Source organism: Silvanigrella paludirubra (genome assembly GCF_009208775.1).
GTDB classification, from domain to species: domain Bacteria; phylum Bdellovibrionota_B; class Oligoflexia; order Silvanigrellales; family Silvanigrellaceae; genus Silvanigrella; species Silvanigrella paludirubra.
This window is the reverse complement of sequence record NZ_WFLM01000007.1, coordinates 1-57,671: the sequence shown is the minus strand read 5'-3', so window position 1 is coordinate 57,671 and position 57,671 is coordinate 1. Positions and strand designations below refer to the sequence as shown.

Annotated in this window: 57 protein-coding genes and 3 tRNA genes (1 of these 60 running past the window's edge); 24 read left to right on the top strand and 36 right to left on the bottom strand. The window is 29.5% G+C overall.

Annotated elements, in window-relative coordinates:
- The 5 genes in view from GCL60_RS16270 to lptB are tightly spaced (each overlapping or abutting the next) and all read left to right on the top strand, a layout consistent with a single transcriptional unit that may run on beyond the window.
- Positions 1-867, top strand: partial view of a chorismate-binding protein gene (locus GCL60_RS16270; protein ID WP_153421736.1) — the 3' portion only. Its footprint begins 522 nt before the window's first position; 867 of the gene's 1,389 nt are visible here — the last part of the coding sequence; its start codon lies beyond the left edge, outside the window; it ends in the stop codon at positions 865-867.
- The gene (locus tag GCL60_RS16265) at positions 851-1,426 is read left to right on the top strand and encodes an aminodeoxychorismate/anthranilate synthase component II (RefSeq protein ID WP_153421735.1); all 576 of its coding nucleotides are present in this window, start codon (positions 851-853) and stop codon (positions 1,424-1,426) included. The genes GCL60_RS16270 and GCL60_RS16265 overlap by 17 nt, the downstream gene beginning before the upstream one ends.
- Positions 1,423-2,070, top strand: a complete 648-nt coding sequence (gene lptC / locus GCL60_RS16260) for an LPS export ABC transporter periplasmic protein LptC (protein WP_153421734.1) — start codon at positions 1,423-1,425, stop codon at positions 2,068-2,070. The genes GCL60_RS16265 and lptC overlap by 4 nt, the downstream gene beginning before the upstream one ends.
- Positions 2,067-2,801, top strand: coding sequence for an LptA/OstA family protein (locus GCL60_RS16255; RefSeq protein WP_153421733.1), 735 nt, complete (start codon positions 2,067-2,069; stop codon positions 2,799-2,801). The genes lptC and GCL60_RS16255 overlap by 4 nt, the downstream gene beginning before the upstream one ends.
- The gene (gene lptB, locus GCL60_RS16250) at positions 2,798-3,529 is read left to right on the top strand and encodes an LPS export ABC transporter ATP-binding protein (protein WP_153421732.1); all 732 of its coding nucleotides are present in this window, start codon (positions 2,798-2,800) and stop codon (positions 3,527-3,529) included. Before GCL60_RS16255 ends, lptB begins: the two co-directional genes overlap by 4 nt.
- A 19-nt stretch (positions 3,530-3,548) precedes the next feature.
- Here lptB and GCL60_RS16245 read toward each other — a convergent pair whose 3' ends face one another.
- The 7 genes from GCL60_RS16245 to rplU form a co-directional block, all read right to left on the bottom strand.
- The gene (locus GCL60_RS16245; RefSeq protein WP_153421731.1) at positions 3,549-3,956 is read right to left on the bottom strand and encodes a septal ring lytic transglycosylase RlpA family protein; all 408 of its coding nucleotides are present in this window, start codon (positions 3,954-3,956) and stop codon (positions 3,549-3,551) included.
- A gap of 386 nt (positions 3,957-4,342) precedes the next feature.
- The gene (locus GCL60_RS16240; RefSeq protein ID WP_153421730.1) at positions 4,343-5,071 is read right to left on the bottom strand and encodes a hypothetical protein; all 729 of its coding nucleotides are present in this window, start codon (positions 5,069-5,071) and stop codon (positions 4,343-4,345) included.
- An 18-nt stretch (positions 5,072-5,089) separates the two neighbouring features.
- Positions 5,090-5,599, bottom strand: coding sequence for a 23S rRNA (pseudouridine(1915)-N(3))-methyltransferase RlmH (locus tag GCL60_RS16235; RefSeq protein ID WP_153421729.1), 510 nt, complete (start codon positions 5,597-5,599; stop codon positions 5,090-5,092).
- A gap of 10 nt (positions 5,600-5,609) precedes the next feature.
- Positions 5,610-6,092, bottom strand: coding sequence for a ribosome silencing factor (gene rsfS / locus GCL60_RS16230; protein ID WP_153421728.1), 483 nt, complete (start codon positions 6,090-6,092; stop codon positions 5,610-5,612).
- A 4-nt stretch (positions 6,093-6,096) separates the two neighbouring features.
- Positions 6,097-7,137 carry a GTPase ObgE gene (gene obgE, locus GCL60_RS16225; RefSeq protein WP_153421727.1) on the bottom strand — a complete coding sequence of 347 codons (1,041 nt, stop codon included), beginning with the start codon at positions 7,135-7,137 and terminating at the stop codon, positions 6,097-6,099.
- Between the two features lie 221 nt (positions 7,138-7,358).
- Positions 7,359-7,625: a 50S ribosomal protein L27 gene (rpmA, locus tag GCL60_RS16220; RefSeq protein WP_153421726.1), complete on the bottom strand. Its 267-nt coding sequence runs from the start codon at positions 7,623-7,625 to the stop codon at positions 7,359-7,361.
- A 99-nt stretch (positions 7,626-7,724) separates the two neighbouring features.
- Complete coding sequence (gene rplU, locus GCL60_RS16215; protein ID WP_153421725.1) at positions 7,725-8,048, bottom strand: 50S ribosomal protein L21; 324 nt, start codon at positions 8,046-8,048, stop codon at positions 7,725-7,727.
- Between the two features lie 203 nt (positions 8,049-8,251).
- Here rplU and GCL60_RS16210 point away from each other — a divergent pair.
- The 3 genes from GCL60_RS16210 (at position 8,252) to GCL60_RS17380 (ending at position 11,077) form a co-directional block, all read left to right on the top strand.
- A tRNA-Ser gene (locus GCL60_RS16210) sits at positions 8,252-8,342 on the top strand.
- Positions 8,343-8,678: 336 nt separating this feature from the next.
- Positions 8,679-10,568: a DNA polymerase III subunit gamma/tau gene (gene dnaX, locus GCL60_RS16205; RefSeq protein WP_153421724.1), complete on the top strand. Its 1,890-nt coding sequence runs from the start codon at positions 8,679-8,681 to the stop codon at positions 10,566-10,568.
- Positions 10,569-10,750: 182 nt separating this feature from the next.
- Positions 10,751-11,077 (top strand): hypothetical protein, encoded by a 327-nt coding sequence (locus GCL60_RS17380; RefSeq protein ID WP_202614056.1) that lies wholly within the window; start codon positions 10,751-10,753, stop codon positions 11,075-11,077.
- A 209-nt stretch (positions 11,078-11,286) separates the two neighbouring features.
- Here the strand turns inward: GCL60_RS17380 and GCL60_RS16195 are convergent, their stop codons facing one another.
- The 3 genes from GCL60_RS16195 to GCL60_RS16185 all read right to left on the bottom strand — a co-directional run bounded on the left by GCL60_RS16195 (position 11,287) and on the right by GCL60_RS16185 (position 15,651).
- Entirely contained in the window at positions 11,287-11,550 is a 264-nt protein-coding gene (locus GCL60_RS16195) for a GIY-YIG nuclease family protein (protein ID WP_153421723.1), read from the bottom strand.
- 35 nt (positions 11,551-11,585) lie between these two features.
- Positions 11,586-13,748, bottom strand: a complete 2,163-nt coding sequence (locus GCL60_RS16190; protein WP_153421722.1) for a S8 family serine peptidase — start codon at positions 13,746-13,748, stop codon at positions 11,586-11,588.
- Positions 13,749-13,917: 169 nt separating this feature from the next.
- Positions 13,918-15,651, bottom strand: a complete 1,734-nt coding sequence (locus GCL60_RS16185) for a M3 family metallopeptidase (protein ID WP_153421721.1) — start codon at positions 15,649-15,651, stop codon at positions 13,918-13,920.
- A gap of 113 nt (positions 15,652-15,764) precedes the next feature.
- On the opposite strand from GCL60_RS16185, the gene GCL60_RS16180 reads away from it, so the two are divergent.
- From GCL60_RS16180 to GCL60_RS16170, 3 genes are all read left to right on the top strand, one after another.
- Positions 15,765-16,136, top strand: coding sequence for a hypothetical protein (locus tag GCL60_RS16180; protein WP_153421720.1), 372 nt, complete (start codon positions 15,765-15,767; stop codon positions 16,134-16,136).
- A gap of 66 nt (positions 16,137-16,202) precedes the next feature.
- Positions 16,203-17,129 (top strand): chemotaxis protein CheX, encoded by a 927-nt coding sequence (locus GCL60_RS16175; protein ID WP_153421719.1) that lies wholly within the window; start codon positions 16,203-16,205, stop codon positions 17,127-17,129.
- Between the two features lie 32 nt (positions 17,130-17,161).
- The gene (locus GCL60_RS16170; protein ID WP_161998260.1) at positions 17,162-18,112 is read left to right on the top strand and encodes a class I SAM-dependent methyltransferase; all 951 of its coding nucleotides are present in this window, start codon (positions 17,162-17,164) and stop codon (positions 18,110-18,112) included.
- Position 18,113: 1 nt separating this feature from the next.
- Here the strand turns inward: GCL60_RS16170 and GCL60_RS16165 are convergent, their stop codons facing one another.
- The 3 genes from GCL60_RS16165 to GCL60_RS16155 all read right to left on the bottom strand — a co-directional run bounded on the left by GCL60_RS16165 (position 18,114) and on the right by GCL60_RS16155 (position 20,835).
- Positions 18,114-18,881, bottom strand: coding sequence for a matrixin family metalloprotease (locus GCL60_RS16165; RefSeq protein WP_153421717.1), 768 nt, complete (start codon positions 18,879-18,881; stop codon positions 18,114-18,116).
- Between the two features lie 126 nt (positions 18,882-19,007).
- Positions 19,008-19,529, bottom strand: a complete 522-nt coding sequence (locus GCL60_RS16160; RefSeq protein WP_153421716.1) for a hypothetical protein — start codon at positions 19,527-19,529, stop codon at positions 19,008-19,010.
- Between the two features lie 247 nt (positions 19,530-19,776).
- On the bottom strand, positions 19,777-20,835 hold the full coding sequence (locus GCL60_RS16155; protein WP_153421715.1) for a L,D-transpeptidase family protein: 1,059 nt from the start codon (positions 20,833-20,835) through the stop codon (positions 19,777-19,779).
- 162 nt (positions 20,836-20,997) lie between these two features.
- On the opposite strand from GCL60_RS16155, the gene GCL60_RS16150 reads away from it, so the two are divergent.
- The 6 genes from GCL60_RS16150 (at position 20,998) to murA (ending at position 25,418) form a co-directional block, all read left to right on the top strand.
- Positions 20,998-22,002 carry a hypothetical protein gene (locus GCL60_RS16150; RefSeq protein WP_153421714.1) on the top strand — a complete coding sequence of 335 codons (1,005 nt, stop codon included), beginning with the start codon at positions 20,998-21,000 and terminating at the stop codon, positions 22,000-22,002.
- Positions 21,978-22,655, top strand: coding sequence for a hypothetical protein (locus GCL60_RS16145; RefSeq protein ID WP_153421713.1), 678 nt, complete (start codon positions 21,978-21,980; stop codon positions 22,653-22,655). The genes GCL60_RS16150 and GCL60_RS16145 overlap by 25 nt, the downstream gene beginning before the upstream one ends.
- Positions 22,656-22,666: 11 nt before the next feature.
- On the top strand, positions 22,667-23,665 hold the full coding sequence (locus tag GCL60_RS16140) for an amidohydrolase family protein (RefSeq protein WP_153421712.1): 999 nt from the start codon (positions 22,667-22,669) through the stop codon (positions 23,663-23,665).
- Between the two features lie 10 nt (positions 23,666-23,675).
- Positions 23,676-23,752 (top strand) — tRNA-Val (locus GCL60_RS16135).
- 49 nt (positions 23,753-23,801) lie between these two features.
- Positions 23,802-23,878, top strand: a tRNA-Val gene (locus tag GCL60_RS16130).
- A 199-nt stretch (positions 23,879-24,077) separates the two neighbouring features.
- Entirely contained in the window at positions 24,078-25,418 is a 1,341-nt protein-coding gene (murA, locus tag GCL60_RS16125; RefSeq protein ID WP_153421711.1) for a UDP-N-acetylglucosamine 1-carboxyvinyltransferase, read from the top strand.
- A gap of 9 nt (positions 25,419-25,427) precedes the next feature.
- Here murA and csrA read toward each other — a convergent pair whose 3' ends face one another.
- The gene (gene csrA / locus GCL60_RS17485) at positions 25,428-25,736 is read right to left on the bottom strand and encodes a carbon storage regulator CsrA (RefSeq protein WP_153421710.1); all 309 of its coding nucleotides are present in this window, start codon (positions 25,734-25,736) and stop codon (positions 25,428-25,430) included.
- 272 nt (positions 25,737-26,008) lie between these two features.
- Between csrA and GCL60_RS16115 the strand changes: the two genes are divergently transcribed.
- From GCL60_RS16115 to GCL60_RS16100, 4 genes are read left to right on the top strand one after another with little or no spacing between them, the layout of a single operon-like run.
- Positions 26,009-26,806, top strand: a complete 798-nt coding sequence (locus GCL60_RS16115; RefSeq protein WP_153421709.1) for a tetratricopeptide repeat protein — start codon at positions 26,009-26,011, stop codon at positions 26,804-26,806.
- 25 nt (positions 26,807-26,831) lie between these two features.
- Complete coding sequence (locus tag GCL60_RS16110) at positions 26,832-28,295, top strand: PQQ-binding-like beta-propeller repeat protein (RefSeq protein ID WP_153421708.1); 1,464 nt, start codon at positions 26,832-26,834, stop codon at positions 28,293-28,295.
- A 37-nt stretch (positions 28,296-28,332) separates the two neighbouring features.
- The gene (gene ybeY, locus GCL60_RS16105) at positions 28,333-28,899 is read left to right on the top strand and encodes an rRNA maturation RNase YbeY (RefSeq protein ID WP_153421707.1); all 567 of its coding nucleotides are present in this window, start codon (positions 28,333-28,335) and stop codon (positions 28,897-28,899) included.
- Positions 28,900-28,911: 12 nt separating this feature from the next.
- On the top strand, positions 28,912-30,219 hold the full coding sequence (locus GCL60_RS16100; RefSeq protein ID WP_153421706.1) for a hemolysin family protein: 1,308 nt from the start codon (positions 28,912-28,914) through the stop codon (positions 30,217-30,219).
- Between the two features lie 26 nt (positions 30,220-30,245).
- Here GCL60_RS16100 and GCL60_RS16095 read toward each other — a convergent pair whose 3' ends face one another.
- The 3 genes from GCL60_RS16095 to GCL60_RS16085 form a co-directional block, all read right to left on the bottom strand.
- On the bottom strand, positions 30,246-31,688 hold the full coding sequence (locus GCL60_RS16095) for a catalase (protein WP_153421705.1): 1,443 nt from the start codon (positions 31,686-31,688) through the stop codon (positions 30,246-30,248).
- 355 nt (positions 31,689-32,043) lie between these two features.
- Entirely contained in the window at positions 32,044-32,283 is a 240-nt protein-coding gene (locus tag GCL60_RS16090; protein ID WP_153421704.1) for a hypothetical protein, read from the bottom strand.
- 122 nt (positions 32,284-32,405) lie between these two features.
- A complete protein-coding gene (locus tag GCL60_RS16085; protein WP_153421703.1) occupies positions 32,406-34,064 on the bottom strand; it encodes a peptide ABC transporter substrate-binding protein in 1,659 nt (552 codons plus the stop codon).
- A gap of 205 nt (positions 34,065-34,269) precedes the next feature.
- Here GCL60_RS16085 and GCL60_RS16080 point away from each other — a divergent pair, with 205 nt between their 5' ends.
- Entirely contained in the window at positions 34,270-35,085 is an 816-nt protein-coding gene (locus tag GCL60_RS16080) for a transporter substrate-binding domain-containing protein (RefSeq protein WP_161998259.1), read from the top strand.
- A gap of 18 nt (positions 35,086-35,103) precedes the next feature.
- On the opposite strand, the gene GCL60_RS16075 is transcribed toward GCL60_RS16080, so the two are convergent.
- From GCL60_RS16075 to GCL60_RS15990, 18 genes are all read right to left on the bottom strand, one after another.
- Entirely contained in the window at positions 35,104-36,342 is a 1,239-nt protein-coding gene (locus tag GCL60_RS16075) for a restriction endonuclease subunit S (RefSeq protein ID WP_153421701.1), read from the bottom strand.
- Positions 36,332-38,077: a type I restriction-modification system subunit M gene (locus GCL60_RS16070; protein ID WP_153421700.1), complete on the bottom strand. Its 1,746-nt coding sequence runs from the start codon at positions 38,075-38,077 to the stop codon at positions 36,332-36,334. Before GCL60_RS16070 ends, GCL60_RS16075 begins: the two co-directional genes overlap by 11 nt.
- 139 nt (positions 38,078-38,216) lie before the next feature.
- Positions 38,217-39,014 carry a substrate-binding periplasmic protein gene (locus tag GCL60_RS16065; RefSeq protein ID WP_153421699.1) on the bottom strand — a complete coding sequence of 266 codons (798 nt, stop codon included), beginning with the start codon at positions 39,012-39,014 and terminating at the stop codon, positions 38,217-38,219.
- Positions 39,015-39,054: 40 nt separating this feature from the next.
- On the bottom strand, positions 39,055-39,663 hold the full coding sequence (locus tag GCL60_RS16060) for a hypothetical protein (RefSeq protein WP_153421698.1): 609 nt from the start codon (positions 39,661-39,663) through the stop codon (positions 39,055-39,057).
- Entirely contained in the window at positions 39,664-40,125 is a 462-nt protein-coding gene (locus GCL60_RS16055; protein WP_153421697.1) for a hypothetical protein, read from the bottom strand. It lies immediately after the preceding gene.
- A gap of 52 nt (positions 40,126-40,177) precedes the next feature.
- Positions 40,178-40,582 (bottom strand): response regulator, encoded by a 405-nt coding sequence (locus GCL60_RS16050; protein WP_153421696.1) that lies wholly within the window; start codon positions 40,580-40,582, stop codon positions 40,178-40,180.
- Positions 40,583-40,607: 25 nt separating this feature from the next.
- Positions 40,608-41,426 carry a sigma-70 family RNA polymerase sigma factor gene (locus tag GCL60_RS16045; protein WP_202614055.1) on the bottom strand — a complete coding sequence of 273 codons (819 nt, stop codon included), beginning with the start codon at positions 41,424-41,426 and terminating at the stop codon, positions 40,608-40,610.
- A 28-nt stretch (positions 41,427-41,454) separates the two neighbouring features.
- The gene (locus GCL60_RS16040; RefSeq protein ID WP_153421695.1) at positions 41,455-42,372 is read right to left on the bottom strand and encodes a MinD/ParA family protein; all 918 of its coding nucleotides are present in this window, start codon (positions 42,370-42,372) and stop codon (positions 41,455-41,457) included.
- 28 nt (positions 42,373-42,400) lie between these two features.
- Positions 42,401-43,810 (bottom strand): flagellar biosynthesis GTPase FlhF, encoded by a 1,410-nt coding sequence (gene flhF / locus GCL60_RS16035; protein ID WP_153421694.1) that lies wholly within the window; start codon positions 43,808-43,810, stop codon positions 42,401-42,403.
- Between the two features lie 34 nt (positions 43,811-43,844).
- Positions 43,845-45,953 (bottom strand): flagellar biosynthesis protein FlhA, encoded by a 2,109-nt coding sequence (flhA, locus tag GCL60_RS16030; protein ID WP_202614054.1) that lies wholly within the window; start codon positions 45,951-45,953, stop codon positions 43,845-43,847.
- 10 nt (positions 45,954-45,963) lie between these two features.
- A complete protein-coding gene (locus tag GCL60_RS16025; RefSeq protein ID WP_153421693.1) occupies positions 45,964-47,049 on the bottom strand; it encodes an EscU/YscU/HrcU family type III secretion system export apparatus switch protein in 1,086 nt (361 codons plus the stop codon).
- Positions 47,050-47,067: 18 nt separating this feature from the next.
- Positions 47,068-47,886 (bottom strand): flagellar biosynthetic protein FliR, encoded by an 819-nt coding sequence (gene fliR, locus GCL60_RS16020; RefSeq protein WP_153421692.1) that lies wholly within the window; start codon positions 47,884-47,886, stop codon positions 47,068-47,070.
- A gap of 11 nt (positions 47,887-47,897) precedes the next feature.
- Positions 47,898-48,173 carry a flagellar biosynthesis protein FliQ gene (gene fliQ, locus GCL60_RS16015; RefSeq protein ID WP_153421691.1) on the bottom strand — a complete coding sequence of 92 codons (276 nt, stop codon included), beginning with the start codon at positions 48,171-48,173 and terminating at the stop codon, positions 47,898-47,900.
- Positions 48,174-48,182: 9 nt separating this feature from the next.
- On the bottom strand, positions 48,183-49,028 hold the full coding sequence (gene fliP, locus GCL60_RS16010) for a flagellar type III secretion system pore protein FliP (RefSeq protein WP_153421690.1): 846 nt from the start codon (positions 49,026-49,028) through the stop codon (positions 48,183-48,185).
- Between the two features lie 30 nt (positions 49,029-49,058).
- The gene (locus tag GCL60_RS16005) at positions 49,059-50,069 is read right to left on the bottom strand and encodes a flagellar biosynthetic protein FliO (RefSeq protein ID WP_153421689.1); all 1,011 of its coding nucleotides are present in this window, start codon (positions 50,067-50,069) and stop codon (positions 49,059-49,061) included.
- Positions 50,070-50,096: 27 nt separating this feature from the next.
- A complete protein-coding gene (gene fliN, locus GCL60_RS16000; protein ID WP_153421688.1) occupies positions 50,097-50,540 on the bottom strand; it encodes a flagellar motor switch protein FliN in 444 nt (147 codons plus the stop codon).
- 1 nt (position 50,541) lies between these two features.
- Positions 50,542-51,522 carry a flagellar motor switch protein FliM gene (gene fliM, locus GCL60_RS15995; RefSeq protein ID WP_153421687.1) on the bottom strand — a complete coding sequence of 327 codons (981 nt, stop codon included), beginning with the start codon at positions 51,520-51,522 and terminating at the stop codon, positions 50,542-50,544.
- Positions 51,523-51,526: 4 nt separating this feature from the next.
- A complete protein-coding gene (locus GCL60_RS15990) occupies positions 51,527-52,273 on the bottom strand; it encodes a flagellar basal body-associated FliL family protein (protein ID WP_153421686.1) in 747 nt (248 codons plus the stop codon).
- Positions 52,274-52,437: 164 nt separating this feature from the next.
- On the opposite strand from GCL60_RS15990, the gene GCL60_RS15985 reads away from it, so the two are divergent.
- Positions 52,438-54,609: a DUF455 family protein gene (locus tag GCL60_RS15985; protein ID WP_153421685.1), complete on the top strand. Its 2,172-nt coding sequence runs from the start codon at positions 52,438-52,440 to the stop codon at positions 54,607-54,609.
- 37 nt (positions 54,610-54,646) lie between these two features.
- The gene (locus GCL60_RS15980) at positions 54,647-55,936 is read left to right on the top strand and encodes a YihY/virulence factor BrkB family protein (protein ID WP_153421684.1); all 1,290 of its coding nucleotides are present in this window, start codon (positions 54,647-54,649) and stop codon (positions 55,934-55,936) included.
- Here the strand turns inward: GCL60_RS15980 and GCL60_RS15975 are convergent, their stop codons facing one another.
- On the bottom strand, positions 55,937-57,340 hold the full coding sequence (locus GCL60_RS15975) for a DEAD/DEAH box helicase (RefSeq protein WP_153421683.1): 1,404 nt from the start codon (positions 57,338-57,340) through the stop codon (positions 55,937-55,939).
- Positions 57,341-57,671 lie beyond the last annotated feature (331 nt).

Below are 57,671 nucleotides of genomic sequence, written 5' to 3'. Positions count from 1 at the left end.
AAATTAAAAAATAAAAAAATTAAAAAATCAGATAAAAAATTAGTTCTAAATGAAAATTTAAAAAACATAATTTCACTAGCTCAAAATCACATGAATCAAGGTGATTGCTACTTAGCAAATATAACTTCAACAAATACTTTTGCAAAAAATTATAATTTTATATCAGCAAATGATTTTTATGAAGCTTGGCTTTCTATTTATTCTCGCTTTGGTATATTTTATAAAGATAGCAAAAAAGCATTAGCTTCTTTTTCCCCAGAAAGATTTATTTTATTAAAAAATAATCTTATTTTGACTGAACCTATTAAAGGAACTTTAAAATCAGATCAGGCTCGGCCTACCCAGCAAGACGCTTCTCAAATTTGGTCTATTAAAAAAGAAATCTATGAACATACCTTGGTTATTGATCTCATGCGCAATGATTTATACCAAGTGTGTACACCAGAAAGCGTGACCGTTTATAAGCCATTTTTTGCAAGAATATCAGGATCTTTTATTCAAATGCAAAGTTTTATCATTGGAAATATTCAAAATGGAACGAACCTTAGTACTTGTTTAAAATTAATGCTTCCAGCGGGCTCAATAACTGGAACTCCCAAAAAAAGAGTATGTGAAATTATTTCAAATCTAGAGATAAATAAAAGAGGTTATTACACAGGAATATCCGGAATAATGGAAATAAATGGAGACTTTGATACAACAATTCTCATTAGAAGCATTTATATGAGTGAAAGAGGTGTTTATTATGGCGTCGGAGCTGGAATTACCTCATTATCAGATATAGACTCCGAATTTGAAGAGTGCGAATTAAAATTAAATTCCATTTTACCCGTGTTTGAAAGCAGATTCCATGATTCTTTTTATTGACCACTATGACTCATTTAGCAATAATTTAATAAGTTGGTTTTTATCAAAAGGATTAAATTTAAGTATTATATCCTATAATGAGCTAGAGAAAATAAATTCATTCGATAATATTAAAGGGGTTATTTATTCACCTGGACCAGGGCACCCTTCAGAATATACAGAATCCCTCAAATTTTATAAAAAAATCCCTGAAAAAATGCCCTTTTTGGGGGTTTGTTTAGGACATCAGCTACTTTTGTACTCTGAGGGTGGAAAGATAACCCAAATAAGCAAAAAGCCAATACATGGCCGTCAAATAACGCTTTCAAATTCATGCCCCTCTAAATTTTTTTTAGAAAACGATCTAAATGGTACTTTTGTGCTTTATAATTCTTTAGGATGTAAAATAGATGATCCCATTTTCAAAGAAAATATGTTAGCACTAGCCTTTGAAGAAGGCTTTGTATTAGCAACAGAGCATAAAGTTTTTCCTAGGATAGGTGTCCAATTTCATCCTGAAAGTTTTGCTAGTCCAGGAGGAAATACCATTTTAAATTCTTTTTTAAGGCTCATTTCATGATCGGCCGTTTATATGCAATTATTTTTATATTATTAATCGCTTTTTCATTATGGTACCAAAAAAAATATCTTGAGGTATCATCAAATGAATTAAATTCACAACTCGATTTTGAAGATAGCATTTTACCAACAAGTATAGCAAAAAATTTTAGCACTAAATTTTATGATAATGGAAAATTAAAATATACATTTTCCGGAGATAAAATTATTTATTATACAGATAATCACTTTGAAGCTGAAGGAAATCTGATTTACGAATCCTATAATGAAAAACAAAAGAATAATATAGTGATAAAAACTCAAAAAGCTTTTGGAATTATGGAATCAGACTCAAATCAATCTTTTCAACAGTCCATGGCCTTAGGCGCAAATAGCAGAATTAAAAATGCGACTTTACCGAATGATGTTTTAATTGATTTTGATGGAAATAAAGGAAAAGCAAATTATGTGTTTATTGATATGGAAAAAGAAACCATTCAATCTCCTAATTATTTTATTTCCAATGGTACTCAAGGAAACATAAAAGGAAATGGATTTAAATATTCAATAAAAAATGAAGAATTTAAAATTTTTTCAAAAGTAGATGGAGATATTAATTTAAATAAAATTCCAGAAACAAAAAAAGATAGTAAGGTACTAAAATGAAATTGTATTCTTCTTGTAAAATTATAATATCACTCTCTGTTTGCTTAAGCTTTCTTCAAAACTCATATGCTGACTTTGAAGAATCTTTACCAAATAATTTTAACTCTCAATCATCTAAACCCACCGAACAAACAGATTCAAGTAACACAGTAAGAAATAAAAATGATATAGATAAAAAAACAAAAGAAAATTCAACAAAAAAAAGCTCTGGAACTCAAGAAAATTCCTCTAGCAATGAATTTGCTAAACATAACAGCAATGCCCCTGTTTACTTTGACGGAAACACAGCAGATGGTTCTCTAAAAACAGGAATATTAAACCTTGTAGGAAATGTGGTTCTTATACAGGATGATACTAAGTTAACATCCGACAAAGCAAAATTGATTGGTAACCCTGGAAAAAATTTCACTTCTGGCTCCCGATCTATTCAAAAAGCAATTGCTACTGGTAATGTTCATATTTTAAAAAAGAGTTCTCCTAATGCTCCTGAAATAAAAGCAAATGCAGATGAAATTGAATTTTTAGTGCCTAAAAGAATTATGATACTAAAAGGAAAAGCAAAGGTCTGGAAAGAGCAAGAATTTATTAATGCCGAATATATAGAAATAAATCTTGAAACAGGTGATATCAGTTTAAAAGAACCTCATGGAACAATTGATCCTCGCTCTACTTCAAATATGGGTAAAAGCAATTCGGTATCAAAAACATCAAAAGATAAGGTCCAAAAATGAATGAAAACCAACTCACTTCCTCAAATTTAATTCGTAAATTTGGCACACGTACGGTTGTGGATAATGTTTCTTTTTTTGTTAATAGTGGTGAAGTTGTAGGATTGCTTGGGCCAAATGGGGCTGGAAAAACAACAAGCTTTTATATGACTGTGGGCTTATTAAAACCAAGCTCAGGGGAAGTAACTATAGATGGAAATAATATTACAGAACTCCCTATTCATAAAAGAGCCCGAATGGGCATTGGTTATCTACCTCAAAATTCAAGTGTATTTAGAAAACTTTCTGTTGAAGACAATTTAAGAGCTATTATGGAAGTTTGGGGAATTCCGAGAAACAAGCGTTCTCAATTACTTGAAAAATTAATTGATCAATTTGGTATAGGACATATCAGAAAAAGTTTAGGAATAAGTCTTTCAGGTGGCGAACGAAGACGTCTTGAAATTGCAAGAACTCTTGTTATTTCTCCTCGATTTTTATTATTAGATGAGCCTTTTGCTGGTATTGACCCAGTTACTGTTGCTGAAATTCAAGAGCTTATTAAAAAACTTGTTGCTGAAGAAAATTTAGGGGTTTTAATCACAGACCACAATGTAAGAGAAACTTTATCTTTATGCAGCCGAGCGTATATATTAGCTGGAGGTAAAATACTTGCAGAAGGTTTACCAGATGACGTCGCAACAAATGAAAAAGTAAAACAAGTTTACTTAGGCGAAAACTTTACTTTTTAAAATAATAAATAATTATATTTCAGTTACTTACAATATAAATATCTACTTTCGCAATTCCTTTTTTCGTAATTCCTAATTTTTTAGCTGCAGCAGCGCTGAGATCTATAACTCTATCTTCAACATAGGGTCCTCGATCATTTATTTCTACAAATACAGATTTTCCAGTTCTTACATCTTTAACCATAACAATAGATTTAAAAGGAAGTGTTTTACTTGCTGCTGTTAACTTATTTGGATCAAATTTATCACCACTTGCTGTTTTTCTTCCTGCCCATTTGTAATCGTAAAATGACGCTAATCCTCTTTGGTAAAATGAGTAATTACTAAAAATTTTAGAATTCGTACTCTTATCCTTTTTTGTAGTGGTACAACCAACAAAAACAAAGAAAAGTAATACAATCTTTACCGAAATTTTTAAAATTCTCATCAAATATACCTGTATTTATAATAAAAAAAAGAGCTAAAATAAATATGAACTAATTAATTAGAGACTTAAGCTCCATTCATTCTAACCTATCAAATCAAATTTCAGCATGAAAGAAAAAAAAGAGTCCTGCCAAAAAAATGTTGTGTTAACAATATAAAAAATAATCCATATTTTCCATTGATACACCTAATAAAGTAATTTATTAATTAATGATTACAGAGCATAATTGCTCTTTTTTTAAGCTAATATACTTCTACCTTGTAGGCAAAATATGCCTAAAATTTAGACAGTAAAGGATTAAAAACCATGAATTTAAATGTTTAAATAACATTTAAATGATTTCTGGAGTCCAAGCCCCCTAATTTTTGCTATTTAAAAGTTCAATTTTAAGCCTTTGATTTTTGAATAGACCTAAATATGGTCAATAGATCCCATTTATCACTGTGAAAATATTCTGCTATCATTTTTTTATTATTAGATGATGTTTTACCAGTTGTTAATACATCATCTAATAACAAAATTTTTGAATTATTAATTTTATCCAAATTTTCTATTTTATTTTTGTCAAAAAAAATTTTTTGATTTTTTAAATCATTTAAAAATGCAGATCTTTTTTTGGAAGGGATAAGAGCTTGCTTTAAAGACTTATTTAATAATATTGGTCTTATTATTTTATATTTTAGAGCTCCATTTTCAGATTGAATCGATTTAAAAATGCTTTCAAAAAATTCTGTAGGATGCCAATTTGATTCCAGAATACGCTCTTTTCTTAATGTAGGAAATACAATATAATCATATTCATTCTCTAACAAAATTTTTAAAATATTATTTTTTATTATTTTAAAAAACAAATCATAAAAAAGTAACTTTGCGTTATAATCATTTTTATCTTTTGCTAAAACTAAAATTTCTGGCAGACCTGAAGAATAAGAAAAAATACAATTTATATTATTAAATTCATTTAATTGATCACATCCAAAACAATTTTCGTTTCCACAGCGGGAACAATAGATCCATTTTAATTTTTCTAAATTTTTAAAACAAGAATTACACAAAATATTAGAATATAAATTTTTATCATTTAAACAGAAATAACATCTTAATTTTTTTTTCATTTTATTTAAAAAATTAGTTTATGATTTATTTTTTATAATGTGTGATTTTGCTAATGATGAAATTTCACCATGATGATAAGGATGTTTACTTAATATACAACGTGCTCTATACACTTGCTCAAGCAAAACAGCAAAGGCCAATTCATGAGGAAAAGTCATTTGCGATAAAGAAATTAATTCTATACGTCCCAAAGATTTTAATTCTGACGGTAAACCATAAGCACCGCCTAAACAAAAAATAATCATTTTTTCTCCCCTTGATTCATATTGATCTAGATTTTTAGCAAAATCTGCGCTTGAGTTATTTTTGCCATTTTCATCTAATGCAATACAAAGAGGATTTTCTACAGATAATTTTTTGAATTCTTTTGCATAAAAGGCATATAATTCATTTTGATTTATTTGAGAAGATGGATAGATATGAGTAATAGAAGTAAATTTAGAGATACGACTTTGAAACTCATTTACAAAGTCGTATAAATAAGACTGCTGTGGAATTTTCCAAGGAGTTATAAAAACATAACGCATTCAAAAATCACTAAATTTGATTTGCAAGAGACTCAGCTTCACTTGACTTCAAAGAAGTATTAATTTCTACAACTTCATTATATAAAGCTTGGCATTTATCTTCTGCTAAAGGAATTATATGAGCTTTGCTCCATAACTGTTCGAGCTGATAAAGTTCGCGAGTAGGTTCTTGAAAAATATGAATAAATAAAAATCCATAATCTATTAAAACCCAAGTACAAGACTCAAGGCCATCAACAGATACCGGTGAAATACCTAAGCTATGCTTAAAAAATTGGCGAATACTTTCCGCAACGGCGTATACTTGTCTTGGATTCGAAGCACTGACAATTGCAAAAAGTTCAGTAAAGGCACCAATATTTTTTAAATCCATCACTATGGGACGAACTGCCTTTTTTTCTGTGGCTACTGCAATGGCAATCATAGCTAAATCTTCATGAGAAAGCTCTTTGTCACCAATTCTAGTAGTTGTTTTTATATCATTTCCGTTCACTGATTTATATCTCCGTTTTTTTTACGCTACTTAAAATTTCAATTATTTTATCAAGAAGATCAGTAATCCCTATGCGAAATGCAGAACTTATTTCGAAATAAGGAGTTTTCTTAAGTTTCAAATAATTACGAAATCCATCTAGTGCATCTTGGTTAGTAACTGTCTCAATTTCTTCTCCAGCAAGAGAGTCGACCTTAGAGATAACTGTTACCCTCGGACGCTCCAATATAGCCTTATCATAAAGGGAAAGCTCTTCTAGTATCCCGTCATAGTCAGAAATCATAGACTCTGCTGTCTCTTGGCTACCATCAATTAGATGAATAAGTACACAAGTTCTTTCAATATGACGTAAAAAATCGTGTCCTAATCCTTTTCCTTGACTTGCCCCAGGTATTAATCCAGGAACATCGGCAACAACAAACGGATTTGCTTCTTTATGACTTACAACTCCCAAAGTGGGTACTAAGGTCGTAAATGGGTAGTCTGCTACTTTGGGTCTTGCTGCTGAGATAACAGTAATTAAAGTACTTTTTCCAGCATTTGGGCTTCCAATTATGCCAACATCTGCAATCATTTTTAGTTCAAGCCGAATTCCTCTGCTCTCACCAATTACTGGAGGTATTGTTTTTGTGGGAGCTTGATTTCTTGAATTTACAAATAAAGTATTTCCAATTCCACCTTTACCACCTTTAGCAACTAATAAACGATGTCCTTCATATAAAACTTCACCAATTATTTCACCGCTTTCAATATCAAATGCGACAGTACCGCACGGAACTTTTAAAGTAAGATGATCGCCTGATTTCCCTTGTTTATTATTTGTTCCGCCCTTACCGCCAGCTTCTGCTTCGTAGAAGCGTTGGTAACGAAAATCGAGTAATGTGGATAATCCATTTGTTGCCTCAAGATACACATCACCACCATTCCCGCCATTGCCTCCATCAGGCCCTCCTGCAGGAACATATTTTTCGCGCCTGAAATGAGACATGCCTAAGCCCCCATCTCCCGCTTTTACTTTAATTTCAGCAGTATCAATAAATTTCATAAGTTAGCCACCATGGGAATTAGAATAACGAGTAGAAAATTGAGAATATAGAAAAGCCATTCGCTTATTACCCTCATTTATAAAAAAAAGCTAAGGATTATAATAACTTGTTTTTATCAATAAAGGACATAAAACAAAAACCAAGATGCGCATAGAAACTATAAACGCACCTTGGCTTTTAGCAAAAAGGATTAGAAAATAATTTTAGGTATCAGCTACCTTTATGCCTTTGCGTCTACAGGATAAACGCTTACGCATTGACGTTCGCGAGAAATATGCTCGAATTTAACTTCGCCATCAATCTTTGCAAACAAAGTAAAGTCTTTTCCCATACCTACGTTGGAACCAGGATGAATTTTAGTTCCCACTTGGCGAACTATAATATTACCAGCTCTTACAGATTCCCCACCGTAAGCCTTAACACCACGGTATTTAGGATTGCTATCGCGTCCGTTTTTGGTTGAACCACCGGCTTTTTTACTTGCCATTGTACGAATCCCTTAATTTAACTTCCATGAACTTGGAAGATATTTGTTAGAAGAAAAAGTATCCAATAATTTCATTTAGTTATTTAAACTAAAGAAAAATTAACCTTCAATACTTGTAATAGACAAAGTTGTAAAATCTTGGCGATGGCCATGCATTTTCTTTGACTTATTTTTACGAAGGTATTTGAAGACAAGGATTTTATCTTCACGGCCATGAGAAACAACTGTTGCTGTTACTTTTGCGCCATTGATTTGTGGTTCACCAATTTTAAGTTGACCACCTTTATTAATCATTAAGACTTCAGAAAAAGGCATTGTTGTGCCTACTTCAGCATTAATGAAATTTGCTTTGATTTTTTCGCCTTCGGATACTTTGTATTGACGGCCAAAAATCTTAACTACTGCATAGTTTTTATTACTCACAACAGATTTCCTTATACGCTTTTAGTGTTTCAATTATTGAAACACATCGTTCTTAGGTAAGCGCTACCACGCCATAAACACGGCTCAACAAGAGTCGGAAGCTAGCTCATAGTGCAATTTCGTAATAAGGTCAAGAACTTTATTTTTTTGAGCAAAGACACTTGCATTTTCCTTGAGTGTCAGGTACGGAATTACTTCCAAGTGGAGAGATGTCCGAGTGGCTGAAGGAGCACGATTGGAAATCGTGTTTACGCTAAAACCGTAACGAGGGTTCGAATCCCTCTCTCTCCGCCACTATCTTATAGTATGTGTTAAAAGCAACTATCAGAGGTGGTTGTTTGCCCTTAGTGCCCTTTTAATGAATCCGCCAGAGTTGGAAGACAGCAACGGTGTTTAGCAGGGTAGGTAAGACAAGCTAGCAGCCACCCCTAATAGTTGTTTTTTTTTTTATCTTTTTTTATGAAATCGCTTTTACTGTTGTCTCACTTTCTTGATTTTTACATTTCAAGCTCACATACTGATCCACAATTAGGGCTTATCCTTTTCTCATAAATCTGAGAATGATAGTTTGGTATTTCTAAACACTCTAAGAGCGTATCTTATTCCCAATTTTTATTTGGTACCCAAAGTATGTCTACAGACAACAATTTAAAATCTAATCAACAAAAACAAGAGACGGAATATGTTGTATTAGCAAGACGAACACGACCACAAAGTTTTTCCAGCTTAATTGGTCAAGAAGTAGTTTCCAATTCAATAGAAAAAATGTTGACTCATCATAAAATCCCTCATGCTTTTTTATTTACAGGAACAAGAGGAACAGGAAAAACGTCAAGTGCTCGTATTTTAGCTAAATCACTTTGTTGTGAAAAAGGGCCGACCATTTCGCCATGCCAGACCTGTGTACACTGTACTCAAATTACAGCATGCGCCCATGACGATATTTTAGAGATTGATGGCGCATCTAACACAGGAGTGGATAGCATTCGAGAATTACGAGAAGCTACCCGTTTTTTCCCCAACTCAGCTCGCTATAAAATATTTATCATTGACGAAGTTCATATGCTTAGTACAGGAGCATTTAATGCTCTTTTAAAGACATTAGAAGAGCCACCTCCTCAAGTTGTTTTTATTTTAGCAACCACTGAGCTTCATAAAGTACCAATCACAGTCCGTTCTCGCTGCATGATTTTTGCATTTAAAAAAATTGAGCCACATACAATAGAACAACATTTAAAAGATATTTTACAAAAAGAAAAAATAGAGTTTGAAAACGAAGCCATTACTTTAATTGCCAGAGAAGCAAAAGGCTCTATCCGTGATGCACTTAGCCTTTTAGAACAAATTATAGCAAGCTGTAATCATAGTTTTATTTCTGCAGAACAAACAAAAAAAGGCCTTTGTGTACAGGGCGAAGAAATAGCTGAAAATATCTTTTTATCTATCTGCAAAAAAGAGACAGGCGAAGCTCTAGAGCTTTTAAAACAAGCCGATTCAGCCAGTTTAGACATAGCAACCTTAATTGATAATGTGGCGCAGTTTTTCAGAAATGGCATGATTATCAAAAGTTTGAATAATAAAGAACGTGCAATTAAGTTAACACAACTTCTTCCTAAAGAATATGATTCCTTAAGTAATGCAATCACATCGCTTTCTCATGCAGCAATAAGTGAGATTTTTAGATTACTTGCCATTTCTGTTAAAGAGATTTCAAGAACAAATGCAAGTTTAGCATGGGCTGAAATTACTATTATTGATTGTATTTCGAGAGCAGAATGGCTTTCCGCCTCTGAAATTATTTCTATTATCTCTAATAAAACAAATACAACAGCTCAAATAAATACACAAAGTATAAAAAAAATTCCTGAACCTGAGCAAATCATAAGTACTACGAAACATAATAATCAAACAAACTTAACTACACCAAAAATTCCTACAGTGCATAATGAACAATTAGATATTGAAATTTTTAAAAAATTTGTTTCAATTGCAGAACAAAAAAGTAAAACACTTGGCGCTCGCCTTGGATTTGCAAAAATAGAATCTTTCAATAAAAACTGTGTTCATTTTTCAGATGTTCCTGAAAATGAAACTTATTTATCTTTTAATGATATTGATCTGCAATATTTTTGGGAAAGCATTACAGAAATACAATGTCAAAATGCAGAATTTAAAGGTCATTACACACCAAAGCCGCCTCTTCACAACATGCATAAAGAAAAAATTAAAAAGGTTTCTACACATTTAAATACATTAAAAAAACCAATACCAGAAGCTATAACTCCCAATACACAAAAAAGTATTATACAAAGCTTTCAAAAATATAATACTGGCCAAGATATTCATTCAAAATCAGATAATATCTCTCGGCCTTTAAACAAATCAATTTCTTTGTCAGAAATCAATACAAAAGAAAAAAATCAAGGATTTCTTCAAAAAGAAAAAGATCTACTTGAAAAAGATCACATTCAAAAACTAAAAAAGCTCGCTACAGAAATTCAAATTGTTTCTGTAGACTAGAAATTACGAAAGCGAAAGGAGATTTTTTAAAATCAGCATAAAAATGAATCTAGATCTTGCACTGTGAATAAAGATTTGATTACATTTTTTTGTAGTATGTAATCTTAGGTTACATCTCAGTTGCTTTTTAAAATAAAGTATATATAAGTGACACAATTTTTGATCTATTTCTGGAGGTTCTGATGGTTCTTTTCGCTAAAAACAGTAATGAGCAATTTTTTAAACAATCTATGCCCCCCCTTGATATGGGTAAAGCAGCTGAAGCTGAAGAAGAAGATGAAGACTTTGATGATGATGACGAAGACTTCGATGATGAAGATGAATACGATGATGACGAAGATGATTTTGATGATGATGAAGACGACTATGATGATTATGATGAAGATGAAGAATATGATGATGAGTTAGACGAAGACGATGAATACGATGACGATGATTATGACGACGATGATGATGATTATGATGACGATGATGATGACGACTTTGACGATGAAGACGAGGATGAATAATTTTCATATTAGCAGTCTTAATTATCTCGTTTTATTATAATGGAACACTTTAACTCCAGTAAATGTTTTTCATTAGAATGTGTTCGCTTTTTTCCTCAATGAAATGAACACTTATAACAATAAGAAGATACGCTTAAATTTATGGAAGCACTTCTTATTGTCTTGATTTTGCTGCCTAGTATTTCATATTATAATAGTTAAAGAAATTTTTAACTTCTTTTCATTTGGCTTTGTATTATCAAATTTAATTTCTGTTGTTTGGTCATTTTTTTGATGTGATACTCTCTCTTTGAAGCTTCTGATCGATTTATATGACTCTCTTGATACAAAATCACATCGGGTTCTGAAAAATTAAAAAAAGAAGCTCCCTTCTTACTTGAACAATGCTCTTTAAAGCGCCTCTCTAAATTTGTCGTAATTCCAGTATAAAGCTTTCCTGATTTTGTTTGAATGATATAAAGTATCCAAGACAAGAAAGTTCCCTTTTAAAAAAAACTGTTGATAATTGCTAATAACTCCAATGGAAAAAAACTTCTTCATTCCATTTGTGAATAACGAATCTATCACAAGCACCTACCCAAAGATAATTTTGATGGCTTCCCGTACAAAGCGTATTCGCAGGATTTGTCAAATCATTTTCATAAGAACTTTTAAATAGATTTGAAAAAGATTCGGGGGTGCTTTTTTCTAAAAGAGAAAATATTTTAAACTCATTCTGATTTTGTGGTGATTTCGTAACTAAATAAAATTGTTCATTTGGAAGAACATTTTCATTGCATTCTTTTAATTCTAAATAGGAATAAGAATTTTTTAAATCTTCAATATGATCTATTTTAAAGTATTCTCCATTTTTTTTGTATAAACAGATTGCCTTATTGTGGTTTACTTCATTTGCATTATAACCGATTAACCTCATTGTTACTGCGTCATATCTAAATTTAAATTCAGAGAAGTTAAAAAGCCCTGCATAATTATTATCATCACTAGCAACAAATTGGCTACCTACTTTCAGCTTATGATAATTTAAATCAACTTCTTGAATTTTTGCCCTCCCATTTTCTGAAGGAGTAAATTTAAGTTTTAATAAATAATTTTCTTGATCATACTCATTGCAATGCGATAAAAATAAGCTTCCCCAATTAAAATTATTATTTTTCATACGTAAACAAGTATTAGATACTTTCAATTTTATATTAAAGTTAACAAATGAATCATAGGAATTAACTTGATCAGGAATAAAATCAAGATCCCATTTTTGATAATTTTGATAAGAATTATCACAAGGTCTAAATCCAATATTTTGCCAAGAAGCTGAATTTGGGTCAGAAGCAGTTAAACAAAGAGGTAACGAATTTCTATTTCCAGCTGTAGTTACAATTTGACCAGAATCTGTAAAATAATAGGAAATTTCATCATTCGCTTTAGCTACTCCAAATTTTGCTTGATAATTTTTCAATCCTGAAAAATCAGTCAAAGAATAATTATGATAGCCAGCATTTGAAATCGTTATTTTCCAACTTACCAAAATATTGGAAAATTCATTAGAATGTAAATCATTTTTATACAAAATCACATTTTGTTGAACTTGATCAGTGGCTTCATAAGAATATGTCATTGATGCTTCTGTTTGATAATCTTCTTTTAGGCAGACACGGTCTATTGCACTTTGTGCATTAATTACTCTTCCATTTGTTATTCCTGTAGATAAATGATCATAACGGTCGGCCGTCTCTAATAAAATATCTTTAATTTCTTTTGCTGTTGCATTTGGTTTACAATTTCTCATTATAGCAATAATCGAAGAAACAATCGCTGCAGCTTCAGATGTTCCATTACCTACTTTAATTTCACGATCTCCAGTTAAAAAAGAAATATTATGGCCAGGAGCTCCAATATCAACACGTCCTGCACCATACCTCGAGCCTCCTGTTCGTGTTCTGTAAATAGCTGGTACGTTATTTTCATAAGACAACCCTGCAACACGAATAACAGGATCATAAAGCTTATCTTTATTTCTTTTTGGTTTATAGGCTGCAGGCCAATATTGATCTTCTGGTAAAGTGAGATTTATATCTCGACCATCATTTCCCACAGATGCAATAATTAATACTTTATCGTTTTTTCCTGTCTTAATTAATAATTCATTCCATTCCGTTGCATTTTTAACACCTTTATCTACAGCAGAAATATTAATAATTGGCTCTTTCTCAGTAAAAATAGCTTCACTAGCAGCTTCATAAATAGATGCTCCACTATTATAATTAGGGAATGCAATTCGATTTATAAGATTCACATTTGGATATAAGCCTGAAAAAGAAACATTCCCATTATTAAAATATTTTGAACCAATAATAGAAGCCATAGCGGTTCCATGCAAACTAAATAAATAATTTAAATCCTCCGCATTATAGTTAGTATGATAATAAGTTTGGATCACATTTAATTCAGACAGCGGAGCAAATTTTGAATCAATTACCGTAACAGGAATATAATTATTTACAAATTGAAAATGAGGAGGATAATTCATATGCCTGTAAAATTCAGGGTAGTAATAATTCCCTGCACTATTTACAGATAGTGCAGCACCTTCTTGAATAAAAATAATTATCAAACCTATTTTTTTTACAAAATCAAGACTTATTCTAATCTTATTAATTAAAATATTATTCATTTTTTCCCTCAATTTAAATAATTAATACAAATTAAATTAATATTTGTATTAAAATTAATTATATTTTTTTATTTATTATAGCAAATTAAATATAAATTATTTGATTTTATATGATATTATTACATACAATTTTTAATTGTTAATTAACAGAAATATAAAAATTTTAATTTTACTCACCACAAATTTTTATAATTTCCGTTTGTATTTCATGACAAAGATCTTTCAAACTTTTTCTACTAAAATCGAATTTCAATCCTGTTGCTTCAAACAAACCTTGTAATGATTTTTGTGATCCAAGACTCAATCCTGAAATATAATTTAAGACAGCTTGATTATAATTACTTTTGCTTTTTTTCCATAGTTGTAAAGCTCCTGATTGAGCAATTCCATAATCAATATAATAAAAAGGAGAAGTAAAAATATGAGGACGACTTAACCAACCAAGCTCCTCAATATCTTCATAGCCATCCCAATTTACCTGTGGCCTATATTTTTTAGAAACATCGCGCCAAATTTTATTTCTTTGTTCGGAAGTTGGAATTTCTTTAGACGAATATATTTTATGTTGCCATTCATCCATCATTGCCATAAATGGCCAAAAATTTAGCATATGAAAAAGTTGAAAAGATAAAGCTTTATTAGAGTCCTTCTTATTAACCCACAGATCAGAGTAAAAAGGGCTTGCTAAAAGTTCTAAACCAATGCTTGCTACCTCACAAAATTCAAAACCTGGATGCCGCAATAATACATTATCAATATTTGAAACAGCATAACCATGAATGGCATGACCAAACTCATGAATAAAAGTCATTGCATCTCTAAAATTACCACCAAAGTTTGCAAAGACAAAAGGATAACCACTTTCCTGAAAAGTAACACAAAAAGCTCCAGGGGCTTTTCCTTTTCTTGGAGAAATATCTATTAAATTATTTTTCCTCATCTCATTAAATAATTTACCAAAAGAAGGATGAATTTTAGATGTAATATTTTGCATTGAAGAAATTAAATGATTTAAGTTTCCATTTGCAGGAAGTTTTTCAGGCATAAGATCTGGCCAAATTGATATATCCCATGGCGCTATGCAATCTGATTTTAAAGATTCTTTTTGACGAATAGATAAGTCTTTTACAACAGGAATAACCTCGTGATAAATTGAATTTCTAAATTCAGCACAATCTTCTTTCCCATAGTCCATTCGACCAAGTTCTGCAAAAGCAATATCGGTATAATCATCTGCCTGAACAGTTGCAGCTTGTTCTTTTCGATTGATTAAAAGCTTTTCAAATATTTCTTGATACTTTTCTTCATTATCTTTAACAAAGTTCCAATATGTTAAAAAAGCGGACTTTCTTGTATAAGGATCATTATCATTTAATTTTCCTATCACAACAGAAACCGGAGTTGTTCTTCCCTCAAATAAAGTTTTTGCAGAGTGTGAAAATTTTTTATAATCTCTGATTAATTGATTTTCTTCAATTTGAAGCTTTGATATTGCTGTTGAAGTATATTTTCTTCTAATATTTAAATCTTTAATAATTCTATCATTATCATATAAGTGCATTGAATTGCGCCAAGGTGAAGTCATGTAGGTATCCATTAATTCACTTCTTATATTCAATAGCTGGGATAAAATATTTTCTTCAAATTCAACTAATTTTTTTTCAGCTACAATATCACTAATATTAAAACTTAAATTTAATTCTAAAATAGTATGCGCTTCTGATATGGCACAGGAGGCTTCATGAAAAAGTCCATACCAATTTGCAGCACTTTTAAAATCGAAAGGGATTTCAGTAGAAAGCCTTGCTAATAAATGACGAACATCGTTTTTATCTAAAGGGTTAAATTTTTCATCGATAAAAATTCTTTTTTTTCTTTCTGGAAGCGTATAAAGCTGAGACATTGTCACCTTTCATAAAAAGTCAGCAAATTGTCATTAACAAAACTAGAAATTTTCTTGTAATTAAGCAATTTGTAAACCTTTCCGATTATTAAAGCAGGCGGAAAGGGGTTTAAATGCAACTGCGTTTAATAACATACACAAAAAAGATGAGAGTAGAAAGATTTGTCTTTTTAGCTCTTTTAAGTCTTTTACTAAATGGATGCAGCACCCCGCCAGTCGTTCGCGGACCACCTCCAACTCCTGTTAATTTACCTTTTTTGAGGCTCGAACAGGCAGGGGAATGTTACTTTATAGATGATTTTTTACCCACTCCAGACTCATTAGTAAGTGGAAAAACCTCAAATTTATTTTTACGGTATTACACTTACTGGAATGCAAGATACAAATATTGGTCCGACGTAGGAGTTATGCTTGCATTTTATAGTAGAGATATGAGGTGTTGGGCTTTATTTGAAGAATATGCATTACCTAAAATTGATAATTAATTGATAATTTTTCAATTAAAAGAGGAGACTTATTTTTAATATTGGATAAAACTCTTGGAAAATAATATGGCTAAGCTGTTTGTTGCAGACTCTTCACAAAAATCAATTGAAAATTTAAACCATTTTCTAGTTGCAGATGGGCATGAAGCCTATTTTTTTGATAACTCAAAAACTCTGAGCGATATTTTAAAAGAATATAAATTTGATATTATTATTGTAGATCAAAATTACAAGGGAATGCCTTGTATAGAAATTGTAAACTCATTTTTAAAAAATCCTACACACTCAAATACACACGTAATCATGACAACATCTTCTCCAAACAAAGAAGACTTAAATAAATTTAGTTCACTTGGAATTAATCATATTTTTGTTAAACCCTATCGCTATAAATTATTATCAGAAAAAATTAAATATGCTATTAATCCAAATAAAGGTGACCACGGTGCGTTTGAACCTGAAATATTAAAAATATTTCTTGAATCGACAATTCATATCTTTGATTCCATTGGAAATATAGCAATTGCTGCAGGAAGACCATTTCTTAAAACAGGGAATGATAGTCTTAGCGAAATAAGTGCTGTAATTGGTCTATCTAGTCCACAGATCAAAGGCTCAATGTCTATTAACTTAACAAAAAAACTATTGGCTTCTTTTCTATTTAAAATGCTTGGCCCAAATGCAATTGCAGATGATCTCGGAATTTCAGATATGTGCGGTGAACTTTGTAACCAAATCATGGGTAGGGCAAAACAACAGTTTTTAAAGAAAAAAGGAATGAGCTTCGAAATTACAGTTCCTTCTGTATTATCTGACCCTTATCACATATTAGACTATAAAAGTTCTTCTCCTGTTTTGGTTATTCCATTTTTGTATGAAAAAGTAGCTTGTGTTTTTGTTGAATTTTGCCTTGAAATCAACGACAATTACGAACCTGTTGAGCCAGAAAAACTTCAAGTAATGATTGAAGAAGGCGAGCTTATACTATTTTAAGTCTTAATAAAGTTGGTAAAAAAATGGAATCCATGTTTATAAACCGTGTAAAAAAAAATTACTTATTTCTAAAAAAATGGAGCAAAAGAGAGAATATAACTGCTTTTAGAATTTATGATAAGGATATTCCACAGTATCCTTTTGCAGTTGATTTTTACTCAGGTGCTATTGTTTTATATCAATATGAAAGATCTAAAAACAATTCTGAACTCTCAAATGAGTATGAAATTGCGGATCAATTACAACTAGAAGAAGTCATTTCAGACTTAAAAAAATATTTTGTATTAAATGAAAATGATTTCTTTTTAAAAGTAAGAAAAAAACAAAAAGGATTATCACAATATGAGAGAGAAAATGAAAAAGGTGTTACCAGAGTTGTAAATGAAGGAGATATGAAATTTTTAGTTAACTTATCTGATTATTTAGACTGCGGATTGTTTTTAGACCACAGAAAAACAAGACAAATTGTAAAAAAACTATCTTTTGATAAAAATGTTTTAAACTTATTTGCCTATACTGGTTCTGTTAGCGTTGCTGCCGCACTTGGAAATGCCAAAAGCGTAACCACGGTTGACATGAGTAATACATATTTAAAATGGGCTGAATCAAATTTTAAATTAAACAATATATCAAATAGCAACAACGAATTTATAAGAGCAAATATTGTTGAATGGCTTGATAATTTAACTATGAATTCGAAAAAATTTGATCTTATTTTTGTTGATCCTCCTTCTTTTTCAAACTCAAAAAAAATGAGTGAAAGCTTTGATATTCAACGTGATTATATTTCTCTTCTAAAAAATTGTGAAAAAATACTTTCTGAAAAAGGAACAATTATTTTTTCTAATAATCTTAGATCCTTTAAATTTGATAATGATGAGTTTTCAAAAAATTTTAATATTGAAAATATTACTAAAAAGACATTACCTCAAGATTTTCGCAATGAGAAAATACATCAAGCATGGTTATTAACTAAAAAATAATTTAATTTAAGCATTTATACGATGCCGCAGAACCACCTGTATATATTGAGCGTATTCTTTCTAAATCATTGCTAGATAAACATATTACCTGAGTTTTTGAAGTAACGGAATCATGACCCACATTTATTGTTGGATACATAACGCTATTTGTTTCACTTACAGCATGGCCTAAACCCAAAAAATGACCTAATTCATGCAAAGCAATGCTTTGCATATCGGCAACATACTGTGTTGAGGAGTTGTAATCTGCAGTTGTATCTCCAAAATAATAAGTATCTCGATTAAATCGAATATTTGCTTTTAAAATAACATTCTTTTTATAATTATAAATTGTAGTTGCAATTGTCGATGAAGATTTTCCCGTATTCTTTACCCAACCACCGCTACCTCCTGAAATTTGATCATAGTACAAAGCATTAAATGATTCATTATTAGGTAAAAACAAACTTGAAAAAGAATTTCCTGTTTTTGTGACTGTGCCTTGTCTTAATTGCAATATTGTTCTTCCTATTGCATTATTCCAAGTATCAACAGCCAATTGTATATAATTATATAAGTTTGAGTTTTCTGAGGTAATTGCTGTACTAATATCAACTATTACAGGATAATTATAATTAGTACCCCAACCTTCTGAAAATATAATGGGTTGATTGACGTCACCAGAGAAGTCATCATATTCAACAGTTTTCTGTTGCATACCACAAGATATGCTTATTAAACTTAATAAAGTTAAAATAAATAGTTTTTTAGTAATTTGTATAAGTTTCATTCATAAGCCTCAATGCTATGCAATGAGTGCCTATCGTCAAAATGAAATATATTATAGAGACCATATAATTTTGACGCTCTTTAATATTTTTGTTTTTCTAAAATTTTTTTATTTATATGAGTGTATTTAGAAGCTATTAGCTACTATTCCGTTAGCTCCAATATACGAGAAATAAATATTTACTTTTTGAATTGTAATTTCATTTTTTCCTAGTTTAATCGAGAACTCAGTAGGACGTAATCTACTAAATTTAACTTGCTCCCCTTTGTCACATGAATAAGGAACATTTTGATTATTTAACTTAATCTCTTCTGGAATTTTATATATTAAATTTTCTCCTTTTTGATTTACCCCAATTATTACAGCGCATACTTTTCCAGATATTGAGTTTTTAGATAAATTTGTATTAGACAATGAAAAAATAAAACGAGTTTTATTTACTTCTGGTAATATTTTTGGATTTTCAATTTTTATACCACTATTTTGAATTATTAAAACCTCTTCATTTTTAGTTTCTACTTTATTTAATTCTTCTTTTTTAACTTCTAATTTCTTTATTTCTATTTTCTTTACATCATTATTTTTTAATTCTTCTTTTTGAGGTAAATTTAAAACTAATTCATTATTTTTATTACTTTCTTCTTTCATTAAATTTTTCTCAAAAGAATACTGAAGCAAGCTTTTTTTAAAAGAAATTATATATTTCTCTTGAATTTGATTCTTCTGAAACAAAGTCAAACTAAAATAAATTGAAATAGAAGATATAACTAATAATAAAAATAAAAAAAACAACACAAATTTAACAAAAAAAAGATTGAGTTTATAATGATATGTTTTTTCAGAATCAATAAAAAATATTAAATTAAATTTTTTAGAACTCTTTTTCGATACTGAATTATTTATACTCATTATTTGGTTGCCTTACTAAAGCACTTAATAAATCCGAATTTTGAATTTCTTCATACCATTTCTCAGATATAATTTTATATTGATCGTTTTCTTTTTTTAAATAAAGAAACTTTCTTCCAAAATCTTCTTTTTCAGGGGAGTTATATTTTTGAAGAAATGAAACAAATATTTCATCTTCAAAAGATAAAATTTTAGGATCACTAATTTCAATACTTATTTTACCTTTTCTATTGTTACTTAAAGTAGTTTTAAGCTGAAGCCATTGTTTTTTATTTTTTCCTAAAGTATTAAAGGAATCTGAATAAAAACTTAGATATTCATTTAAATCAGAATTTTCCCAAGATTTTTTCCAGGAGTCTAACATAGACTGAATTGCAACTTTTGTTTCTTCGATTTTTTTAGAGGAATCGAGTAAAGTCATTTCTTTTGTGATCACGACTGGCGTCTCTAAGGGAGTAATGTACTTCTCTAAATCTAGCCAATCGTCATTTCTTAAAGCGACACAACCATCCGTATCAAATGCTTTGCTTATTCTTGAATCATCTTCAACTCCATGAATCCAAATTCCATATCCTGTTTTACTTGATCTTTGATCAAAGATATTTGGATAATCTAAAGTTAAAGCGCCAGGACCATATTTAGGTGGTAGTTTACCCCCAGTTATTTTGCCTGTTATAAAATAAATTCCTTCAGGTGTTTTCTTATCACCAGATGATTTTTTATCACCCTGTTTTTTTCCAGTAACAGCCTGATATGTCTTAATAATCTCATATGTTCCTGTGATATTTTCTTTGTAAACACTAAGTTTATGTTGCAGTTTTTCCACAACAAGTGCATATGCAGAAGGCTTTCTTCCTAAACTAATGAATGAAGCTGGTATTTGACTTGCTGCTTTTTGGTTTAACTTCTCTGAAATTGAATTTTCCGCTATGATTTGATTTGATTCAGTTGAATCTGTATTTGCCAAGCATATGGGAGAATATAAAATTAAACATAAAAAAAGAACTTTTAATGTATTTTTATTGTATAAATAATACAATTTCATATTTTAGCTCCGAAGCATTCATTAAAAAATAATGATAGATATAATGAGTTTAAAGGGAATAATAATTTAATTCTAGATCGTCAAAGTCTCGTCATTGAAAGAATTTTCCCAGATAAAGTGTTTTTTAAAAAGAATTGTTTATATTAAGGACAGCTCCTCTTTATGACTGAAACAAAAGATCAAACATTAAAAGCAATTGTTTATGAAATTAATGAGTTTGTTAAAAAAGCAAGAAGGTTAATTCAAACTAAAAAATCTTGTGATATTGATATTCTCATTAATGAAACTCTTTGTAATAATCAAGATAATATTGGTGAAGTAAAAAAATGTGATGGATTTTTATTAAAATTTCATAATTCAACAGATGCTCCAACTCAATATGATTGCAAATGCTCTTTAATAAAAAAAACTTTTCAAAATTTAAATTCAACCAACTTTGTAATAGAAAAAATAGAATCAAACTGGCCATTAAAAAAAGGAATGGTTAATTCAAAAATAATCGCCTGGCAAGAATGCACATCTGCAGCAGAAAGCATTCAATTATCTATTGCTTTTATGATTAAATGTATTTCAATTATAACTTATAAAAAGTATAATTCTTATAATATAGATAATATATTCCTTGAATATTTCAAAGATATCATTTCAAACAAAATTTCTTCCTTGTATTTTTGGAACGATATTAAAAAGAATTATATAAATAATAGGGATAGTTTTTCTAATGAAAAAAATAATAGAAGTATATTTTATAAAGATATATTACCAAAAAATAAATTAATTATTTTATGCTTTGAAGATACTAACTTCAGATTAAGATCGGGTACAAATTTTGAACTTTTTGCTTTTGAACAATTTATAAATGATTTAACTCTTGCTAATAACTCACTGATTGTTTTTTCGAAACAAAAACTAATGCCCAATAAAAGTAAAAAATTAAATTATTTAGATAATTATACTATAAGCTTTAAAAAAAGCTTAGATGAACAAAAATACTCTATCCAAGAAGCTATGGAGCCTGATTATAAACTATCAAGAGACGAACGTTATACAGAAGCAAATAAAATTGGTGCATTTGATCGTTTAATTGAACTTCTTGCTAAGGGACAAAATTATATTAATACCCTTGAAAAGGATTATTCTGAATGGAAGAAAAATACAGAGAATTAAGTGCAGACTACTATAAAAGAAAACAACATCTTTTCAAAAAAAGATTAAAATTTCTATTTATCCTTTTTTCTTCTGTTTCTTTTTTATTATTTTTAAGTATTTCTGAAGGATATGCTCTTAAATTACTGCTTTCAAAAAACTTTTCTTTTATTGAAATTAGTGTAATTTTAATTCTAATTAGTATATATTTACTAGCTTATAATATTATCTTATCAAAAATATATTTACATATATGCTACTACTTTGAAAACAAAAAAACTCCCTCCTTAATTATAATGACAATATTTATTATTTTATATTTAACATTATCATATACCACAGGAATAAAAGATATTGTTTCTTTAGGTGTAAGTAAGCTCTGTATTATTTCTCTTTATTTCCATTTTTGGAATTCACAATTAACAGAAGCAAGGTTGAAAACAAGATCAAAATTAATTCCATATATTTTTATAGTATCTTGGAGAGCTTTTTTTATATGCAGATGGGTTCTTATTTCATGTTGGTTATTAAGCAGTTTAGGATTTGCATTAGCTCTTGTTGCTTCTCACCCCATTATTAAATTAGAAGGATGGGAAGGTTTAATATTAATGATTACATTTTATTTTTTATTTAAATTATTTGTAAGAAACCCCAATGCTCACAATTATTATTAGGTCTAATCACTATGCTAATTGATTTTCATGTTCATCTTGCAGGGTCAGGATGCTGTCATTCAGGTATTATTTTAGGAAAAATTTTTGAAAAAAGACCGAGTTTTTTCTTTTTAAAAAAGTCACAAAAAATAACTAACGAACAAATGAATTCAGATATCGATCTTATTTGGATTAAAAGAATTTCAAATTTAATAGAAGAATCAAAACAAATAAATAAAGCAGTTACTTTATGTTTAGATGCAATTTATGATGAATCTGGTAAATTAATTCCCGAATTTATTCAAATGTATATTCCTAATTCATGGGGAGATTATGCTGTAAAACAATTTCCTAATACTTTATTACATGGAGCATCCATTCACCCTTATCGAAAAGACGCAATTCAAGAGTTAGAAATATGTGCAAAAAATAATGCATTTTTAATAAAATGGTTGCCATCCATGATGGGGATTGACCCAGAAAATAAATTATGTTTTCCCTTTTATGAAGCTCTAAAGCATTACAAAATTCCTCTTTTAAGCCATACAGATAATGAATATACGTTTGCTGAGCCTAAAAAAGGCTGGCTAAAAAACAATCATATTTTAAAATTAAAAAAGGCATTAGACCTTGGCGTGGTCGTTATTGCAGCTCATGCAGGTACCCCATCACAAATGCATGAGGCTGAAGAACTAGCTTCTCAATATGAAAACTTTTTTTTAGACACTTCAGGTTTGTTTAATCCAACTCGGGCTAGATCTTCATTAAAACTATTTGAAAAATCACAGGCAAGTTTATTAGGAGATCGTCTCTTGTTTGCCACCGATTGGCCAGTCCCTTCTTTTCCTTTGTTTCTTATTGATAAAATTGGACTTTCTTCTTATAAAGAAATTTCAGCCATTAAAAATCCTTTTTTAAAAGATCTTCGGATAAAAGAAAAATTAGGCTTTCATATTCAGAGGTTTAAAAAAAACCAAGAAACCTTATTGACATTACTTGGTAGGTCGCATACTGAAATAAACCTAACTTGATGTTACTTGCGGGTGCTTAGCTCAGTTGGTTAGAGCGTCGCCCTTACAAGGCGAGGGTCTGGGGTTCGAGTCCCTAAGCACCCACCATTTTATGGTTTTCCCAAGAAACAAAAAGTTAAATTCAAATCCAATTTGAGGGTGCTTAGCTCAGTTGGTTAGAGCGTCGCCCTTACAAGGCGAGGGTCTGGGGTTCGAGTCCCTAAGCACCCACCATCCTATTTTTAATTCATAATTAAACTTTTAAAAATAAATATTTGAGTTCCGCTTTCTGCTTTTTGTTTTACCTATTATAAAATATCCTAGGGAGACATTCAAAAATAGATTTTAGCTATTTTTATAGGAATTTTATCTCCTTACCGATAAATGAAAACAGAAATTTGAAATTTTTTTTGTATGAAAAATAAGGATTTTTATGACAGCGGAACAACTCTTAAAGATAAATGGCGGCCAAAAGCTTGCAGGCGGTAAGGTGTCTATTGCAGGCAGCAGCAATCAGGTAACAAAATGTATTATTGCTTCTTTATTAACAAATGAGCATGTTTTAATAAAAAACGCCCCCGCAGTTAATGAAAGAAAAATTGCAGAAGAGTTATTTGCCCATCTTGGAGGAGAAGTTGAATACGTTGATGAGCATACTGTCAGGTTATGCGCTAACGGTATAACCAAAAACTCTATTTCACGAGAAATTTGTCAAAAAAATAGAATCTCCATTTTAGCTGTTGGTGCTTTGTTGCACCGATTCGGCAGTGCATATATTTATGGAACCCTTGGCGGAGATAAAATAGGAAAAAGACCTGTTGATTTTCATATTAAAGGTCTTCAAGAAATGGGTGCCCATGTTGAATTAGATGGCGATCTTTATCATATTTTTGTTGATGAACAAGGTCTCCAAGGGGCACATATCATATTACCTTTTCCTAGCGTTATGACTACTGAAAATCTAATCATTGCCGCAACACTAGCAAAAGGCCGCACCATTATTGAAAATGCAGCTATCGAGCCAGAAGTAACAGAGCTTGTAAAAATGTTACAAAAAATGGGTGCCGATATCACAATAAATGCAAATAGAACTTATGTAATTCGAGGAGTTCCTCGCTTAAAAGGCTGCGAACTTCGCGTTATGCCCGACAGAAACCAAGCTGTTAGTTTTGCTTGCGCAGCTCTGGCAACTGGCGGAAATGTTTTATTAGAAAAAATCCCTCACGATCCTTTGTATAGTTTTTTAAATTATATCCAAAGAATGGGTGCTGAATTTAGAGTTAACTCAGAAGGAATTTATGTTTCCAGTCCAAAAGGAAAAAGACTTAAACATAGCCATATTGAAGTTGAGGTACATCCCGGCTTTATGACAGATTGGCAACAACCTTTTATGGTTTTATTTACCCAGGCTGATGGAATTAGCATTTTGCATGAAACTATTTTTGAGGACAGACTTAGTTATACACGTTACTTAAATAGCATGGGCGCTAACATTAATTTATTTTCCACATGTCTTGGCGAAGCTCCATGCCGATTTAAAAATAAAAATCACATTCACTCCGCAATTATCCATGGACCAACTAATTTAGTTGGAGGTAACTTTAAAATGCCAACAGATATTCGCGCAGGAATGTGTTTAGTTATTGCGGGTCTTGTTGCATCAGGAACAACATTATTATCAAATATTCATGAACTACAAAGAAAGTATGATAATATTGTTGAAAAACTAACTCAAATGGGTGGAGATGTATCAATCATTAAAGGACAAATATAAATATTTATATTATTTTTTTTCTGGATTTGAATTTCTCTTTATTATTTTAATTCCTTTTTTCTCTTTTGAAAGAGGATCATCTGTAGATTGTTTACCTTGTAAAAGTTCTTTAGCAACAGCAGTGGAGTCAACAGATGCTTGCGATGCAGCATTTGTTTCCTGCTTTATCTTTTGATAAATTTCTTCTCTATGCACAACAGTAGACCTGTCCGCTTCAATTCCTAAGCGAACCTGTTTTCCTTTAATTGCCATAACAATAATTTTAATATTATCGCCAATTGCAATAACGTCGCCAACTTTACGCGTTAAAACCAACACGATGCAGACCCTCCATGGCCAGCCAAGCTCTAACCAAGAGACTTGTTTGAATTTATAAACCCATTATAGCTAATTCCTACATTATGGTATATCAAAATAAAAGCCGTGCGCTAAAGTTTTGTCACAATGAAAATAAAGTCTATACTATTTAGTTTGAAATTGGATAAAGACTTACAAATTACAATATCTGTGATACTAATTACAGGGACAATTCCTGGAAATCATTTTTTTTCAGGCTATTCCATATTTTTTCCTGAAGCAGGAGTCTTAAGGTGATTCGTTTGTTACGAAATCTTGCACTAGATAATGATGCATCAAAATCAAATATTATAAATCCTAAAAGAAGTTCAGAAAATACTTTATTTGAAGAAACATCTTACAAAGCAATTAAAATAGCACAAAGACGAAAATGGACTTTAATTGGCTTAATTGCTTCAGTAGCAATCGTAGGCTTAGGCTTTTTAATTTATAATCAAGCATTGACATCTAAAAATCAAAAACTATCAAAAGAATATTCTTTAATTGAAGAAGTTTTTAATAAAGAAAATCTTGATTATCAAAAAAAGCTTGAATTATTTAAAGGAAATGCTCCTAAAGATTTTACTCCCGATTATACAAAAAGCATGGAACAATTTTCTCAATTTTCTAAAAAATATGACACTGAAGCAATCGGCTGGCAAGCAGCAATTAAAGCGGCTTCTTATTATATTTCAAAAGGATTAAATGATAAAGCAAAAGAAATTTTAGAACCAATTGTTGCTAATACGGGAAGATATCCCTTACTCCAAGTTCAAATAAGAACAACTCTCTCAGGCATTTATGCTTCAGAAAAAAATGAGAAAAAAGCTCTCGATGAATTAAAAATTGTAGAAGAAATTCCACAAAATCCTCTTCCTAATCATGCCCGTTTATTAAGGGCTCAAATATTATTTCTATCTGGAAATAAAGAAGAAGCTCTTAAAGTTTTAAATCAAATTATATCATCTAGTGATTCTAATTCTAATTCAGCTTCACAAGCCTCTGATATTCAGCAACAGGCAAAAATATGGCTAAATTATTTAGAATCATAATTAATATTATTAGGAAATCTTCTAAATGAATTTATCTAAATTTACCTGTTGTCTTTTTTCTTTGGGATATTCTGTTTCTGTATTTCCCTTTGCTGAAATAAAACTTGTTACTTCACATCCCGAAATTCTTGAAGTTGTTGGTGCGTATTCTCCTGGCCCCGTTGGTTCTTTTTCTACTCGCCCCACAGTTGTTATTCCGTATCAAAAAACGTTTTCGCAATTTGGAGGATTAACTCCAGACAATATCTTTACTTTTGAAATGCAAAAAAAAATAAAAGAGGAAAATTCAAAGAACTCTTTAATTAATAAATCAAAAATATCTATTTTGCCTAGACCTGTTTGCGGCGCATCCCCAGAGACAAACACAATAAATTGTTTTGACTTAAATAGAAGTGGTCAATTTTTACAAAGTTACCCTATTCCAGGTTCAGTATCTTCTACTCCTATTTTTTATGACAATCATTGGTTAATTGGAACAAATAAAGGTTATCTTTTAAAAGTTGAAGCAAATACATTTAATAATTATTTGCCATTTTTAGGCTCTGAAAATACTTCTTTATGGGGTACATATTCAAGAAAATATATGGCTATTTTTAGACCTAAACCAATATATAAAGATCAATCTGGTGCTGCAAATGGTTTAATTTATCAAGAATTAATTAAAGAAACATTGTTACTTTCACCAGGTATGAAATGGGTTTTTTCAAATTCTTCTAAATTTGTTGGCACTCCAATTATTCAAAATGGAAATGTTTATATTTTTTCTGCAAATGAGTACATACAAGCTTTTAATTGGGAAACAGGAAAACTATCTTGGGCCGTTCGCCTCGCACCCGATGCAAACTTAAGACTCACTTCAAATGCATTGACAAGTACACCAACAGAAATCATTGTTGGTACAAATCTTGGGGCTATTCTTATTTTAAATCCCAAAACAGGGAGCATTGAATGGTCTTGGCAAGTTCAAGAAGCAACAGATTCTCAAAGAGAATCGACGCAACTTCCAGCAGGACCAGATAAATTTAACTCAATTGTTTCTACTCCATTAGTGATCGATAGAAACTTAATAGTTTCCAACACAGAAAGCATGACACAAAATATATCTTTAGATTCAAAGTCTGCTATTTGGAGTTATCCATTAGGAAGTGTTGCTCAGCCAAAATTATACCAAAATAGTGTTTTAATTGGTTCTTCAAATGGAAAATTAGTAAGTTTAAATAAAGAAACAGGCGAAGTTCTTTGGTCTACCAGTTTAACCTATGACCTTTCACCAATTATGAGTGTATTTGTCACCAAGAAAAATGTTATTTTAGCAGCCTCTTCAAGAGGGCAAATATTTATGGTAGATCCTAATAATGGAAAAATATTGTCCCAAAATCTCCCTATTGGTGAAACAAATGGTGAGTTTTTTGCAGGCTATGACAAAGCAGATGCTTGTATTAGTTTTTCACAAAATGGATTTCGTTGTTTCTATGCTAAAGTAAAATAACATTTTTACTATAATCAATTTATTATGAACGTGGAAAATGAAAAAAGATAAAAAAATTAAATTAATTTCAAGTGTCGTATTATCAACAAAAAAATTTAATAAAATTAAAAAATCAAAAAATTCTAGCTTTGAAATAACAAGTGAAAAAATAATTATTACTGCAAAAATTGCAGAATTAAAAAAAAGAATTCAATTCATATTATCGCTAATGTGTGACTTTTCTACTGAAATAGGCATTCGTATTTGCGATGAAAATGAAATGCTTTCAAGTAACACATATTATAGAGGCAAAAATTATCCGACTGATGTTTTAAGCTTTCCATATTCAGATGATTTACCAAATGAATCTGAATATTCTTATTTAGGAGATATTTTAATATGTCTCCCCGTTTGTTATAATCAAGCAAAGAAAGCTCGTGTAACAATTTCTCAAGAACTTGAAAAAATGATTATTCATGGGATTGTCCATTTAAAAGGGTTTGATCACGAACGTAACAAAAGCGCATGGAAGGTTATGACTCATTTAGAACAAAACCTACAGAATGAACTTCAAAAAGAAATGGGCAAAGCGAATTGGTGCAAAGCAATTCTTTCAAGCAAATAAAGGATTTTATTAATGGTAGAAAGTTTGGTTGCTGGTATCGGTATCGTAATTATAAGTTTATGCATTTCTGCATTTTTTTCAATGACAGAAACAGCTGCTACGAGCATATCAAATCTTAAGGCAAAACATTTATGTGAATCAGGTAAAAAATCAGCCCAAGTTTTAAATTTATGGTTAAATAGCCCTTCCCGTGTTTTAGCATCTCTTTTAATTGGAAATAATCTTGCTAATATTTTTGCTTCTATATTTGTTGATGACATTATTAGAACACATTTTGGCAATACACCTATATTGCTTGTTACTGGAATGATGACAATCATTATTGTATTATTTGCAGAAATTATTCCTAAAACATTTGCAAAAACCCATGCTGTTAAAATCATTATTCCCGTTTTAAATGTTTATAAGTTTTTTTACTATATTTTACTTCCGTTTTCAATTGCAATGACTGCAGTAAGTAATTACATTACCTCTTTTATCACTCGCTCTAATAAAAATCCAAATAAAGATCCACAAATTACTGAAGAAGAACTTGAATTTTTAATTAATGTTGGAGAAAAAGAAGGTGTTATTGCTGAACAAAAACACGATATGCTTTCAGGAATTTTTGAACTAGGCGATACCGTTGTACGTGAAATTATGGTGCATCGCATTGACTTAACGGCCGTATCTCAATCCATGAAAATAGTAGACGCCGTTGAAAAATTTAGAGAAACAGGACTTTCCCGAATTCCTGTTTATGAAGATAAAATTGATAATATCATTGGAACAATTCATGCTAAAGATGCTCTTTTTTTCTTAAAGAAACATCAAGGGGATCCCGTTTGTTACGAATCTACTGTCTCTGAAATTAGAAGAGAAGTTATGTTTATCCCTGAAACAAAACCTGTAGATCATCTTTTTCAAGAAATGAAAAGACACAAACAGCATATGGCCATTGTTTTAGACGAATATGGTGGCACAAGTGGTATTGTCACCATGGAAGATATTTTTGAAGAGATTGTTGGCGAAGTAAGAGATGAATATGACAACGAAGAAGATGCCATTCGTCCTACACAAGTAGCAAATCAATATTTAGTAGAATGTAAAATTCATATAGATGATTTTTGCGACTTCTTTGATTTAAAAGTAGATGAACTCACTAAAGGAATTGAAACAAACGAATTTGATACTCTTGCTGGTTTAATTCTTCATCATTTTGGACAAATTCCAAAATCGGGAGATAAGTTAACAATTAACAATGTTATTATGGAAATTGTTGAAGTAAGTAAACGCCGAGTAAGAAGAGTTGTTGTTCGTTTGAATACCTCAGAAAATTAAGAGGAATTAAGTAGAAAATCTTAATTTTAAATAAACAACCCTAATGCTTTTGCAACACCTGCACCATAATCGGGATCTGCTTTTTTGCAGTTTTCGATATGTCTTAATTTAATTTCATTCGAAGCATTTCCCATAGCGCGCGCTGTGTTTTCAAAAAGGACTTGTTTTTGATCTGTACTCATTAATCTAAATAGCAATCCAGGCTGCGAATAATAATCATTTTCTTCTCTATGATCCCAATGCCCTGCAGTACCATCAAGAACTAAATGAGGCTCAGCATAATTGTTTTGTTGTTGCCACTCACCTTTGCTATTTGGCTCATAATTTAAAGTTTTTCCTTTGTTTCCATCAACTCTCATCGCACCATCACGATGGTAACTGTGATAAGGGCATTTGGGAGCATTTACAGGAATAAGTTGGTGATTGACACCAAGGCGGTAACGATGTGCATCACCATATGAAAAGAGTCTTCCTTGTAACATTTTATCTGGAGAAAACCCAATACCAGGAACGATGTTTGCAGGATTAAAAGCAGCTTGTTCTACTTCTGCAAAATAATTTTCAGGATTTCGATTTAGTTCTAAAATTCCAACTTCAATTAACGGATAATCCTTATGCAACCATACTTTTGTAAGATCAAAAGGGTTATATTTACATTTTGCAACATCTTCTTCCGACATAATTTGAATACACATTTTCCAGCGTGGAAAATCTCCTTTTTCAATACTTTCAAAAAGATCTCTCTGATGGCTTTCACGATCTTTTGCAATAATTGATTCTGCTTCAGAATCTGAAAGATTTTTTATGCCCTGCTGAGAAATAAAATGAAATTTAACCCAACTTCTTTTATTATTTTTATCAAAAAAACTATAAGTATGACTTCCAAATCCATGCATATGTCTATATGAAAAAGGAATACCTCTATCACTCATTACTATTGTTACTTGATGAAGCGATTCTGGAGATAAGGTCCAAAAATCCCAATTATTTTCAGCGCTGCGCATATTAGTTACAGGATCTCTTTTAACTGCATGAGCTAAATCAGGAAATTTAAGGGGATCGCGTAAAAAGAAAACAGGCGTATTATTTCCAACCAAATCCCAATTTCCTTCTTCTGTATAAAATTTCATGGCAAAACCACGAATATCTCTTTCGGCATCTGCAGCACCACGTTCGCCAGCAACAGTTGAAAACCTTAAAAAGAGATCTGTTTTTTTACCGATTGAAGAAAAAATATGAGCTTTTGTAAATTTAGATATGTCATTTGTTACTGTAAATGTTCCATAGGCTCCAGAACCTTTTGCGTGCATACGACGTTCTGGAATAACTTCACGATCAAAATGTGCTAATTTTTCCAAAAACCAAACGTCTTGCAAAAGTACAGGACCATAACGACCAGCAGTCATTGTATTTTGATTATCTACTACAGGAGCGCCTGCACTCGTTGTTAATTTATTATTCTTTTTCATTTAATGCCTTCTATATGTAATTTAATTTTAATAAGACTAAATTTTTATGAAAATTTTTTAATATTTAAAGTCATTTTTATTTTTATAAGCATTTTATTAAACAGGACTTAATAAAATTTATAATTTTTGATATTATAAAATAGATAACCTATTTAATAAAGAATTCTTACGTAATCAAAGAGTATCCTAAAGTCAAGTTAAATAAATTCTATTTACTTAATAAATTAATTCTAATTTTCAATTAATATAATAAATTAAACATATAAAAACAAATATTTATTAGAAATTATTTTTTATTAAATTATTAATTCATCTTTTAATTTATATTAGAAAAAATAGTAAACAAAATGAATTATTACTTTTTTATAAGATGGATAGTATGAAGAAAAGTATGCAATATTTTTAGTAGAAAAATAATTATAGCACTTAATGAAATTATAATTAATTGCGGAGTAGAACAAATTACCTTAAATGCTTTTTCTTTCCAGTTTGCTTCTATAACACAAGGATGTGATGATTTTTCTTTAATATTATCAATTAATTCTTTTTTAAAATTCTCAGAATTTGAATTATCTTCTTTCTTTTCAAGATTCATTATAACTCCTTTCTGTTTTTATTAAAATATGAAAGTTTTTCTGTTATATTATTTTATTTTAAAAATTACAATAATTATAGATTAAATTAAAATGTTTAAAAATATTGCAAAAAAGGTGGTTATTATTTGATTGTTATTTTTTTAAAATATAAATCCTGTGAATATAATTTTAAATAGGGATCATTTTCTTTATAACCACCAATATCAGAATTTACTAAATATCGTGATAATTTATCAAATAAAGGAATAACAGAATAATATTCCATTCCAATCGCAGCTGCTTTTTCAAATAAAATATTTCTTTTTTTATTTTCGACTTGAGCAGTAGCCATATCAAGTAAATTATCGTATTTAGGATTATTCATATATGAAAATTTATAATGCTTAGTACTTTTTAAAAGGCCTAAATATTCAATAGGGTCTAAATAATTAGGATTCCAAGTGATCAATGATATCTCAAAATTTGCTTCTCGAATTGAAGTAACATTGTCATTATAATCTAAACGATTTAAAATTACAGTAATACCTAATTCTTTTTTAAGCTGATCTGAAATAGATTCTACTATTTTATAACTATCTGGACTATAATTATAGTTTATTTTTATTGTTAACTTATTATTTTCGTTAAAACCAGATTCATTAAATAGTTTCTTTGCTTCTTTCACTCTTTGAACATAACTCACTGTGGCCCATTTTGGAATATAAGGAGTATATTCGTAAATATAATCTGGGACAATATCATATATAATAAATTTAGAATCATACAATATTTTTTTCGCTATTTCATCCCTATTTATAACCATAGAAATAGATTTTCTTAACTTCAAATTATTTTTAAAAGGTTTTTTACTAATATTTAATATCAATATAATTGAATCAGCTGTTCTATTTAGAATTAACTGACTACCTATAAGCTTTGAATTTAAATATGGAATTTCATTCGATGAAATATTTGGAGAAGTCATATCAGCTTGTCCTGTAATATACATATTTATTTGCGATAAAATATCTTCAGTAAAATAATAAATAACATTATTTATTTTTACATTATTAAAATTATAATAATAAGGATTTTTTTCAAAACGTATGAACTTTTCTTTCAGATAATCTTTTATTCTATAGGCGGAATTAGATAAAGATGGAATTTCATTTATAAATAAACCTTTAGAATTGAAATCTTTAGGGTTTAAACATACATAATTTATACCACTTAATAGCTCTAAAAAACGAGGAAAAGGTTGAGATAACTTAATTTGAAGAGTTTCTGAGTTTATAATTTGAACCCCTAATTTTTTAATTGGCATTTTTCCTTCAAGTATTTTTTGACTATTTAAAATAGGATAAGATGAAAATCCAATCGTTGTTAAAATTTTAGGATTAACTATTCTTTGAATAGGAAGAGCACAATGAGCTGCTGTTACTTTTGAACCATCTGACCATTTAGCATCAGATCTAATCTTAAAAATATAAGTTTTTTTATTATTTGTAACTTTATATGATGAAGCAAGGGCTAAAATGACTTTTCCATTTTGGTCTATCCTTGTTAAACCCTCAAATAAATCTTGTAAAACAAGATTCGTGGGTGAATCATCGGAATTTGTAGGATCAAAGGTATATGGTTTGCCTCCTGAAAATCGAGTAAGCTCATCTCTTTGATAAACTTTTTGAGCAAAAGCCAAATTGCCAGTATACAAACATATTAAAACAATAAAGAATACCTTGTACATATTATAAAAAATCTGATTTTTTGTCATTTTAAACCATTTTAAAATATTACTCATAAAAACTTCTATTTTAATTATATATCATTTTAGTTAAGCCTATGAAGTGTTTTTAATTTGACAATATAAAATTATTTGTCAAAAAAACTTATCACTATTTAATAATAACGTCAAAAATATATATATAATTATTTATTTGTATTTTTATCCTTGTTTCATTATTATATCTAAAACACTCTAATGAAAGTTTCTTATGAATACCTTCATGAATAAATCATTCTATATTATAATATTTTTTATATTTCTAATAAATACAGAGAAAAATATCTACGCAAAAGATATGACTGGAGACAATCAAGAAAATGACACGGTATTTATAAATATTCAGCCTAGAACTCCATTCTTCATTTACAAGAAAAATGATTCAAAACCTTCCGACGGAGTTGCTTATCATTTACTAAAAAAAATTCTAAATTCTGCGAATGTTAAATACGAATTTAATAATATCCCATTGGTTAGAACTCTTGTATTGATGAAAGAAAATAAAACAAAAGTATGTTATCCAAATGCTTTAATGATAAAATCAAGATTGAGTTATGTTTTTTATTCAAAACCTTATTTTAAAGATAAAAGAACATCAATTCTTTTAAGAAAAGATGATAATAGATTTACAGAGTATAAAACCTTTAGCGAAATACTAAAAAATAAAAATTTAAGAATATTACTAAAAATAGGGTATGCTTATGGAAACTATATAGAAGAAACTTTAAATAAAACAAAAAAATACATAACAGGTTCAGTAAAATCAGATAAACCAGACGAAATCATTTTATCTTCTAACGATAATTATGAAATGTTAAATGAAATTATTGAAAAAAACGGAGATTATATGCTCATATCAAGATATGAGGCTGAATATTTATTTAAGGAAAATCCAAAGTACAAAAATTCTCTCACTATAAAAGATGTTGATGATTTAAACTATAATGAAAAGAGATATTTAATGTGTTCAAAAATAGTTGGCCAAGAAACTATAAATAAAATAAACCATCAAATAAAAAAAATAGCGAATTTTGATTGAAAAGTAAAATTTATATTTTTAAAATTTTATTCCTGATTTACCCATCAAAAGATCTTGCATTAAAGCTTTTTTAAGATTTTGATATTTATCAAGCAAAACATTTGCTAATAAAATTTTATTTGAAATTTTATTAGCAATTTTTATAATTTTTAATTGCTCACTCATTTGAGGTATTGGCACCATAAAATTTTCAAGATCTTTTATTGGTAATTGAGGTTGTGCAGAACCAGATGCAAATTTTTTATAATTAAATTCAAAATAAAATGATTGAAGAGAATGATACAAAAATTCATTAATTAATTCTTTATCATCAGACCTTATTATTACCATTCCTGAATTAATTCTCATATTTTTTAAGCCAATTTTATTAGAATAAAAAGCTATATTACCAACAGTACCTCTTGTCGTAATTACAATATCATTTAGTCTTATTTTTCCTTTGCTTAAAAGAGAATCTTTGACTTTGCTTATATACTCAAAATTCTTGAAATTAAACCCAGATTTAGTAACATTTGTTGCATTTAAAAATAAGCAGTGACCATTCTTTTTAAGTTCTTCCTGGCTTGGATAATGATGCCCTCTATCACCATCTATTAGTTTAATAGAAATATCTTTTAAACGCTTTATACTCCATTCTTCAGGTATACTTAAGATTGGACTATCTTTAAAATTAGTATGCCCTATTCCTTTCGTTAAAAGATCAAACATGATTCCTTTTTTTAAAATTTCAAGTTTTTCTATTTTTTGTTCAATTAGTTCTATCATTAAATCTACAGAACTTAATATTTTTGAGATTTTTTTTTGATCTGAAAAATTTGGTAATGTTAATTTAAGATTTTCAAAATCAGTTTTATTAATTATTGGAAGCGTTGTTATATTAGAAATTTTTACTAAATAATTACTTATATTTAATACAGAATAGTAAATATATTCATGATAAAACCCATCATTACATATTATTGAATTAATTTGCTGATTTGTAGCTGATCTTTTATTAGTTATAGAAACTTTACCTATACTACCAATGCAAGTGACCAATACACTATTTTTTGGAATTTCCCTGTTTTTATGTAAAGCTAATTCAGAAATTGATCTAGCAGAAGATTTTATATTCTTATTTCCATTTATATCTGAAGGTGAAATAAAGGGAATATTACCCTTGCAATCAAGATTATGTTTTGAGGGAGTGTAACCTGTTACAACTTTACCAACTTGATAGATAAAATATTCTTTCCATTCAGTGAATTCAGTGCTCATAGTCTAATTCCTTAAGAAATGACTTTAGCAATATTCCCTCATTTTCAATTTCTTTCTCTAGATCTCTTAAAGACAACTTGTATTTATCCCACCATCTTTCAATTAAAGCTAATGTTTTAAAGTCGATATCATCATTAATGAATTCACGAATTTTCTCTTTACAATCAATCTCACTTTTAAAAATAAAATATTCTTCATCTTTTTCTTCAAAAATAAGCTTTAAATTCATATTATTTAATATTTCTTGATTGTATCCATCATAAACTTCGCGTTTAGGAATTCCTCCAAATAAAATAGCCTTTACATCATAAATTTCAGGAGGAGGTGTATTGTCTGCATAACGACGAATATTTAAATTAAAATTATTTTCTTTAATTTCATAAATATCAACGACTCGTGAATAATACTTTTCTTTATGACTGTATAATGCTTCTGTCTTAAATTTTTTAAAGTTATTTAAAATATGACATATATCTTGCGGTCTTAATTTATTTTGATTTTTTCCTTCTTGGTACTCTAAATCAGCATTTATAAAAAGAACTTTTTTCATTCTTTCTTTTTGTTTTTTTTTGTTTAATACAATAATAGTTGCAGGAATACTAGTTCCATAAAAAAGATTTGCAGGCAATCCAATAACTGCTTCAAGCAAATCATCATAAATAATCTTTTCTCTAATTTTCTGCTCAGAAGAACCTCGAAATAAAACACCATTTGGTAATACCACTGCAGAACGCCCTGTTTCATTAAGTGATGCTATCATATGTTGTACAAAAGCAAGTTCTCCATAACTTTGAGGAGGAATGCCATAATGAAACCTTTGAAATGGATCATTTTTAGCTTCTTCAATACCCCATTTATCTAAACTAAAAGGAGGATTGGCTATAACAATATCGAACTTCATTAACTTATCACCATCTAAAAAAAGAGGACTCCGAATGGTATCCCCATTTTCAATGACAGCACTTTCTAAACAATGCAGAAACATATTCATTTTAGCTAGGGCCCATGTTGCTGCTGTAATTTCCTGACCATAAATTTGAAAATCACTTATCCGTTTTTTAGTCAGCTTTTCTGCACAACGAATTAGTAATGAACCAGAACCACAAGTGGGGTCATATATTTTGTGACCTTTTTGTGGATTTATAATTTCAGCGAGAAGCTGAGAGACTTCTGTTGGTGTATAGAACTCACCTGCTTTTTTCCCTGCCCCAGCGGCAAATTTTTCGATTAAATATTCATATGCATTTCCAATAATATCAAGTTTTCCAATACATGAAGGTCGTAAATTTAATTTTGGACTATTAAAATCATTTAGAAAAAGCTTTATACGTATATTTCTATCTTTCGCTTTTCCTAAATTTGATTCTGAATTAAAACTTATATTTCTAAAAACATTGTCTAATTTTTCTTTGTTTGCTGTTTCTATCTTATTAAGAGCTATATCTATAATTTCACCGATATTTTTTTCTTCTTTTTGCTCATATATATCTTTAAAATGACAACCTTTTGGTAAAATAAACTTTTCTTTTTCCAATGCATTTTTAATTTTTATTTCATTGCCAGCAAATTTTTTTTTATATTCTTCATATTTTTCATCAAAGGTATCGGATATATATTTTATAAAAAGCATTGTTAATACATAGTTTTTATACTCGCCTGCATCAACAACTCCACGAAACGTGTCGCAAGCATTCCATAAAATAGCATTTATTTCATCTTGAATCACTTTATTCATATTTGACCTTCAAAAATAGCATCCATTTGTTTGATACCAATTTTTTTATACCAAATAGAATTTATAATTGCATCAATAAACTCATATATTGTTATTTTATTAAAATTTCAGAGGATTAAAATTACATAAATAGAAAATATTATTTGAAATCATCAAAATCTTTTTTCAAAATTTTTATTTTACCTTCTTTAATAAGAGATTTTAAACCTTTATTAAAGGCTTTTACTTTTAACTCAATATCTTTTGATTTTTTTGAAAATGCAATAAATAATTGATGTTTTGCTATCTCAGGCTCAAGAAACTCTAGATTGTTCAAATTATCAACAAGTGTTTGATTATTTCTGATATGAAATTTTGCTACACTTTTATCTGTGAAAACAAGATCAACTTTTCCTAACACTAAATTTATTAAGTTTAACTCATCAGAAGTAGAATCAATTTTAACTAAATCATTTCTTGAATCAAAAATATCTTCATTTTTATACCCACGACAAATTCCAAATTTAAAAATTTTTAGAAGATCATAGGTTTTATTTAAATCATTTTTATAATATTTATAATTAATCTTATTTTTATCGCTTTTTTTAATATAAAATCCGTCTGTACTTTCAAAAAAAGAGTCTGAATAAATGAATTTATCTAAAATGGATTTATCATAATATTTTGGCATAATTCCATCGACACCATCTATTGACTTTTCTGCTTGCTCTAAAGCTCTTGCCCAAGGCATAAATTCTAGCTTTAACGTATAACCTTCCTTCTTTAAAGCAGTTCGTATTAATTCTGAAACAAATCCCTGTTTCTTTAAATTTGGCCCTACATAGGGCTCCCATTCTAAAGTGACTAACTTAATTTCTTTATTATCAGCATAAACGCTAAATGATAGTTGCAATAATTTTAAAATAAGAATCTTCTTAAAAAAAGAATTAAAATTCATTAAATATTATCCCATAAATATAAAAATAGAATTTATTTTATTATATATATGATGAAAGTAATAAAACTTCGGTCATACTCATGCCTAATCTTTTTACAACTTCACTTGCTTCAACACCTTCAAGCAATAATTTTTTAGCATCTAAGTATTTTTCATTTTGAATTTCTTTAAAAATTTCTTCAGGAGGAACTGAAGAATCAAATAATTTTAATATTTTTTGAGCTTTTTTAGATGAAATCAATAATTTCTCATTTAAAATTTCTGCGTCTTTCATAATTTTTTCAAGAGCCATACTCCTCATATTTAAATTAGAAATATTTGCTTCAAGAATAATTTCAGAGTGTTTATCTACTTCTATTAAAACGCTATTGATTTTTTTTGTTACATCTTCCCATTCTGCATGAGCTTCAGAACCAATAACCATAAGTTTGTTTAAAGTGTCACTTGCTAGTTTTTTTGCTTGACTAACTTCATGAGTTAATGCGGATTGTATTTCAATTAATTGCCCTCTTTCTGCATCAAGAATGGCAAACTCTTTGTCTCGTTTTGTCTTTCCACTTTTTAACCATTTTAAGCATAAAAAAAAGAATAGTGTTTGAAAGATAAAAAGTACAAAACCTATACATAAAAGCAATGCAATGTAGTTCATTTATTTTACTCCATTGCTATTTAAATAATCCTCTAAAATTGTTTCATCTACAGAGTCAAGAGTAAGATTTTCACAAAGAATTTGAAATTTTGTTCCTCTTTTTAAAATTTCTTCGGAACTCAAAACACGAGATAAAACTTGGAAATAAGTTGGTGCTTCTGTATGCTTATATTCAACAACTCTCGATTTTCTTGACCAATAATCTGGAATTTCAACCCAAATTCTTAATAGTGTTCCTTTTTTAAATTCAGATAGAGATTGAAAAAGTATTCCTTTAGAGGAAATACCAATACTTTCGGAAACAAACATTTTATCTGCTAAATTTGATATTTTATATTCACAATATTTTATAGGAATTTTTTTTGTGATTAATTTTAAATCAAAAGGAGTAGGTAAAGGAACAGCACTAGCACCGGCTTGACTAATTTCCTCAATATCATCAATCGTGAGGTTTTTTTGCATAATTTGGAAGACCCCATTTAGATATGATAAAAAGAATCAAAATTAAATTTAGTTACTTTACAAATATTTTATCAATTTTTTCTTTCATTGTCGCTGCATTAAATGGTTTCACTATATAATTACTGACACCACTTTTTACTGCTTCTACAATGTTATCTTTATCTGCTTCGGCTGTTACCATAAGAAATGGAAGACCTTTGATACGTTCGTCTTTATGAGCCCTAACTGTCTTTAAAAGCTCAATGCCCGTCATATTTGGCATATTCCAGTCACTAACAATAAACTCAATAGCAGGATTTATTGCTAGAGTATTTAAAGCTAGTTGCCCATCTTCTGCTTCAACAATATTTTGATAACCTAGTTGCTTAAGAACACTTTTTACAATTTTTCTCATAGTTGGAAAGTCATCCACAACTAAAATAAGAGAATCTTTGTTTATAGGTTTATACTTTCCCATTAAAAAACTCCTTCATAACTAAACACTATTCTTGCAAAAGATGCCTCAACTTTAACTTCATTTTCTGCACAGCCTGAGTATGAAGCTGAGAAACTCGGGATTCTGTTACATCTAATATTCGGCCAATTTCTTTTAAATTTAAGTCCTCATAATAATAAAGACTCAAAACTAATTTTTGTTTCTCTGGCAATTCTTCAACTGTTTTCATAATAATATCGCGGACTCCCTTGTTTTTCAACTGCATAAAAGGGTTTTTTGAATTCGGATTTTCTAAGCAATCAAGTAGAGATTTTTTGTCACTTGAGTGAGTTCCTCCCAATTCTTCTAAACTCATCATCGAAACACGAGTCCGTCCCATACGCTCTTGGTATTCTTCTAGAGGCACTTCTAAAAAATCAGCAACCTCTCTTTCCGTAGCTGGTCTTCCATATTTATGCTCTAATTCTAATTTTGCTTTATCTTCTTTTTTGTTACTTTCTCTTACACTTCTTGGAACCCAGTCTTGATTTCTTAACTCATCAAGCATTGCTCCACGCACACGAAATTCGGCATAAGTTTTAAATTTATTATCTCTACTTGGATCGTATTTATCAATGGCATCCATCAATCCTATAACACCCGCTGAAAATAAATCATCCAAATCAATATTTGATGGTAATCTTGCAGCAATTTTTTGGGCAATATATTTAATTAAAGGAGCATAATCCATTATAATTTGGTTCCGCATTGGATCGCTCGTTAAAGGAACAGCTCGAGTTTGGTTTTGTGGAACTCTCTTTTGCTTCTGCTTTGTATCTGAATCTTCTAGTTCTAATTTTTTTTGTGCAGCGCCTGAAAATCCCATTGTTCCTCCAACAAATCATAAAACGGATTTATTTATATCCAATGATATCTGGTGAATTTGCAGCAACCATTTTTCTCCAAAAAAACTGCATTGTTCCTTTAAGTTGCCCGACAGTTCCTTGTGTAATAATCTGTCTCGAAATATCTCTTAATCCTTGAGATGCAGCCGAAAAAGGATATCTTTGAACATAAGGAGTCCTTTCTCTAACTGAATTTCTTACGGATTCATCAAACGGAATATACCCAAGATATTCAACTCTAACTTGTAAATATTCATCTGAAAGTGTAGATATTTTATCATAGATTTTTTTTGCTTCTATATCGTTTTTAACCATATTTACAATCAGTTTAAACGAATTTTCAGCAGTTGTTTGAGAGAGAATTTTAATGCTTGCATAACAATCTGCTAAACTTGTTGGCTCAGGCGTTACCACCATAATGACTTCTGCAGATGAAGATGTCCAATATTGAACATTTTTTGAAACTCCTGCTGGAGTATCTATTAATACAACATCAAACTCTTCATCCAAGGATTCTATTTGATCTAACAGCATTAGTTTTTGCAATTTATCTAATTCAGGAACCCTCATAACCCCACTAGAAGAAGGAATAATTCTTACCCCTTCTGCCCCTGTCATAATAATATCTTTAAGATGTCTTTCTCCACAAAGAACATCATCTAATGTAAATTGTGGTCTTAAATTTAAAACAACATCTAAATTTGCTAGCCCAAAATCTCCATCAATTAGTAATGTTCTCATTCCCATTCGAGCCATGCATAGCCCTAGATTTGCCGTGGTCAAAGTTTTTCCAACACCGCCTTTTCCACCAGAAATTGCAAGTACCGTTGGTATTTTAGGTTGGAATTTTATATTCGGTGCTATTAAGGTATTATCTTTTTGCACATTTCTCATTAATTCTCTTAAACTTGAGGCTTGATCAAACACATTATCCCCCAAAAATAAAATAAATTATTTAGAGCTTTAAAAGTCTTTCAACAACTCTTTCTTTAGAAGCTATTTCAATATCCTCAGGGACTCTTTGTCCCGTGGTAAAGTAACTTAAAGGAATTTTATTTTGAATACTGCTATTTAATATTTCACCAAAAGCCCATGATTCATCTAGCTTAGTGAAAATTAAGCTAGATGGAGATAAAAATTTGAATCCTTTAATTGTTTCATCAATATCTCTTTGCTTCATTGTACAAGAGAGGACTAAATGAAATTCTATAGGCAAAGGCGCTTCTGATAATCTTTTTAAAGACTCCATTTGTTCTGAAAAACGAGTGCTTCTACCTGCAGTATCAATAAGAATATAGTCATAATTATTATGTTTAGTAATATAATTTAATAATTCATTTTTATCTGAAACATCTGCAAAAGGACAATCTAAAATTTTAGAGTAAACTCTTAATTGATCTGAAGCTGCAATTCTAAAAGAATCCATTGAAATCATCTCAACAGATTTTCCATCATTAATTTTCAATTTGGCTGCAACTTTTGCTAAAGTTGTTGTTTTACCTACTCCTGTTGGGCCAACAAAACAAATTACTTTTTTTCTGTTTTGATCAATTCTAAATGGTCCTGTTACTTTTAAATATTTAAAAATAAATTTAATTGCAGAGCTTAAATAAAAATCTTTGGTTTTTTCTGTTGAATTTATAAGCTCTTCTTTGGTTTTAGGATCATCCAAACTAATAAGCCAAGTCGTAAGTTGATTTATAAATCCTTCTGAAACACCTGCACTTCTAAGCCTTATTCCAATATCGGTAATATTAGAATTCGCACTTTCTGATGATTGTTTATACTTTTCTCTCATTATATCATGTAATAAAACTTTAATCTCTTGCATTTGCTCTGTGATATCCATTTGAGGCAGAGATTCAAGTTCTTTTCTTACTTTCGTAATTTCTGACTTTAACAGATTCATATCTTCTGCTGAAGAATCTTGTGAATCCTGATAAGAATTATTTTTAACAACTTCTTTTGCAAGTAAACGATCTTTAGCTGGTTCTTTATTTAAAGCATTTGCTAAAGAACGGGCCATATTTCTTGTTTCTGGATTTAAATTAGATAAAGTTGGGGTTATTAAAGAATTTCTATATTTACCAGAATCACCTTTTACTACAGTAGTTTCATTCTTTGATTTTATTTTTGGAAAATCTACTTTCGGAAGATTTGCTGCCGATTTTGGATTAATTACTTTACCATGCATTGTAGCACTTGGTGTTGCTGTTACTTCATAAATTCTACAATTTTTTTCTAATTCTTCTGAATATACTTCTTTTTCTTTTGTAGAAAGAATAACCGCATCTCTTCCAAGCTCAAGCTTCACAAGTTTTATAGCATCTTGTAAGGAAAATGATTCAAATCTTCTAATTTCCATTTTAGATCCTTCAAAAACAATTATTCAATACAACTCAAGTAATTAATTCCAAATTTTTAATATTTACATCATGAGGTATTTCATCAAAAGACAGAACAACCAACTGTGGAATATATCTTGATACAAGCTTTTGAAATGCCTGCCTCATTCTTGCACTAATTAATAAAATAGGTTGCGTTCCTTCTTTATCAAAAATTTGAATTCCTCTTAATAATTTTTGCAATATATCTTGTGCATTTTTTGCATCTAAATTTAAGTAACTAGTTCCATTTTCTGTTGTTACTAATCCACCAGATAAAATATCTTCAATTAATCTATCAAAAGTAACGACCACAATTTCATCCTTTTCATTCATATACTTTTGTATAATATTTCTTCCTAAACTTTTACGGCACATTTCAGAAAGAACATCAGGATTTTTAATTATTCTACAGTGATCTGCTATGCACTCAAATAGGGAAAGAATGTCTCTTACCGACACATCTTCACGAAGCAGGTTTTGCATGATCTTAACTACTTCTCCTAAAGATAATCGATCAGATTGCATAACTTCATCTACAACTTTAGGATTTGACTCTTTTAGTTTATCAATAAGATATTGCATATCTTGCCTTGTAATTAATTCGGCAGCATGTTCCTTTAATACTTTAGTAATGTTAGTTGCAATTACAGTCGAACAATTTACAACTGTATAACCTCTAAATACAGCTTCATCTTTGTCTCTCTTATGAACCCAAATAGCAGGAAGGCCATATACAGGATCTTTCGTAATCTCTCCTGCAATTGGTAATTCAACTCCACCAGGATCCATAGCTAAAAAATAATCAACCATTAAGTTTCCTGATGCTATTTTGTTACCTTTAAGTAATATTTGAAATCCTCCAGGCTCTAATTGCAAATTATCTCGCAATTGAACTTGTGGAATAATAATTCCCATTTCTTGTGCAAATTGTTTTCGAATACCTTGAATTCGATCTACAATTTCACCATCTTGTGCAGGATCAATTAAAGGAACTAATCCATGTCCAACTTCAATCGCAAGCATATCTATTTTCATTAAATTATCTAAACTATTATTTTCTTTTTCATCTTTTTTACGTTCATCCGCATCTTTTAAACTTTCATCAACTTGTTTTCTATTAGAAATCCATTGAGATGACATTCTTCCAAGAAAAACCAAAAGGGATGACAAAATAAAGAAAGGAATTTTTGGAAAACCTGGAATAATAGCTAAGAAAAAAATCAACCCTGCTGCAATATAAAATGCTTTTGGGTGAATACGAATTTGATTTAAAACCTCAGAACCTAAATTTCCTTCACTTGTTGCTCTTGTTACGATAATACCAGCAGCAGTAGAAATCATTAGAGCTGGAATTGCACTAATTAAACCATCACCAACAGCAAATAATGTAAATTTAGATGCCGAGTCCGATGGACTTAACCCATGCATCAAAACACCAATAGCAAAACCAACAATAATATTTACAATTGTTATAATTATTCCAGCAATGGCGTCACCGCGGACAAACTTACTCGCACCATCCATAGCACCATAAAAATCAGCTTCTTTTTCAACTGCTTTTCTTCTTCTTTTTGCTTCATCTGCATTAATATGACCAGCATTTAATTCCGCATCAATTGCCATTTGTTTTCCTGGCATCGCATCTAATGTAAATCGTGCAGCAACTTCGGCAACGCGTCCAGCACCCTTAGTAATAACAATAAAATTAATCACCATTAAAATTACAAATATGACAAAACCAACAACAAAGTTACCTCCAACAACCACTTTTCCAAATGCAACTACAAGATTTGCAACATCTCCTTCTGCTCCTTGCAAAAGAATATTTCTTGTTGTTGCCACATTAAGAGATAATCGAAATAAGGTTGAAATAAGTAACAAAGTAGGAAATACACCAAATTCTAATGGCTTTGTAATATAAATGCTGACCATTAAAATAATAAGAGCAATTGAAATACTTATTGCCAATAAAAAATCTATAAAGAAGGATGGCAAAGGAAAAATCATCATTAAAATTGTTCCAATGATAATTCCTGCCATTACAATATCAGGACTTCTTGATAAAAATCCTGGTGATTTTAATATTCCACTTTCAGACATTGATGTCTGGGCTTTGGCCATAAATTATTCCTCAAAATCTTTCAAAATATTTTTTTCCACGCATTTGATAAATATATTTAATTACTTCTATGATTGATTGATAAAGTGTCTGGGGAACTTCCTGTCCCACTTTTACAGTTTTATAGAGTGTTCTTGCCAATGGCTTATTTTCTACAATCATAATGTCATTCTGTTTTGCTATTTCTCTTATTTTAAAAGCAATGAGATCTTGCCCTTTAGCGACAACAATTGGTGCATGCATTCCTTTAATATAACGAATAGCAACGGAAAAATGCTCTGGATTTGTTAAAACAAAGGTAGCTTTAGGAACATCTTTTAAACTTTTTCTCATGACAAGATCTCTTGCCATTCTTTTTCTTTGGGATTTTAATAAAGGATCCCCTTCATGTTTTTTTACTTCATCTTTTAATTCTTGTTTCGTCATTTTCATATCATTATTTATTTTCCAAAAATTATATGAAAAATCAGAAACACCAATAAATACCCCTGCAATACACATAATATATAATAAATGAAAAATTGATTTTCCAAGCTCTTTCATAAAATCTATATTATTAAAAAAATAGTCTTCACTTGAATTTGAAATTTCTGATTTTAAAATAAAATAAATTAAAATTGTCAATATAGAACATTTAAGTAATATCTTTAATGTTTCAAAAATAAATGATGAGCTAAATAATCTTCCAAATCCTGAAATAGGATTTATTCTATTTATGTCAAAAATAATTTTTTTCCATGACCAATTAAACCGAGTTATTAATAACCCAAAGAGAGATGGAAAAACAGAGCATATAAAAATTATAAATAATAAGTGAGGCAATATTGGTGTTATAGAATAATAAACTACTTTTACTAAACTTGAATAATCTACAAAATAAGCAGGAAAACCTTGCCAAGATCTTTGAAAAACTAATCTAAAGCAACTTAAAAGATCATTAATTGAATAATAAAAATAAGTTGTAAAAATAATCAAAGTAACACAAGCTACAACTTCTCTTGGATTTGCAATATTTCCTTCTTCTCTAAATTGAGAACGCTTTTCCTCTGTTGCATCTTCTGTTTTGTCTTGAAAATCTTTATCTTCTCTATTTTCCATTATGTTCTAACTCACAATTTATGGAGAATTCGTTGGTACAAAAACTCTTCGCATAGATTCAAACCAGGCAACTTCTTTTTGCATTCCATAATTTCCTAATACACTTAGATATGAAGTTATTGTTAAAAATAAAACAACCATTGCAATAATAAAACTTATGGGAAAACTAATAATAAATACATTTAAAGAAGGTAACGCTCTATTTAATAAGCCTAAAGAAATATTTATTAAAATTTGAACAGACATTAAAGGAGCAGCAAGTCTTAATCCTAAGACAAAAGCTTCATGAGCAATATTTAAAGCTACTTTTGCCAAGGCAGAAGCATTAGCAGTAGGTCCAATTGGCACAATAAGAAATGATTTATATAAACCTTCTATAAATACATGATGAATATTTAATGTTAAAATTAAAATAATTGCAAACCAGTTCTTCATAACAGCAAAAGAAGATTCATGCTCACTTGCTCCAGGGCTAAACATTGAAGCAACTTGAAATCCCATATTTATTCCCACAGTATGTGCTGCAATTGAAACTGCTGCAATAACTAATTTTGCAGAATAACCTACAGCAAAACCAAAAAAAACTTCTCTTAATGAAGCTAAAATTAAAGTTAAACCACTCCATTGCAAAAGCATTTCACTTTGAAATATCCTTTCAGATACAATGGGATAAACAAAAAAAGTAAATGCTAAACCAAGAACAATTCTCAATCTTGCTGGAACAGCTTGTTCTCCAAATATGGGTAAGAAAAAAAACATCGTAGTTATTCTTAAAAAAGCCATTACTGCTAAAGGCCAAGTTTTGGGATCTAATTGAATAACTGAAAGAATATCCATTTTTTATTCCGTTACTTTTGTCTAGCGTATTCAGGTATTTTATCATAAACTCTATGTGTATAATCATTCAACTTTCTTAACATCCATGGAGATAAAACGATCAAAACAAGTATCATTGCTGCAATTTTTGGTAAAAAGCTGAGTGTTGATTCATTAATTTGTGTAGCTGCTTGAAAAATACTTACTAATAGACCGATAATCATTGCCACACCTAATAAAGGTAATGAAACTTCTACTGTTATGTATAAAACTGATAAAATAACATCAACTACTTGTTGATTTGTCATAATTTATCCTTAATTAAAACTTTTTATCAGCGAACCAGCCAATAAACTCCATCCATCTACAACAACAAATAAAATAAGTTTTAAAGGCAAACTAACTACTGTTGGAGGTAACATCATCATACCCATTGCCATTAATACGCTACTTACAATCATATCTATAACAATAAATGGTAAATAAACTAAAAAACCAATTTGAAATGCAGTTTTTAATTCGCTTATTACAAAAGAAGGAACAAGAATTCTCATTGGGACATCTTCTTTAGTTGATGGTCTATCTAATTTACTCATTTGGTAAAATAATTTTAAATCATCCGTTTTAACTTGAAGCATCATAAAATCATGTAATGGTTTTTGTCCTACATCTAAAGCTTGTTGAGTTGTAATATCTTTCTGCATATAAGGTACTATAGCTGAATCATAAATTTTTGTTATTGTTGGAGACATAACAAAATAAGTAAGAAATAATGAAAGAGCTATTAAAATTTGATTTGGAGGCATAGTTGGAGTTCCTAATGCCTGCCTAAGAAAAGAAAGAACAATGAGTATTCTTGTAAAAGAACTCATTAATAGTAAAATTGCTGGACCAAAAGTTAGTAACGTTAATATAGCTAAAACTTTTAATGCAGGGACAAAATCATCTTGATTTTCTCCATTTGCAATATTTACTGAAAATATAGGCATTTGATTTTGATTTAAATTTATTTTATTTTGTACATTTGCATTTTCTTTTTGCCAGTTTTTGTCTATTTTATTAGAATTATTTTGAGTGTTAACATTTTCTTTTTGAGCATAAACATTTAAACTAAAAAATAAAATTGATATGAGTATTATTTTCAGATAGAAAAGACTTCTCATACCATCTCCTGTAAATAAGAGTTACAAAAATTAGTTAAGTGGCTTCATGGAGCGAAGTTTTTCTCTTATTAAATTAGTTACATTTTCAACACTGTCGCCATCATCATCTTTCTTTTTAATTTCTTTCTTACTCTCATTTTCAAATTGATTCGCTAAATATTTAGGAAAGCCTTCAGATTTATTTTGCGTAGTTGATGAAGCTTGTTCAGTATTATTATTTTTCTTTTGATTTAAATTATTTGAATTAATACTTTTTAATGCTTTTAATAATATATCCGATTTTTTTTCAACATTTTTTTCCGATGATGAATTTTGATTTTCAACTTTGTCTAAAATAGACTTTTCATTTTTAGGCATTAAAAATTTATCACTAATTTGTAATTGTTTTTTTTCCTGAAGAGTTTTATTTGAATAACCGCCGCTTATTTCAGTTAAAAAATTAATTCCTGTCTCTGTATTTGAAACAACTATTTCTTGATCTCGAATTCGCAATATCATGACTTGCCTTTTCGGAGAAATGGATAATGTCGAAATAATATCCATCATTTTTTCTGACTTAGAAATAGAAAACATTCCTCTTTTTCTGAATTTAGTTAATAAATACCCTAAGAAACCAATAATTGAGACAAAAATTGTAGATATTAAAAAAACTTTCCAAAGCTCAGAAGGTCTTCCTTGTGCCTCAATATCTTTATTGCTTAAATTTAAAGTCTTTTTATTTTCTACTTTTTTCTTTGATATTGTTTGACCCATTAATTCTTCAAATGAAGCTTGATTATTTATATCATTTGAAACATCTTTATTTGTATCTTTTATATTTCTATTAATAATATTATTTTTTTCTTGATTATTATTATTTAATATAACATCGTCATTTTTATAAAAAGAATTTTTTATATCTTTTCTAAATTGCATTTCATCATTTTTTTTCTCAGGATATTGAATTGGTGGAACACTATTATCAAAATTATCTTGAGCATAAGTTGAACTGAAAATAAAAAATATATTTACCAACCCGAAAAACAATGACTTGCTAAGCATAAAAAATTCCTTTATGAATTTTATATATTAAACACTTTCACCTGAGTGATTTTCGTCCATTCCAACTCCACTCATAACATCTGTCAATCGAACTCCGAATTTTTCATTAACAACAACGACTTCTCCCATTGCAACTAGCTTATCGTTTACATATATTTCCATAGGTTCACCCGCCATTTTATCAAGCTCAATAACAGAACCTTGCCCTAATTGAAGTAAGTCATTAACAAGAAGTTTTGTTCTCCCTAATTCGACCGTTACCTTAAGTGGAACATCTAAAACCATTTTCATTCTGGATAAATCAATATTTTTTAATGTGTCATCTTCTTTTGCTGAAGGGGCGCCACCTCCGCCACCTGACGCTGCTGGGGGTGACGGAGATTCTTCTGGAGCAGCCTCTCCTCCACCACCTTCTTCTCCAGGTTCCAATCCAAAATCTTCCGGTCTAAACCCTTCATTCAAATCAGCCATATTAATAATCTCCAATTATTTCTGTTATTTTAATTGCTTTATTTCCTCTAATTATACCTGGAACTCCTCTAAATTTATGAATTCCTTCAACTACAATATCTAAAGCTTTGTCTGCATCTCTATCCAATATAAGGACATCTCCTTTATTTAATTCCATTAGGTCACGTAGATTTATCCAGCAATGACCCATGTTGCAAATTAAGTTAACACTAGTCCCCATTAATTGAGTTTTAATTCTATTAATCCAAATATGATCAACCTCTAATTGCTCATTTTGAAATCCAACGCTTAATTTTGACTTAATTGGTTCAAGTGTAGAATAAGGAAACACTAATTTAATGGAGCCACTCATTTTTTCGAGCTCAACATCAAATGCAGTAGAAATAACAACATCACTTGGAGGAACAATAGCAACAAATTGTGGATTAATTTCTGTTCTAGAATATGTAATTCTAAGTGGAAAAACAGGGGCCCATGCTTTTTCAAGATCGTCTACCGCTGACATAACAATACGTCTTGCTACTTTAATTTCAATTTGAGTAAAATCTTTTCCTTCAATTTTTGTATAAGGAACATCAGAACCACCAAATAAACTATCTACAAGTGCGTATAGAAGTTTACTTTCAATCACCATTACAGCTGAACCTCTTAACGGTTCAATTCTTAAAATATTTAAACAGCTTGGTAGAGGAAGTGAATTCATAAATTCACCAAATTTAATTGGACCAGAGCTATTTACGCCTATATTTGCTACCTTTCTTAATGCAGCAGATAAAGAAATTCGAAAAAGACGAATAAAACGGTCATGAATAATATCTAGTGTTGGCATTCTACCGCGAATAATTCTATCTTGATTTGCAAGATCATAATGAACTATTCCAGAAGCATCACCTTTACCGCCACCTTCGGGGCCTTCCACACGACCATCCGAAACGGCATTCAATAAGGCGTCGACTTCATTCTGACTTAATACCTGATCCATTTATTTACTCCACAAAAAATTCAGTAAAATAGACATTTTGAATTGGTCTATCAGTTACTTCATTAATTCTGTTTAAAATTTCTCTTCTTAAGTTTTCTTTTCCATTTTCTGAAATTAAAGTGAGTCGAGTTTTGCTAGTAACAGAAGATATAACTATATCTTTAATTTGTGCTTCTCTTTTTTTAAGTTCAAACCCTTGATTTTCGCCACCCCTATATTCAATTGCAATTGCAATTCTTATAAATCTATTTTCAATAGAATTTCCTAAATTTAAATCCATTTTCGGAACCGTGAAAGTATCACCAAAATTTGCTGTTCCCTTAGGTTCTTCTTTTTTTGCATTTGGATCGTCTTTTTTTCCTTCATCTTTTTTATTAGGGTCGTCTTTTTTTCCTTCATCTTTTTTCCCGTGGTCATCCTTCTTTTCATCTTTTTTATCATCTTTTTTTTCGTCCTTTTTATCCCCATGAGCATCTTTTTTTTCATCTTTTTTTTCTTCTTTTTTTTCGTCCTTTTTACCATGGTCGTCTGCATGTGGGTCAGCAGTAGCTCCTTGAGCAGCTAACTGAACATTTTTTTTTCCTGAAATCGTTTTAAAAACAAAAAAGCCGCCAACTCCAAGAGCAACAAGAAGAACGCCCCCAATGCCAGCAAAAAGAACCAATCGACTCTTTTTCTCTACTTTTTCATTAGGATCTTTAGGTTTTTCTTCTTTTTTTGCATCTGCTTTTTTTTCTTCTTTATCAGCCATACTTAATTCCTAAACTTTTAATTATAAAAGAGTGAATTTTTTATTGCCTTCTTTATGTAAGTTTGCCATAAAAATACTAAGCAGGTTTGTTCTTTATGTCGCATAAACTATCGGCAATCTTTTCCAGAATATGCAATATCTGCCTGTTAAAAAGGATTTAAGATATGGAATTAAAGGAATTCGCTGAAATAATTTTATTTGGTACAAATATATCTAGTGACAAACTTTTGGATCCAAAAATACTCACTGATGAAATTCCATATAAGGAAATTATTGCACCTAAAACTCCTGGAAGGCCTTTAGCTCTTCAATTCAATCAAAATTTAAATTCAAAAAAAATTCCGTTTCCTAATAGAGAACAAATTGAAGATGAAATACAAAGAGGATATGTTCTCCATTTTTTTGCAAATCATGAACTTCTTGCAATGGAAATAATGGCGCTTGTGTTATTATTATTTCCACAAGCACCAAAAAATTTTAGAATGGGTATTGCAAGAACTATTATTGAAGAACAAAAACACATGTCTTTGTATTTAAAAAGAATGAAAGAATTAAATGTTACTTTTGGTGAAATTCCAGTTAATGATTTTTTTTGGAATTGTTTATCTCAAATGAAATCACCTATGGATTTTGTTACAAAAATGAGTTTGACTTTTGAGCAAGCAAACTTGGACTATTCTTTATTTTATAGAGATCTCATGTATAAAATTAAAGATTTTAAAACTGCTGAAATTCTTGAGACTGTTTATTTAGAAGAAATTGGCCATGTTAAGCACGGCGTAACTTGGTTCAATAGGTGGAGAGATCAATCTAATACTGAATGGAAGTCCTATACAAGCGCTTTAGATCTACCTTTAACACCAGCAAGAGCAAAAGGTATTATTTTTGATATGGCAGGAAGAAAAGCGGCAGGATTATCCGATCAATTTATTGCTGAATTATCTGTTTTTTCCTCCTCTAAAGGACGTCCACCAAATATCTATTACTTCAACCCTGCATGTGAACAAGAAATTGCAAGAAAAAAAGTTGGATTTACTCCTTCAAAATCAATAGCAAATTTACAAAATGATTGTGCAAGCTTAATGCAATTTTTTGCTTCAAAAGATGATATTATTTTAATTTCTAAAAAACCTAGTGTATCTTTTTTAAAAAAGATACAAGATTGCGGTTATACAATCCCTGAATGGCTTGAATTTAAAAAAAATAACATTGATAGTAATATTATTTTACAAAATTATATTAGTAATATTTCACCATGGGGTTGGAGTCCAGAAAGCATAAATGCTCTTAAAAATTTAAAAAATAAACTTATTATAAAAAGTAATTTTCAAAAAGAAATTTTTGACGAAAATTTTTATGAAAATAATATAAAAGAGCTTTATTCGAAAAAAATTTCAGCAACATTAATTCAAAAAATTAAACATAATTTTACCGATTTAATAGATATTTTGCCTTCAGAAAATACTTTTCCATCTGTCTCATTTAATGTAAATGATGTGTTATTAAATATTGAGACATTTTTAGCCATAGATGGAATTGATACAGTTGTTTTAAAGGCTCCTTATGGCTGCTCTGGTCAAAATATGCTTAGAGTTAAATCTAACGAACTTACGGTGGCTGAAACCAATTGGCTTAATAAAATTTTAAAGGAACAAAATTCTATTATTATTGAACCCTGGTTTAATAAAGTTGTTGACCTTTCATACCAAGCAAAAATTTCAGAAGAAAAAAAACATGTTGCTATAGGCATGACAAGATTTATAACCGACTCAAGAGGACAATATAAAGCAACTTTTGTAGGCAAAAAAACCGACGACCTTTCTAAAGAACTAGCGAAATTTATGTATAATAAATATTCTATTTATAATGGAATCGAAGAAATATTACTTCAAACTTCTTTATTAATATCAAATTATTTATGTGACTTTAAATTTGAAGGTCCTTATGGAATTGATGCCTTTATATATAAAGATATAAATTCAAAATATGGTTTTAGATTAAAACATTTATCAGAAATAAACCCTCGATACACTATGGGAAGAGTTGCTATAGAAGTTTCTAAACGAATTCAAACAGGAGCTTTTGCAATTTGGGCGCATATTCGAGTTATAGATATCCTAAAGAATGAAAAATTTAAAACTATTTCTGAATTTTCTTCTTTCATAGAACAAAAATTTCCTATCCAACTTTCAAATGATTTTAAACCGCTTATAAGGGAAGGTATTTTATTTACAAACGATCCTTCTCTAGCAAATTCTGTACTAACTGTTCTTATTGTAGGAAAAAATGTTCTGAATAACTTTACAAAAGAAACAGAATTAGAGATACTTATTTGATTTGTAAATTTTATAAATTCAATTTGGCGAATTTAATTTGAATAAATTTTTAAATTATATGAAAATATTTATTAGAAAAATTTTTAAAAGACCAAATTCACGTGAAATTTTATTTATTTTAAATAAAAATATTTTATTAAAAAAAATAGAACTTATATTTAGAGAAGCTATTTTCATACTTAAAAACTCAAAATTTTCAGAAAAATCTGCTCAATTATCTTATATTTCAATTTTATCTCTTGTTCCTTTAATTGCGGTTATATTTACATTTATTCACGCTTTTAATGGTTTTAATAATTTTTTAAATGAAGTTATTTCACCTATTATTACGAAACATTTTGGAAATCATGCTGGCTCTGAAATATTATCATATTTACAATCAATTATTTCAAATCTTCAATTAAAAGAATTAGGCGTTATTTCTTTTTTAACATTTTTATTTACAGTAATATTATTAATATTAAAAATTGAAGATACCATAGATGAAATTATGGAATTCAAAAACAAATCAAATATATTAAATAGACTAGCAAAGTGTTGGTTAATCATAACTATAACCCCTTTCTTGTTTGCCTTAGCTTCCATTAAATCAGACTCATTTATTAATTTTACAAAAATAAATGATCATTTTTTTTTAAACAGTCATTCTATTAAAATATTTAGATTTTCAATTGGAATTTTATTTCAATGGGTTTTTTTTATAATTATTTTTTACGCTATTCCAAGCAAAAAAATAAGTTTTAAATCTGCATTATTTGGCGGAATTATTGCAAATGTTTTATTTGAAATTCTTCAATTTGTAAACGTGCACATTGCAAAAAGAGCCCTAGCAACTGATCCTAGCCATATTTATGGCTCGGTTCCTATTATAGCTGTATTATTTTTTGTTTGGATACGTTTAATATGGATAACAATTTTAACAGGCTCTTCTTTTACTATTGCTACTCAAAAAATATTATTTTTCAAAAAAAATTCCAAATTTAATATTTTTCCAAGCAAAGGAATTGTAGATTGCTTAAAAATTTATAAAACAATTAGAAATCTATATCGATATCAAAATATTCCATCTTCAGAGTCATATATAACAAAAGTTACGGATATTAACCCAATTGATGTTGAAATATGGCTAGATTACCTGATTAAAAAAAATATTATATGTAGTTCTGATCATGAACAAAAAAATCCTCATTATTTACCATCATATTTGGCAATAACAAAAGATCAAGGGAACATAGATTTTCTTAAAAATATAATTTTAGATGATATTCTTATTAATAGTACAGAATATCATGAAATAATTGATATATTTAACAAAAATCAATCTTAATTATTTTGCTTCTGTTATTCTGACTTGAAGATTTTTTATCTTAAATTTAGATTTTTTAACAATATCAATTTTATCTTCATTAATTTCTACATGAGTAAAGTTATCAAAAATAAAGATATTTCCTACATCTTCTTTAGCAAACGATAATTCTTTTATAAAAGCACCCACAATATCTCCTGGACGCATTTTATCTTGTTTACCTTTATTAATGTACAACTTAACAAAATTCATTTTTTGCTCTGAAAAGCTATTTTGAACTTTTTGTTCCTTAAGGCTTTCAAACTCATATTTTTTTGAAGATATTCCAATTTCTTTCATCATATTTAAATAGTAATTTAAATTTTTATCTTCACATAAAGCAACAGAGGATCCAAAATTACCTGCTCTACCTGTTCGCCCTGACCTATGGATATATTCTTCATTTGTATAAGGAATATCAAAATGAATAACTAATGGTAACAAAGATATATCAATACCTCTTGCAGCAATATTTGTAGCAACTAAATATTTTAAATTCCCTGTTTTAAAATTTCTCATAATGCTATTTCTATGAACTTGTCCGAGTTCACCTGTCAAAGCATCTGCTTTAAATCCATCTTTTTTTAATGATTCTGCCAATTGATGAGATGTTTCTCTTGTATGGCAAAAAATAATCCCTTTTTGATTTTGTTTGTGATCTGAGTTTTTTAAAATTTCAGTCAGACTTTTATATTTATTTTCTTTGGAAGTTAAATAAAAATAGTGATTGATATTTGGAGACTGAAGTTGATTTTCACCAGAAGATTCATTCTCTAATTTTGCTGTGATAAATTTTGCATTTTTTAGAAGTAAGTTTTCAAGCATACTTACTTTATCATTTTTAGTTGCTGAAAAAAGACATACTTGTAATTCGATTGGAAGATAGTTGCAAATCTCTTCTACTTGATCGGAAAAACCCATTCCAACCATGATATCAGCTTCATCAAGAACTAAGCTTTTTAAATGATCAAAAGAAATAGCTTCTCTCTCAAGCAAATCAATAGCTCGGCCAGGAGTAGCAATAATAACATGGGGCTTTCTTGATAGCTCTTCAATTTGTGAAGCAATTGGAGTCCCACCAAATGCCGTACGAATCAAAATATTTTTTTTATCTATAGATTGAATAGCATTTGCTACTTTAGTAGCAACAATAGCTATTTGATTTCCAAGTTCTCTTGTTGGAACTAAAATTAATGTTTGATGCTCTCTTAATTGAGAATCAATTTTTAATAACAATGGCAAAACAAATGCTAATGTTTTTCCAGAACCAGTTGGTGCAAGGGCAAAAACGGATTGTGAATTAAAAATGGGTTCAATACATTTTTTCTGAATTGGAGTCAATTGTTCTATATTCAACATTTTTAAATAGCTATCAAGGATTATCATGTTTTATTACTTTTGAATGAGGATTAAAGACATAGTTCAAAGACTAAAAAAAGTTAGAAATTCAAAAAAGAAAGAGAGAGCTAACAATTCAGCCAAACTAACTCAAGCATTATACTTTGTTAATTTATCAGTCAATACATATTCATTTCATGAAAATATTATTTTAGTTTTTCTAAAAATAAATAAAAATGCAGTCTAAATTATAAAATAATGATTCAAAATTAGAACAATTCCTAGAGATGGAAAGAGAATAAGGCAGAAAAATAGACGAAAAAAAAAATCCCACTTCTATTGAAGTGGGATTTAAGATTAAAAGGCTGCGCAGAGCTAC

What these genes read in the sequence shown, in the direction of transcription:
- GCL60_RS16100 (WP_153421706.1), top strand. Translation starts at nt 28,912, where the DNA reads ATGGTAGAAAGTTTGGTTGCTGGTATCGGTATCGTAATTATAAGTTTA.
- fliR (WP_153421692.1), bottom strand. Translation starts at nt 47,886, where the DNA reads ATGGATATTCTTTCAGTTATTCAATTAGATCCCAAAACTTGGCCTTTA.
- murA (WP_153421711.1), top strand. Translation starts at nt 24,078, where the DNA reads ATGACAGCGGAACAACTCTTAAAGATAAATGGCGGCCAAAAGCTTGCA.
- GCL60_RS16255 (WP_153421733.1), top strand. Translation starts at nt 2,067, where the DNA reads ATGAAATTGTATTCTTCTTGTAAAATTATAATATCACTCTCTGTTTGC.
- GCL60_RS16080 (WP_161998259.1), top strand. Translation starts at nt 34,270, where the DNA reads ATGAATAAATCATTCTATATTATAATATTTTTTATATTTCTAATAAAT.
- GCL60_RS16045 (WP_202614055.1), bottom strand. Translation starts at nt 41,426, where the DNA reads ATGGGATTTTCAGGCGCTGCACAAAAAAAATTAGAACTAGAAGATTCA.
- GCL60_RS16245 (WP_153421731.1), bottom strand. Translation starts at nt 3,956, where the DNA reads ATGAGAATTTTAAAAATTTCGGTAAAGATTGTATTACTTTTCTTTGTT.
- GCL60_RS16190 (WP_153421722.1), bottom strand. Translation starts at nt 13,748, where the DNA reads ATGAATAATATTTTAATTAATAAGATTAGAATAAGTCTTGATTTTGTA.
- GCL60_RS16145 (WP_153421713.1), top strand. Translation starts at nt 21,978, where the DNA reads ATGGAAGAAAAATACAGAGAATTAAGTGCAGACTACTATAAAAGAAAA.
- GCL60_RS16235 (WP_153421729.1), bottom strand. Translation starts at nt 5,599, where the DNA reads ATGCGTTATGTTTTTATAACTCCTTGGAAAATTCCACAGCAGTCTTAT.
- GCL60_RS16150 (WP_153421714.1), top strand. Translation starts at nt 20,998, where the DNA reads ATGACTGAAACAAAAGATCAAACATTAAAAGCAATTGTTTATGAAATT.
- fliQ (WP_153421691.1), bottom strand. Translation starts at nt 48,173, where the DNA reads ATGACAAATCAACAAGTAGTTGATGTTATTTTATCAGTTTTATACATA.
- GCL60_RS15975 (WP_153421683.1), bottom strand. Translation starts at nt 57,340, where the DNA reads ATGATAATCCTTGATAGCTATTTAAAAATGTTGAATATAGAACAATTG.
- GCL60_RS16175 (WP_153421719.1), top strand. Translation starts at nt 16,203, where the DNA reads ATGGCTAAGCTGTTTGTTGCAGACTCTTCACAAAAATCAATTGAAAAT.
- GCL60_RS16085 (WP_153421703.1), bottom strand. Translation starts at nt 34,064, where the DNA reads ATGAGTAATATTTTAAAATGGTTTAAAATGACAAAAAATCAGATTTTT.
- ybeY (WP_153421707.1), top strand. Translation starts at nt 28,333, where the DNA reads ATGAAAAAAGATAAAAAAATTAAATTAATTTCAAGTGTCGTATTATCA.
- GCL60_RS16185 (WP_153421721.1), bottom strand. Translation starts at nt 15,651, where the DNA reads ATGTCTCAGCTTTATACGCTTCCAGAAAGAAAAAAAAGAATTTTTATC.
- GCL60_RS15985 (WP_153421685.1), top strand. Translation starts at nt 52,438, where the DNA reads ATGGAATTAAAGGAATTCGCTGAAATAATTTTATTTGGTACAAATATA.
- fliP (WP_153421690.1), bottom strand. Translation starts at nt 49,028, where the DNA reads ATGAGAAGTCTTTTCTATCTGAAAATAATACTCATATCAATTTTATTT.
- dnaX (WP_153421724.1), top strand. Translation starts at nt 8,679, where the DNA reads ATGTCTACAGACAACAATTTAAAATCTAATCAACAAAAACAAGAGACG.
- GCL60_RS16090 (WP_153421704.1), bottom strand. Translation starts at nt 32,283, where the DNA reads ATGAATCTTGAAAAGAAAGAAGATAATTCAAATTCTGAGAATTTTAAA.
- flhF (WP_153421694.1), bottom strand. Translation starts at nt 43,810, where the DNA reads ATGGAAATTAGAAGATTTGAATCATTTTCCTTACAAGATGCTATAAAA.
- GCL60_RS16065 (WP_153421699.1), bottom strand. Translation starts at nt 39,014, where the DNA reads ATGAATTTTAATTCTTTTTTTAAGAAGATTCTTATTTTAAAATTATTG.
- GCL60_RS16140 (WP_153421712.1), top strand. Translation starts at nt 22,667, where the DNA reads ATGCTAATTGATTTTCATGTTCATCTTGCAGGGTCAGGATGCTGTCAT.
- GCL60_RS16050 (WP_153421696.1), bottom strand. Translation starts at nt 40,582, where the DNA reads ATGGGAAAGTATAAACCTATAAACAAAGATTCTCTTATTTTAGTTGTG.
- GCL60_RS16005 (WP_153421689.1), bottom strand. Translation starts at nt 50,069, where the DNA reads ATGCTTAGCAAGTCATTGTTTTTCGGGTTGGTAAATATATTTTTTATT.
- GCL60_RS16165 (WP_153421717.1), bottom strand. Translation starts at nt 18,881, where the DNA reads ATGAAACTTATACAAATTACTAAAAAACTATTTATTTTAACTTTATTA.
- GCL60_RS15990 (WP_153421686.1), bottom strand. Translation starts at nt 52,273, where the DNA reads ATGGCTGATAAAGAAGAAAAAAAAGCAGATGCAAAAAAAGAAGAAAAA.
- GCL60_RS17380 (WP_202614056.1), top strand. Translation starts at nt 10,751, where the DNA reads ATGGTTCTTTTCGCTAAAAACAGTAATGAGCAATTTTTTAAACAATCT.
- flhA (WP_202614054.1), bottom strand. Translation starts at nt 45,953, where the DNA reads ATGGCCAAAGCCCAGACATCAATGTCTGAAAGTGGAATATTAAAATCA.
- rpmA (WP_153421726.1), bottom strand. Translation starts at nt 7,625, where the DNA reads ATGGCAAGTAAAAAAGCCGGTGGTTCAACCAAAAACGGACGCGATAGC.
- GCL60_RS16060 (WP_153421698.1), bottom strand. Translation starts at nt 39,663, where the DNA reads ATGAACTACATTGCATTGCTTTTATGTATAGGTTTTGTACTTTTTATC.
- GCL60_RS16180 (WP_153421720.1), top strand. Translation starts at nt 15,765, where the DNA reads ATGCAACTGCGTTTAATAACATACACAAAAAAGATGAGAGTAGAAAGA.
- fliM (WP_153421687.1), bottom strand. Translation starts at nt 51,522, where the DNA reads ATGGATCAGGTATTAAGTCAGAATGAAGTCGACGCCTTATTGAATGCC.
- fliN (WP_153421688.1), bottom strand. Translation starts at nt 50,540, where the DNA reads ATGGCTGATTTGAATGAAGGGTTTAGACCGGAAGATTTTGGATTGGAA.
- obgE (WP_153421727.1), bottom strand. Translation starts at nt 7,137, where the DNA reads ATGAAATTTATTGATACTGCTGAAATTAAAGTAAAAGCGGGAGATGGG.
- lptB (WP_153421732.1), top strand. Translation starts at nt 2,798, where the DNA reads ATGAATGAAAACCAACTCACTTCCTCAAATTTAATTCGTAAATTTGGC.
- GCL60_RS16095 (WP_153421705.1), bottom strand. Translation starts at nt 31,688, where the DNA reads ATGAAAAAGAATAATAAATTAACAACGAGTGCAGGCGCTCCTGTAGTA.
- GCL60_RS16265 (WP_153421735.1), top strand. Translation starts at nt 851, where the DNA reads ATGATTCTTTTTATTGACCACTATGACTCATTTAGCAATAATTTAATA.
- GCL60_RS16170 (WP_161998260.1), top strand. Translation starts at nt 17,162, where the DNA reads ATGTTTATAAACCGTGTAAAAAAAAATTACTTATTTCTAAAAAAATGG.
- GCL60_RS16110 (WP_153421708.1), top strand. Translation starts at nt 26,832, where the DNA reads ATGAATTTATCTAAATTTACCTGTTGTCTTTTTTCTTTGGGATATTCT.
- GCL60_RS16055 (WP_153421697.1), bottom strand. Translation starts at nt 40,125, where the DNA reads ATGCAAAAAAACCTCACGATTGATGATATTGAGGAAATTAGTCAAGCC.
- GCL60_RS16160 (WP_153421716.1), bottom strand. Translation starts at nt 19,529, where the DNA reads ATGAAAGAAGAAAGTAATAAAAATAATGAATTAGTTTTAAATTTACCT.
- GCL60_RS16070 (WP_153421700.1), bottom strand. Translation starts at nt 38,077, where the DNA reads ATGAATAAAGTGATTCAAGATGAAATAAATGCTATTTTATGGAATGCT.
- GCL60_RS16075 (WP_153421701.1), bottom strand. Translation starts at nt 36,342, where the DNA reads ATGAGCACTGAATTCACTGAATGGAAAGAATATTTTATCTATCAAGTT.
- lptC (WP_153421734.1), top strand. Translation starts at nt 1,423, where the DNA reads ATGATCGGCCGTTTATATGCAATTATTTTTATATTATTAATCGCTTTT.
- GCL60_RS16240 (WP_153421730.1), bottom strand. Translation starts at nt 5,071, where the DNA reads ATGAAAAAAAAATTAAGATGTTATTTCTGTTTAAATGATAAAAATTTA.
- GCL60_RS16155 (WP_153421715.1), bottom strand. Translation starts at nt 20,835, where the DNA reads ATGAAATTGTATTATTTATACAATAAAAATACATTAAAAGTTCTTTTT.
- GCL60_RS16025 (WP_153421693.1), bottom strand. Translation starts at nt 47,049, where the DNA reads ATGGAAAATAGAGAAGATAAAGATTTTCAAGACAAAACAGAAGATGCA.